The organism is Mesorhizobium sp. M1E.F.Ca.ET.045.02.1.1 (assembly GCF_003952485.1).
In the GTDB taxonomy this organism is placed as follows: Bacteria; Pseudomonadota; Alphaproteobacteria; order Rhizobiales; family Rhizobiaceae; genus Mesorhizobium.
The window spans coordinates 1,932,694-1,987,990 of the sequence record NZ_CP034447.1 but is presented as its reverse complement, the minus strand read 5'-3'; the positions used below and the strand labels follow the sequence as shown (position 1 = coordinate 1,987,990).

Sequence of the window (55,297 nt, the reverse complement as noted above, 5' to 3'; positions counted from 1 at the left end):
TCGGTCAGCGAAGCGGTGCCCAGCTCCACCACCAGGTCCCAGCGGCCGTTGGTGGTATGAATGGTCGAGACTTCGGGGAAGCCGCCGAGCGCCCTGATCACGCGATCGGCGGCGTGGCCCTCGATCTCGATCATCATGACGCCGCGTATGCGCTGGTCGACCGCGTCGGCGCGCAGCACCACCGTATAGCCGATGATCTCGCCGGATTTTTCCAGCCGCTCCATGCGCGCCCTGACCGTGGCGCGCGAGACTCCGAGATCGACCGCGAGGTCGGAGACGCTGCGCCGCGCATCATGCCTCAGCAGCGTCACCAGTCTTTCGTCGAGCGCATCCATGACTATCCATTTCGATCAAACTTCCTGACCAATATGATAGAATGATCTTTTCGAAATGCCAATTTTCCTTGTTCAAACCGCCAGGCCGCGATGGTTCAATCCCTTGGTCAATCGCAAGGGCTAAAAAGAATCATGCGCTGCAGGATCGTCGGCGCGCCGGTGCAGGACGGCGCGGGCAGGATGGGATGCGAGATGGGGCCGAGCGCGCTGCGCACGGCTGGGCTCGTCTCGGTGCTGTCGGAACTCGGCCACGAGGTTGAGGACTGGGGTGCCATCCAGCCGGCCGAGGTACGCGCCCTCGTCCACGGCAATCTCGTATTGAAGGCGCTGCCGGAGATTTCCGCCTGGACGGCGGCGATCGCCGAGACCGCCTACGCCGCCTCCAGGGAGGCCATGCCGATCTTCCTCGGCGGCGACCACTCGATCTCGGCCGGCACGGTATCCGGCGTGGCGCGCCGTGCCGCCGAACGCGGCCGGCCGCTCTTCGTGCTTTGGCTCGACGCGCATCCGGATTTCCACACGCTCGACACCACCACCAGCGGCAACCTGCACGGCGTGCCGCTCGCCTATGCCAGCGGCCGGCCCGGCTTCAACGGCTATTTCCCGGATCTGCCCGCCGCGGTCGATCCTGCCCGCGTCTGCACCATGGGCCTGCGCAGCGTCGATCCGGCCGAGCGCCGCGCGCTGAAGGAGGCAGGCGTGACCGTGCACGACATGCGCGCCATCGACGAGCACGGCATCGCACCGCTGCTGCGCGCCTTCCTCGCCCGTGTGGAGAAGGAAGACGGGCTCTTGCATGTCAGCCTCGACGTCGATTTCCTCGACCCGTCGATCGCCCCGGCCGTCGGCACCACCGTGCCCGGCGGCGCCACCTTCCGCGAGGCGCATCTGGTGATGGAGATGCTGTCCGACAGCGGCCTGGTCTCCAGCCTCGACCTGGTCGAGTTGAACCCGTTCCTCGACGAGCGCGGCCGAACGGCGACGCTGATGGTCGACCTCACCGCCAGCCTGATGGGCCGTCGCATCATGGACCGCCCGACCCGCAGCCATTCCGGAAGCCTCTGACCATGACCCAGCCTTCCCGCCTCGCCATCGTTCCCTTCGTCAGCGTCGACCGCATGATGAAGCTGGTGCTCGCCATCGGCGTCGAGCGATTCCTCACCGAGCTCGCCGCCTATATCGAGGAGGATTTCCGCCGCTGGGAGCTGTTCGACAAGACGCCGCGCATCGCCTCGCATAGCCATGACGGCGTCATCGAGCTGATGCCGACCAGCGACGGCCGCCTCTACGGCTTCAAATATGTCAACGGCCACCCGAAGAACATGCGCGAGGGCCGCCAGACGGTCACCGCCTTCGGCGTGCTCGCCGATGTCGGCTCCGGCTATCCGATGCTGTTGACCGAGATGACCATCCTGACGGCGCTGCGCACCGCCGCCACTTCCGCGGTCGCGGCCAAATACCTGGCGCCGAAGGGTTCGCGCGCCATGGCCATCATCGGCAACGGCGCCCAGTCCGAGTTCCAGGCCATCGCCTTCAAGGCGCTGCTCGGCATCGACCGGCTGCGGCTCTACGACATCGACCGCAAGGCTTCGGAAAAATGCGCCCGCAACCTTGCCGGCAAGGGCTTCGACATCACCATCTGCTCGACCGGGCAGGATGCGGTCGAAGGCGTCGACATCATCACCACGGTGACCGCCGACAAGCAGTACGCCACCATCCTCACCGACAACATGGTGGGCTCCGGCGTCCACATCAACGCGGTCGGCGGCGACTGCCCCGGCAAGACCGAGCTGCATCGCGACATCCTTCTGCGCTCCGACATCTTCGTCGAGTTCCCGCCGCAGACGCGCATCGAGGGCGAGATCCAGCAGCTCGACGCCAACCATCCGGTGACGGAGCTGTGGCAGGTGATGACCGGCCAGGCCGAAGGCCGCAAGACGCCCGAGCAGATCACGCTGTTCGATTCTGTCGGCTTCGCCATCGAGGATTTTTCCGCGCTCCGCTACGTCCGCGACCAGCTCCAGGCCACCGGCCTCTATGAGGAGCTCGACCTGCTCGCCGACCCCGACGAGCCGCGCGACCTGTTCGGCATGCTGCTCAGGGCCGCGATGCAGCCGGCCGCTTGATGAGGGAATGAGCGCGTAATCTCCCCCCTTGAGGGGGAGATGGCCGGCAGGCCAGAGGGGGTCGGTCCGACTGGGCTCGGCTTGCTTGTGCAGATGGAGGTTGGCGCTTCATGCGCAGCGACCCCCTCTGTCGCCTTCGGCGACATCTCCCCCTCAAGGGGGGAGATTACGCCCTACTGCCGCAAAGGCGCGCAGCTTTCGCGTTCGATGAGGACCGGCGTCAGAACCTCGCGGCGCGAGGGCGCCGCCGGCTCGCCGAGGCGCTCGAGCAGCAGGCTCACCGCCCGCGTTCCGATCTTCTCGACCGGCTGCGCGATCGTCGTCAGCGGCGGCCATGTGGTGACCGCGTAGGGTATGTCGTCGAAGCCGACCAGCGACATGTCGTCGGGGACGCGCAGTCCGCGCGTGCGCAGCGCGGTGATCGCGCCCATGGCCATCAGGTCGTTGCAGGCGAACACCGCCGTGATCTCCGGCGCTTGCGCCATCAGCCGCTCCATCGCCAGACGGCCGCCGGCGAAGTGATAGTCGGAATCGACCACCGATGATGCAGGCAGTTCGAGCCCCGCTTCCTCGAGCGCCCGGACAAAGCCGCGCACGCGGGCAGGGCTGGAGCTCGAATCGCGCGGGCCGCCGATAACGCCGATCCTTTTGTGGCCGAGCCCGACGAGATGACGGCCGGCGAGATAGCCGCCGTGATCGTGATCGACCAGCACGGTATCGACATTGACGGAGTGGATCTCGCGGTCGAGCAGCACCGCCGGCACGGCGGCGGAAAGGCGCGAGAACACCCTCGCATGGTCGGACGAGCCGGCGAAGATCAGTCCGTCGATCTGCTTTGCCAGCAGCACCGACAGATAGCGCTCTTCCTTCTCGGCGTTGCCGTCGGAGTTGCACAGGATCACCGTGTAGCCGGCGACGAAGCCGGCATCCTCGATCTGGCGCGCAACGCTGGCGAAAAACGGGTTGGAATTGTCGGGCAAGAGCAGGCCGATGGTCTTGGTCTCGCCGCGCCGCAGACTCCGCGCCAGCGAGTTCGGGCTGTAGCGCAGCGCGGTGATCGCCGCGCGCACGCGCTCGGCCGTCTCCGGCTCGACATGGCGCGTGCGGTTCATCACATGCGAGACGGTGGCGACGGACACCCCCGCATAGCGTGCGACATCGGCAATCGTCGTCATGGTCCCTGGTTCCCCTGGCTCCCTAGCGGATTTTCCGCAACAGCCTCTCCCGATACGCGTCTAGGATGACGGCGAGCACGATGACAAGGCCAATCACGATGGGTTTGAAATTGTCGCCGACGCCGAGCAGCTGCAGCCCGGTGCTCAAGACCTGCAGGATGCAGGCGCCGACCAGCGTGCCGATGATCGAGCCCTTGCCGCCGCTGAGGCTGGTGCCGCCGATGATGACGGCGGCGATCGCGTTGAGCTCGTAGCCGACGCCGGCGATCGGGCTGCCGATGTTCAAGCGCAGCAGATAGACCATGGCCGCGATGCCGGCCGTCAGGCCGCTGATGGTGAAGGCGGCGACCTTGTAGAAGTCCGGATTGTGGCCGGAGAGGCGCACCGCCTCGTCATTTGTGCCGACCGCGAAGATCATGCGACCGAAGACGGTCAAGCGCAGCACGAACCAGCCGGCCGCGATCACCAGCACCGCAACCAGGAAGATCGACGGCAGGAAGCCGCCGATGATGAGGTTGCCGAAATCGACGAAGCTCTGCGGCAGGCCGGTGATGGTCGAATTGTCACTGACCACGCGCGCGGCGCCCGCCGCCATGTTGAGCATGCCGAGCGTGACGATGAAGGAGGGGATCTTCCAGCGGGTCGAGATCCAGCCGTTGAGGAAGCCGCAGACAGCACCCGTCGCCATGCAGGCCAATAGCGCCAGCGTGATCGCCGCCGCCGGCGACAGGCTCTCGTCGATCATGACGGTGGCGCCCACCACGGTGCAAAGCGCCAGCACCGAGCCGACCGAAAGGTCGATGCCGCCGGTGAGGATGACAAAGGTCATGCCGGCGGCGAGCACCGTGTTGATGGCGATCTGGACGAAGATCTTCAGCGCGTTGCCGGGCGTGGCGAAATAGGGCGCGCTGACCGAGAAGAACAGCGTGATCAGCACCAGCGCGAGCAGCACGCCGGCATCGCGCACCAGGAAACGCAGGAACTTCGCCCTTCCGGGGGAAACAGGCGCCGAAACGATTGCGTCGGACGTCTCGCTCATGGTCGCACATACTCCTGGTAGGCGAGCGACAGGATGCGCTCCTGGTCGAATTCGGCTCGCGGCACCTCGCCGACAATTCTGTTCTTGGAAAAGACGATGATGCGGTGGCACATGCCCATCAGCTCCGGCAGGTCGGACGACACCATGATGATGCCCTTCTGTGCCGCCGCCAGCATCCACAGGAGCTGGTAGATCTCGCGCCGCGCGCCGATGTCGACACCGCGCGTCGGCTCGTCGAGGATCAGCGTCGAGGTGCCGCGGAACAGCCACTTGGCTAAAACCACCTTCTGCTGGTTGCCGCCGGAAAGATTGCGCACGGCCTGCTCGATCGAGCTCGCCTTGACGCGCAGCTGCCCGACCAGGTCGTTCGCGGCCGCGGCTTCGGCCCGGCGGTTGACCAGCCCGTGGCGCGAGACCTTGCCGAGATCGGTGATGGTGATGTTCTTGTCGACGGCCAGGTCGAGCAGCAGGCCCTGGCCCTTGCGGTCCTCGGTGAGCAGGCTCAGTCCGTGCCGCACGGCATCCTTGGGCGCCGTGATCGCCACCGGCCTGCCGTCGATCTCGACGACGCCGTCGAGCTTGGGATCGGCGCCGAACAGGGCTCGCATGGCTTCCGTGCGGCCGCTGCCGACCAGGCCGGCGACGCCCAGGATCTCGCCATGCCGAACCGAGAAGGAGATTTCCGGCGTCGCGGCGTTGCGCTTCAGATTGGCGACGCTGAGCGCGACCTTCCCCGGCGCGATCGAGGCATCGAAGCCAAATTCGTCGGCGATGTCTCTGCCGATCATCATCCGCACGATATCCGGCACGCTAAGGCCGTGGAGCTCGCGGGTCGCGACCAGCCTGCCGTTGCGCAAGATGGTGACCCGGTCGCCGATCTCGAACACCTCGTGCAGGCGGTGCGAGATGTAGATGATGGTGACGCCCTTGGCCTTGAGCTGCTTGATGATGGAAAAGAGCCGCGCGATCTCGGGCGGCGTCAGCGTCGCGGTCGGCTCGTCGAGCACCAGAAGCTTGCTGTCGTAGCTCAGCGCCTTGGCGATCTCGACGAGCTGCATCTGCGCGACGCCGAGCGCCTCGACCCGCGTCCGCGGATCGACGTCGAGGCCGACCTCCTTGAGCAGCGCGACGGCGCGGCGGTTGAGCGCCTTGCGGTCGACGATGCCGAAGGCGCGGCGCGGCAGGTTTTCCAGCATCAGATTCTCGGCGATGCTGAGATAGGGCAGAAGGTTCAGCTCCTGATGCACGATGCGGATGCCGCTCTGCTGCGCATCGTGCGGCGTCTTCGGCTGGTAGGGCTGGCCGTTGAAAGCGATGGTGCCGCTGTCCGGCTGATAGATGCCGGCCAAGAGCTTGATCAGCGTCGACTTGCCGGCGCCGTTCTCGCCGAGCACGATATGGGTTTCGCCGCGCGCGATCGACAGCGAGACCTCGCTCAGCGCGACGACGCCGGGAAAGATCTTTCCGACCCCTTCAAGGGAAAGAATCACATCGTCCATGCAGCAATCCTGAATGGCGCTCTTCCGCCGCAAACCGGTATGAGCGCGCGGTCATCGCCGCCGACAGTTTGCCGGCGGCGATGATGAGACAAGCGAATGGATGGCGCCAGAGGGAGTGCCGGCGCCCGTGCTCGCCTCAAGCGGTGATCAGCTTCACGTCGGTCTTGACCCAGCCGGAGAATTTCTCGCCGGCAAGCTCGCGCAGGCCGTAATCGATGCCCATGGCCGCCATCTGCGCGCCATACTGCTCGACGGTGGCGAGCATCTTGCCTTCCTTGAGCAGCGGGCCGACGGCCGGGATGTTGTCGAAGCCGACAACCTTGATCTGGCCGGACTTGCCGGCCGCGTCGATCGCCTTGACGACGCCGAGCGCCATCGAATCGTTCGCCGCCATCACGCCCTGGATATCGGGATGCTGGGTGAGGAAGTTGGTCATCAGCGTGTTGGCTTCCTCGGTCTCCCAATGCGCCGTCTTGGAGTCGAGCAGCTTCAGCTTGTACTCCTTCACCGAATCGTCGAAGCCCAGCTTGCGCTGCTTGGCGTTGTCGGCCTCCGGATTGCCCTCGAGGATGACGACCTTGCCGCCCTTGCCCAGCGCCTTGCCGAGCGCATCGCCGGCGAGCTTGGCGCCGGCGCGGTTGTCCGGGCCGAAGAAGGCGAGGTCGACGCCGGCCTTCTTCTTGGCTTTCTCGTCGAGCGCAACGTCGATGTTGATGACCTTGATGCCGGCCTTCAGCGCCTTGGCGATTGGCGTGACCATGGCCTTCGAATCGGCCGGCGCCACGACGATGATGTTGTAGTTCTGGGTGATGAAGTTCTCGATGGCGTCGACCTGAGCGGCAAAATCGCGCTCGTCCTTCATGCCGACGGCGGCGAAATCGAACTTGTCCTTGTTCTTGGCCGCGTATTCCTCCGCGCCGGCCTGCATCTGCTTGAAGAACTCGTTGGCCAGCGACTTCATCACCAGGCCGACCTTCGGCTTGTCGGCGGCGAACGCCGGACCGAGCGGCAAGGCGAGCGCGCCGGCCGCCAGCGCGCTGGTCTTGAGGAACTGGCGGCGCGAGAACGAGCCGAGATCGAGCCCATGGGTAGTTGAAACCTTGCTCATGCTTTCCTCCACTTTTGATGAGCCGTAATCGGTTACGTAACCGATTACGCAAACTAGGGCGACATTTTATCAGGTGTCAATATCGATGGTAAGGCGGACGGGAGGGCGCCGGCGCCAATCTCCCCCCTTGAGGGGGAGATGTCGCCGAAGGCGACAGAGGGGGTCGCCGCGCGTGAAGCGCCGGCGCCCTTCTGCGACAAGAGATCAGGTCGGCGATTTACGTGAGGCGACCCCCTCTGGCCTGTCGGCCATCTCCCCCGCAAGGGGGGAGATTACGCGCCTCGCCGTTTTCGCCAAATCACCGCCAGCCCAGCGCCGGCGCGACGTGCTTCAGGATCGCCTCGATGACATGGGCGTTGTAGGCGACGCCGAGCTGGTTGGGCACGGTGAGCAGCAGCGTGTCGGCCTCGGCGATCGCCTGGTCTTGCCTGAGCTGCTCGACGAGCACGTCCGGCTCGGCGGCATAGGTTCGGCCGAACACGGCGCGCTTTTCCGGCTCGATATAGCCGAAATGGTCCTCGCCCTCGCTGCCGCCGAAATAGGCGCGGTCCATGTCGTTGACCAGGGCGAAAATGCTGCGGCTGACCGAGACGCGCGGTTCCCTGGTATGGCCGGCCTCCTTCCAGGCGGCGCGGTAGGCTCTTATTTGCTCGGCCTGCTGGATGTGCAGCGGCTCACCGCTCTCGTCGAATTTGAGCGTCGAGCTCTGCAGGTTCATGCCGAGCTTGGCCGCCCATTCGGCGGTGGCGTTGGTGGCCGCGCCCCACCAGATGCGCTCGCGCAGGCCCTCGGAGAACGGCTCGAGCCGGAGCAGACCGGGCGGATTGGGAAACATCGGCCTGGGATTGGGCTGGGCGAAACCCTGGCCGCGCAAGAGGTCGAGAAAAATCTCGGCGTGGCGGCGCGCCATGTCGGCGTCGGTCTTGCCCTCTTCCGGCACGTAGCCGAAATAGCGCCAGCCATCGATCACCTGCTCGGGCGAGCCGCGGCTGATGCCGAGCTGCAGCCGGCCGCCGGCGATGAGGTCGGCCGCACCCGCATCCTCGGCCATATAAAGCGGGTTCTCGTAACGCATGTCGATGACGGCGGTGCCAAGCTCGATGCGCTTGGTCTTGGCGCCGGCGGCGGCAAGCAGTGGAAAGGGCGAGCCGAGCTGACGGGCGAAATGATGGACGCGGAAATAGGCGCCGTCGGCGCCGAGCTCCTCGGCCGCCACCGCAAGGTCGATCGACTGCAGCAGCGCGTCGGCACCCGAGCGCGTGCCCGATTGCGGCGAGGGCGACCAATGCCCGAACGACAAAAATCCGATCTTCTTCATGTGCTCCGTTCCGGTTCAGATCGGCTCGCTCGGCCGCTCAAATTCATTTGTTGCTCCAGCGCAATGCCAAGGCAGCGTAAAACGGCTTTTCACCTCGGAATTGCGTGAAAACAAATAGTTGGAGCAATACCGCGATTCAACGGACACCGAAGGATACAGACCGTCAATCGGTACGGATCCGTCAAAGACATGTTCGCCGCCTTGTCATCCGTTGAAGGAGGCTGGACTCGTCTACCGTCAGGAGACGGCAGCGTAACGCCGGGGGAAACGGAGGCGCGGCACCCGCGACCGCAGGGCGTCAGGCCAGTCAGGCCTTGATCGCGCGGCTTTCTCTATAGGTCGCTCTTTTGACGAAAAGCTTGGCGTGTTCGGCCCACTCGACTTCGGTGACGTTGTTCTCGCGAACGGATCGCCTGAAAGCCTCCCGCAGGGCGTCGAGCTCAAAAACCGACATCCGTCCGGGTATTTTGCGCTTCGATATGCGAGCGTCCATCGTGTTACCGCCAGCCAAGGTTCAGACCCGACCTTTATGTTCGATCGGCTCAGGCCATCAAGGCGTTGCCGCTGACTTCTTTTGGGTGCAAATCGGCTCAATGCATGTCGCCCAAAAGCGCGCAGCGGTTTTGGGACAATAACATGCATCAAAACAAAGACTTGAAGCGCGTCGCCTGAATTCGTTTCGGCGCGATCCGCTTTGGGTTGAGCGGTGAAATATCAATAGACGGTAAACAAGGTCGGCAGCACGCCCGTCATGCGAAAATACTCGACCGTTTCGATGAGCGGAAACAAGGCCAGGAAATAAAGCCCGTCCCGGAACGTGCTTTTCAGCGCGCCGGTGGAAAAAAGCCACTGATCCTGGTCCTGGTAAAGCAGCGGGTTCGGCCAGAACCGGGGCGTCCGCTCGGCATAGGCGGCGTAGGCGGCGCCGAACTTGCCGGACAGGAACTCGGCCTCCATGCGGGCGGTGAACCGGAAAACGAGGAAGCTTGCGAGCCCCAGCGCCGCTGCCGCCAGCACCGATCCGAACATCAGCCCGATGCCGACCGCGCCGATGGTCGAGAAGAAATAGAGGGGGTTGCGGGTCATCGAGAACGGACCCGAGACGATCAGCTCGTCATTCTTCCTGCCGCCGACATAAAGGATGCTCCACAGCCGGCCAAGAAAGCAGACGAGCACAAGGCCGAAGCCGGCGGTCTCCATCAGCTCGTGCCCGTTCGAGCCCTCGCTGAGAAACGGCCTGGAAAACAGGAGCAGGACGATGGCCACCACGGCGGCGGCCTGGACGACGATCAGGCGCTTGTGCTGGTCGAACGCCTTTGGCGCTGACTTGAGTGATGTGTAAGCCATTCGGGATCAGTCACTCCGGCCCGGGCAAGGACGTTTATCCCCTAGCCTTTCTCCCGCCCCATTGCGAGGCCTCATCAGTATTTTCGATCATCCTTACGAATTTGTAAGGAACCGTACAGGCGCGCGTAAGCCGGGCTTGTGGGAATGGGCCGTCGCCGATGCTAGCATGCCGCTTGCGCTGGACTCCGGACGACAGGCCAACATGCGACTTCTGCTGGTTGAGGATGACCCAAGGACCGCCGACTACATCGTCAGGGGGCTGACCGAGGCCGGACACGCCTGCGATCTCCTGCGCAACGGCCATGACGCGCTCATCGCGGCCACCCGCGATGCCTATGACGTCATCGTGGCCGACCGCATGATCCCCGGCCTGGACGGTCTTTCCCTGATCAAGGCGGTGCGTGCCGCAGGCATCCAGACGCCGGCCATATTCCTGACCTCGATCGGCGGCGTCGACGACCGGGTCGAGGGATTGGAGGCCGGCGGCGACGACTACCTCGTCAAACCGTTCGCCTTTTCGGAGCTGCTTGCCCGCATCAACGCGCTCGGCCGCCGGCCGGCGGCGCAGGAGCAGAAGACGGCTCTGCGCGTTGCCGATCTGGAAATGGACCTGATCATGCGGCGCGTGACCAGGCAGGGCCAGGCGATCGACCTGCAGCCCCGGGAATTCAGCCTGCTCGAAGTGCTGATGCGCGGCGAGGGCCGCGTCATCACCCGCACCATGCTGCTGGAGCGCGTCTGGGACTTCCATTTCGATCCCAAGACCAGTGTCGTCGAGACCCATATCAGCCGGCTGAGAGCCAAGGTCGACAGGCCGTTCGACGTGCCGCTCATCCATACCGTGCGCAACACCGGCTACAGCCTGCACGCACCGGGTTGACGATCCATGCGTGATCGCATCTCGCGCGTCCGACCGGCTGTCCGTATATAAGCGACATGCCGATGCTGGATACTGCAAAGCGATGGGCGCGCGCCATCAAGCGCGACACGGTGGCATTGTGGCTTGCCGCCCGCGACCACCGCGTACCTTGGTATGCGAAGGCGACCGCCGGGGCGGTCGCGGCCTATGCCCTCAGCCCCATCGATCTCATCCCGGACTTCATCCCGGTCGTCGGCTACCTGGATGACCTTTTGATCGTCCCGCTCGGCATCATGCTGGCGGTCAAGCTGGTCCCGCCCGATCTCATGCAGGAATTCCGCGCCGAGGCCGCGCACCGCGCCAGGCCGGGCAGCAGGGCCGGCCTGATCTTCATGATCGCGGTCTGGATCGTTGCGGCGCTGGCGCTGCTCTGGCTGTTCTGGCCGAAGCCCGCCTGACACGATGAAAGACACCCCTCTCAGCCTGTTGCGCAGCACGCCGTTCCGGCTGGCGCTGACCTTCGCCTTCCTGTTCGTGCTTGCCTTCATCCTGTCCGGCGCGATCGTCTATCAATTGATGAGCGCCGACCTGGCGAGACGGCTGGATCAATCCATCAAGGAGACCTATTCGGTCGTCGCCCTGACCTATGCGGAGAACGACAGGGACGACCTTATCGCCTCGGTCAAAAACAATGCCGACCTCAGCCCGGACAAGGACCAGCTTTTCTCGCTGACCGATCCCGACGGCAACCATCTGGCCGGAAACTTCACCGCTTCCGGCCTGCCCGACGGTTTCTCGATGTTCGCAGTCAGATTGCCGGGCGTGCCGCCCGACACGATGTACCGCGCCTATACGGGCGAGGTTGGCGGCAACAATCTGACGGTCGCCTTCTCGCTCGCCGGGACCGACGAGCTGGAGACCATCGTACTGATGAGCTTCGGCTGGGGCACGCTGTTCATCACCGGCCTGGCGATCGCCGGCGGCGCCCTGCTTGCCTCGCGTGTCCAGCGGCGCCTCGACGGCATTGCCGCCACCATGGTCGACGTCTCGCACGGACGGCTCGACGCGCGCATCCCGCTGATCGGCAATGGCGACGACATCGACGCGGTGTCCACCCAGGTGAACGCCGCGCTCGACCGGCTGTCGGCGCTGGTCGACGGCATGCGGGAGGTGAGCGCCAACATCGCGCATGACTTGAAGACACCGCTCAACCGCCTGCAGATGATCCTGGAGCAGGCCGCCGACAAGACGGCATCGGGCGAGGATGTCACCGGCGAGCTGGCCGATGCGCGCGCCGAAAGCCTGCAGATCAACCAGACGTTCGACGCTTTGCTGCGCATCGCCCAGATCGAGGCCGGGGCGCGCAAGGCCCGCTTCGTCGATCTCGACGTCGGCGGCATCGTCGAGACCATCGGCGAGGTCTATGCCGATGTCGCCGAGGACGACGGGAAATCCCTGGCCACAAAGCTCGTTCCGGATACGAAACGGTATATCCACGGCGATCGCGACCTGCTCATGCAGATGCTCTCCAATCTGGTCGAGAACGCGCTGCGGCATTGCCCGCCGGGCACGGCGATCGAGCTGGCGGTGTCCCGCCGGGACGACAGCATCCTCGTCCATGTCCGCGACAACGGCCCCGGCATTCCGCCCGAAGAGCGCGAGAAGGTCTTCCAGCGGCTCTACCGGCTGGATTCCAGCCGCACGACGCCCGGCAGCGGCCTTGGCCTCAGCCTCGTCAAGGCGGTGGCCGACCTGCATGGCGCCACCATCGTGTTGGCGGACAACAATCCGGGGCTTGTTGTGATCGTCAGCTTTCCGGCGGTGAAGGCACCCGCCGCCTGATCGACGCAATAGTCTGCGGCTACCGGACGCCCGCCCTGCGGAAATCGGAGGGCGACATGCCGGCAAGCTTGCGGAACGACTTGTTGAAGGCGCTGAGCGAGCCGAAGCCCGAGTCCATCGCGACCTTCAGCACGTTGGCGCCCTCATGCATCAAAAGCGCCTGCGCGTAGCTCAGCCGCAAAAGATTCACATATTCGTTGAGCGTCATGCCGGTCGATTTCTTGAACAGGCTCATGGCGTATTTCGGATGGATGTCGGCGGCGGCCGCTATGTTCACGCAGTCGATGTCGTAGAGGAAATTCTCGGCGATGAAATCGCACATGCGCCCGACATTGCGCGAGGACTGCTGGTCGAAGGGACTGCCCGCCCCTTGTCCGGCCGTGGTTCCCGGCACCAGCCGGTAAGGTTCGAAACGCACCCGCTCGAGCCTCAACAACAGCTCGTTGACGGCATGCTCGGCCTTCGCCGCGTCGCCCGAGCGCGCATAATCGTTCCAGCGTTTGAAATTGTCGTCGTCGGACTGATCGGTGGCATTCGTCACCAGCGTCGCGCCGGTCATCAGCCGGTGCCTGACATCGGCCGGCAGGTGCAGCCTGAAGAAATGCACCAGCGGCAGATGCGCGCCGGCATAGATCGCATCGTCCGTCAGATCGTCCATCTGGTGCGGCAGGCCGCCCCAGAACAGGCACATCTCGCCGGCCGACAGCGCGATCTCATGCTCCGCCATGCGGTAGTGCACGCTGCCCCGCACGATGAAGTTCACCTCGACCTGGGCGTGCCAATGCGGCTTCAGCATCACCAGCGGGTGGTTATGGAACATCTGCAAGGCCAGCGGCAGGCCTTCGACGCTGCTGGCACCTGGCTGATAGAACGGACGCCCGGGCATCTTACTTTCCGCCAACTTCTTATTCCCTTTGTCGGGGACAAGCCTACCGCGCCGCATAATCTACCCATGCTCACGGTGAGAGAGCAAACGAAATGGGAGGATTTCAATGCGCACCACACTGACCTGCGCCACGCTTTTGCTTGCCCTGGGCTCCGGCCCGGCCCTCGCGCAATCCGGCGAACTGACGATATGGAGCTGGAACATCGCCGCTTCGTCGCTGAAGTCGACGGTCGAGGGCTTCAACAAGAAATACCCCGACATCAAGGTCACGGTTCAGGACCTCGGCAACCAGCCGACCTATGACAAGTCGATCGCCGGCTGCGCCGCCGGCGGCGTCGGCCTGCCCGACATCGTCTCGATCGAGAACGGCGAGGCCGAGAACTACTGGAGCCAGTTCCCGGACTGCTTCGTCGACCTGCACACGCTGGGCTACACGGCGGAAGACCAGAAGAAATTCCCCGACTTCAAGCGCACCGAGCTCGAGGTCGGCGACAAGGCCTATGCGATGCCGTGGGACTCCGGCCCGGTCGCCGTCTTCTACCGCCGCGATTTCTACGAGAAGGCCGGCGTCGATCCCGCCTCGATCAAGACCTGGGACGATTTCATCGCCGCCGGCAAGAAGATCCAGGCCGCCAATCCCGGCGTCACCATGACCAATGCCGATTTCAACGGCGACACCGAATTCTTCCGCATGATCTCCAACGAGCAGGGCTGCGCCTATTTCGCCGAGGACGGCCAGTCGATCACGGTCAACCAGCCGAAATGCGTCGACGCCATGACCAAGGTCAAGGAGATGAAGGACGCCGGCATCGTGTCCTCGGCCGACTGGGGCACCAAGATCACCAACAACACCGCCGGCACAGTCGCCACCCAGGTCTATGGCGGCTGGTATGAAGGCACGGTCCGCACCGAATCGCCGAAGGAAAGCGGCAAATGGGGCGTCTACCTGATGCCGAGCCTGACCGCCGACGGCCCGCGCGCCGCCAATCTCGGCGGCTCCTCGCTGGCCATCACTTCGTCTTCGAAGAACAAGGAAGCGGCCTACGCCTACCTGAAATACACGCTCGAGACGAATGAGGGCCAGATCACCATGCTGAAGGATTTCGGCCTGGTGCCGTCGCTGATCTCGGCGCTCGACGATCCTTACGTCGCGCAGGGTCAGCCCTATTGGGGCGACCAGGCCGTGTGGAAAGACATCCTCGCCACGCTGCCCAAGGTCGTGCCGAGTCGCGGCACGCAGTTCCAGAGCGATGCCGAGATCATCGTCCGCGCCGTGCAGACCAAATACCTGGCCGGCGGCTACGCGGATGCCAAAGCCGCGCTCGACGACGCCGCCAGCCAGATCGCCTCGGCGACGGGCCTGCCGGTGAAGTGAGGGGCGCCGCTCTCCTTCTCCCCTTGTGGGAGAAGGTGGATCGGCGCGTAGCGCCGAGACGGATGAGGGGTGTTCCAGCGGAGTGAGACGTTGGCGTTCCCTGGAACACCCCTCATCCGGCCGCTTCGCGGCCACCTTCTCCCACAGGGGGAGAAGGGAAAGACAGAGAAAGGAGGAAGTCGATGCGCCACCGCAACGCCACCGCGTATCGCTTCCTCATGCCCTATCTGCTGATCTTCGCCATCTTCTGGATCTGGCCGATCATCAGCTCGTTCCTGATCTCCTTCCAGGCGACCCGCACGGTGCCGTGGCGCTTCGCGCCGACCTTCAACTGGGGCCGCCTGATCGGCGATCCCGCCTTCTTCAACGCCTTGAAGAACACGCTGCTGATCCTGGTCATCCAGGTGCCGGTGATGATCTCGCTGGCGATCGTCATGGCGGTGCTTCTGAATTCGCCGCTGCTTAAGGCGCGCGGCCTCTACCGCTTCGCCTTCTTCGCTCCGGTCGTGGTCGGCGAGGTGGCCTATTCGGCGGTGTTCCGGCTGATGTTCAGCCTCGATTTCGGCATCATCAACAAGCTGCTCAACAGCGTCGGTATCCCCAAGGTCGACTGGTTCTCCAACGTCACGCCGGCCATGACGCTGATCATGATCGCGGTGACATGGCGCTGGGCCGGCTACAATGCCATCATCATTCTCGCCGGCCTGCAGTCGATTCCGGAGGACGTCTACGAGGCGGCGACGCTCGACCGCGTCAGCAAGGTGAAGCAGTTCTTCCACATCACCTTGCCGCTGCTGAAGCCCGTCATCGTCTTCTGCGCCGTGCTGTCGATCATCGGCACCATGCAGCTCTTCACCGAACCCTTCCTGATCACCGAGCGCGGCGGACCGGGCGGCGGCACCGAGACGCTTGGCCTCTTGCTTTACCGGCAGGGCTTCCGTTCGCTCAATTTCGGCTATGCCTCGGCCATCGCCTACACCATGGCGGGCCTCGCCATCGCGATCACTTTGGTGCAGCTCTGGCTGACAAAGGAGCCGAAATGACGGGGGAGCCGAAATGACGGGGGAGCCGAAATGACGGGGGAGCCGAAATGAGGGGGGAGCCGAAATGATCTCGCGCTCTCAAAGACGGCTCGGACGCAGCATTCTGCTGCATCTTGTGCTGACGCCGCTGGCGCTGGTCTGGCTGTTTCCGCTGTGGATGATGGTGGTGTTCTCCACCATGCCCGACTACGGCATCTTCAGCCCCGGCATCGAGCTTCTGCCGCACGACAATTTCCTCGACAATGTCAACAATCTGCAGCGCGACACCAATTTCATCGGCGCGATCGGAATCTCCGTCTCCGTTGCTGTGACCTACACCTTCCTGTCGGTGATGCTCACCTCGATGGCCGGCTGGGCGCTGGCGCGCTACGAGTTCCTCGGCAAGCGGCTGGTGGTGGCGATCATCCTCGGCACCATCACGCTTCCCTACGCGGTGGTGCTGATCCCGCAATTCATCATGGTGGCGCGCGATTTCCAGCTCGCCAACACCTGGATCGCGCTGATCGTGCCGCCGCTGTTCAATTCGCTGGGCGTGCTCTTCATGCGCCAGGCCTTTTCGATGATGCCGGCCGAACTGTTCGACGCGGCCAGGGTCGAGGGCGTCAAGGAATGGCGCATCTTCCTCTTCGTCGCGCTGCCGCTGGCGCGGCCGATGCTGGCGGCATTGGCCATCATCCTCTTCCTCGCCTCGTGGAACAATTATCTCTGGCCGCTGCTGATCAACAGCCAGCCCGGCGCGATGACGGCGCCGGTGGCGCTCGGCACGCTGATCGGCCTCACCAAGGTCTCCTGGGGCGGCTTGATGGCCGGCGCGGTGATGCTGACGGTGCCGATGCTCATCGTCTTCGTGCTGCTGCAGCGCCATTTCATCGCCGGCATCGCCGCCGGCGCGGTCAAGTAGGATAGGAGCGAGATGGCCGCCGTCACACTCACCAATGTCGTCAAGCGTTTCGGCACCTTCGAGGTCGTCCATGGCGCCGACATCGATATCGCCGACGGCGAGTTCGTCGTCTTCGTCGGCCCGTCGGGATGCGGCAAGTCCACGCTTCTGCGCATGATCGCCGGGCTGGAGGACATCAGCGGCGGCAAGATCGCCATCGGCGGCAAGGTGGTGAACGATGTCGAGGCCGCCGACCGCGGCATCGCCATGGTGTTCCAGTCCTACGCGCTCTATCCGCACATGACGGTGGAGCAGAATTTGAGCTTCGGGCTGAGGATGAACGGCAACCCGAAGGCCGACACCGACCGTCGGGTCAAGCGTGCCGCCGAGATCCTGTGCATCGAGGAGCTGATGCAGCGGCGGCCGAAGCAATTGTCCGGCGGCCAGCGCCAGCGCGTTGCCATCGGCCGCGCCATCGTGCGCGAGCCGCAGGTGTTTTTGTTCGACGAGCCGCTGAGCAACCTCGACGCCGAGCTCAGGGTCCAGATGCGGGTCGAGATCTCGCGGCTGCACAAGGAGCTTGGCGTCACCATGATCTATGTGACGCACGACCAGACCGAGGCGATGACGCTGGCCGACCGCATCGTTGTGCTGAAAGGTGGCAATGTCGAACAGATCGGCGCGCCGCTCGACCTTTATGACGACCCGGCCAACCGTTTCGTCGCCGGCTTCATCGGCTCGCCGAAAATGAATTTTCTCAGCGCCAAGGTCGTCGAGACATCCAACAGCGCCGCGACGGTCGAGCTCGCCCATCATGGCGGCGCCAGATTGCGCAAGGCGCTCTGCAAGGCTTTGCCGACAGTAGGCACCGAGGTCGTGCTCGGCGTCAGGCCGGAGCATTTCTTCGAGGCCGGCGACGGCGACTGCGACATCCCGGTCAAGGCCGATGTCGCCGAGCACCTGGGCTCGGTGAGCTACGTCTACGCCAATGCCGGGGCCGAGGAGCTGATCGTCGAGCGCGAGGCCGCGCGCCAGCGCGCCAGCGGCGACCATTTCACCGTATCGATCAAGGCGGACCGCTCGCTGCTCTTCGACAAGACAGGCGCGAGGATCCGCTGACCCGTTTTTCTTTGCCGGCATGCCAGGCGTGGCGGCGACCCATGGAGAATTCGACATGACATCTGGAAAAATTCGCTGGGGCATCCTCGGACCCGGCAGCATCGCAAAATCCTTTGCCGGCGGCCTGGCGCAGTCGCGCAACGGCGAGCTGGTTGCTCTTGGCGCCCGCAACCCCGGCAAGCCGGGGCTTGCAGAGGCCTTTCCCGGCACGCGCATTCTCGATGGCTATGACGCGTTGCTTGCCGACAAGAACGTCGACGCCGTCTACATTTCGATACCGCATCCCGGCCACGCCGAATGGGCGATCAAGGCCGCCGAAGCCGGCAAACATGTGCTGTGCGAGAAGCCGCTGGCGCTGACCGCCTTCGAGGCCGACGCCATGATGCATGCGGCGCGCAAGGCCGGCACCTTTCTGGGTGAAGCCTTCATGTACCGGCTGCACCCGCAAACACTCCAATTGGTCGAGCTGATCAAATCGGGCGTCATCGGCGACATCCGCATGATCAAGTCGAGCTTCGGCTTCGCCATGCCAGGCTTCTTACCCGAGCACCGGCTCTACGCCAACGAGCTGGCCGGCGGCGGCATCCTCGATGTCGGCGGCTATCCCGTATCGATGGCGCGGTTGATTGCAGGCGCCGCAGCGGGTCAGCCCTTCCTCGAGCCGGACAAGGTCGTGGGCGCCGCCCATCTCGGCCAGTCCGGCGTCGACGAGTGGGCCTCTGCATTGCTCCACTTTCCCGGCGGCATCGTCGCCGAGGTCTCCTGCAGCATTTCGCTCAACCAGGACAACGTGCTGCGCATCTTCGGCACCAAGGGTCATATCGAGGTGCCCAATTTCTGGTTCGCCGGCGGCAACCGCGATGTCGGACCGGGCCGGATCGACGTGGTCCGGTCCGGCGGTACGCGCGAGACGATCAGTCTCGACGAAAAGCGCCACCTTTATTCCTTCGAGGTCGATGCCGCGGGCGAGGCGATCCTCGCCGGCCGCCACGAATTCGCCTGGCCGGGCATGTCTTGGGCCGACAGCCTGGGGACCCTGCGCGTGCTCGACAAATGGCGGGCCGCGGTCGGGCTGGAATACGAGATCGAAAAGCCGGCAAAACGCATCAACACCATCGCCGGCCGGCCGTTGCGCACCAGCGGCACCGCCATCGGCAAGCGCGCGATTCCGGGTCTGCCGCGACAGGCCTCGCTTCTGGCGCTCGGCTTCGAGGATTTCCGGACCTTTTCCTCCGGATCGATCCTGCTCGACGCCTATTTCGAGGCCGGCGGCAACCTGTTCGACACCGGCTTTGTCTACGGCGCCGGCTACACCGAAGCGCTGCTCGGCCAGTGGCTGAGGAATCGCGGCGTGCGCGAGCAGTCGGTGATCATCGCCAAGGGCGCGCATTCGCCGCTCTGCTACCCCGATGTGATCGCCAGGCAGCTCGCCCAGACGCTCGACCGGCTGCAGACCGACCATGTCGACATCTATTTCATGCATCGCGACAATCCGGACGTGCCGGTCGGCGAGTTCGTCGATGCCATGGACCGGGAGGCGAAGGCCGGCCGCATCCGCGGCCTGTTCGGCGGCTCGAACTGGATGATGGAGCGCATGGATGAAGCGATCGCCTATGCCGAACGCACCGGCAAGCAGAAGCCCGGCGCGCTCTCCAACAACTTCTCCCTGGCCGAGATGCTGGAACCGATCTGGGCCGGCTGCATCACCTCCTCGACCGATGCGTGGAAAGCCTGGCTGACGGCGCGGCAGATGCCGAACTTCGCCTGGTCGAGCCAGGGCCGCGGCTTCTTCACCGACCGCGCCGGCCGCGACCGGACCGACAACGAGGAGCTGGTGCGGGTCTGGTATTCAGAAAAGAACTTCGGCCGCCGCGACCGCGCCATCGAACTGGCCAAGCGGCTCGGCAAGAGCCCGATCCATGTCGCGTTGGCTTATGTCCTGGCGCAGCCGTTCCCGTCGGTGCCCTTGATCGGCCCCCGCACGCTGGACGAGCTGGAGGACAGCCTCAAGGCGCTGGATATTGAACTGACGGCGGAGGATGTGGCGTGGTTGGACAATGGGCCGGAGAGAGGGAGGGCGTAGGCCCCTAGGTATGAAAGAGGAAACGCCAGCGCTCTACGATACCCCCCTCTGCCCTGCCGGGCATCTCCCCCTCAAGGGGGGAGATTGACAGCTTCGTCGCCTCGCCCTTCCTACAACGTTGGCGATTGGCGAAATCCCGCGTGACATCCAATCTCCCCCCTTGAGGGGGAGATGGCCGGCAGGCCAGAGGGGGGCGCTGTCCCGCCAGCATCTCGCCGATCTCACCGATCCACCCGCGTCGACAGAATAATCGACGACGACGTCCGCTCGACCCCATCCATCGCCCCTATCCGGTCGAGCAGCGCGTCGAGATCACGGATCGACGGCGCGTCGACGATGACGATCATGTCGAAATTGCCGCTCACCGAATGCACCGTCCTGACCGGGGGCATCGCCTCGAGGCTGCGCACCACCTTGTCGGCGAGCTTGGGCGTGACGGTGAGCAGCACATGCGCCTTGACCAGCCCCTGCTCATAGTCGGGCGCCAGCCGCACACCGTAGCCGGTGATGATGCCGCGTCGCTCCAACCGTTCGATCCGGCTCTGCACCGTCGTGCGCGATACGCCGAGCTGCCGCGCCAGCTCGGCGGTCGAGGCGCGCGCGTTGGCGCGCAGCAAGGTGAGCAGGGCCTGTTCGGCTTGGCTGAGCATTGTGACGAATTCCTTCGGCGGATCGCTTAAAGTCTGGTTTCACTTTGCCAGATTTCACGCTTCCTTTCGACAGGCGAGTTGCGATGATCTCGACCAACTCGAATTGGCAGGGGTAATTGATCATGAAGAACATCGTTGTCGTCGGCGCCGGCAAGATCGGCTCGACCATCGCCGAAATGCTTAGCGCCACGGGCGCCTATCGCGTCACGCTCGTCGACCGCTCGGCCGACCAGCTTGCCGCGGCCGAATTGCCGGCCGGCGTCGCGACGCAGGAGCTCGACATCGCCGCAGACGGCGCGCTGGAGAAAGTCCTTGCCGGCAAGTTCGCCGTGCTGAGCGCCGCGCCCTTCCACCTCACCGCGCGCATCGCGGAAGCAGCCGCCGCCACCGGCGTCCATTATCTCGACCTCACCGAGGACGTCGTCTCGACCCGCCGGGTGAAGGAGCTGGCGCGTGACGCCAGGAGCGCCTTCATCCCGCAATGCGGCCTGGCGCCGGGCTTCATCTCGATCGTCGCCAACGACCTCGCCAGCCGCTTCGACACGCTGGAAAGCGTGCGCATGCGCGTCGGCGCGCTGCCGCAATACCCGTCGAACGCGCTGAACTACAACCTCACCTGGAGCACCGACGGCGTCATCAACGAATATTGCGAGCCTTGCGAGGCGATCGTCGAAGGCGAGCTGATCGAGGTGCCGCCGCTGGAGGAGCGCGAGGAGTTCTCGCTCGACGGCGTCACCTATGAGGCCTTCAACACCTCCGGTGGTCTCGGCACTCTGGCCGAGACGCTGAAGGGCAAGGTGCGCACGCTGAACTACCGCACCATCCGCTACCCCGGCCATGCCGCGATCATGAAGGCGCTGCTCAACGATCTTGGGCTGCGCCACCGCCGCGACGTGCTGAAGGACATTTTCGAAAGCGCCCTGCCGGCGACGCTGCAGGACGTGGTCATCGTCTTCGTCACCGTCTCGGGCCGCAGGAACGGGCGCCTGCTGCAGGAGACCTACGCCAACAAGATCTATTCGCACCGCGTCGGCAATGTCGTGCGCAGCGCCATCCAGATCACCACCGCTTCCGGCATCTGCGCCGTGCTCGACATGCTGGCCGACGGCAGCCTGCCGGCGAAAGGCTTCGTCCGCCAGGAAGACATCGCCCTCGACGCCTTCCTCGCCAACCGCTTCGGCGGCGCCTACGCGCAGCACGAGATGGTGAGCCGGCTGGCGAGCTGAATCCTCTCCTTCTCCCCTTGTGGGGTCCGAAGGACGGGGCGAGACCCGTGGCTCGCCCCCGGGCGGTGGATCGGCGCGCAGCGCCGAGACGGATGAGGGGTGCTCCAGCGGAGTGAGACGCCGGTATTCCCTGGATCACCCCTCATCCGTCGCCTTCGGCGACACCTTCTCTCACAAGGGGAGAAGGGGGAGCTTTAGATATGCAGCGCGTGGCCCAGCGCCTTCAGCGCCGCTTCCTGGAAACCTTCCCCTTGCGTCGGATGCGCATGGATGGTGCCTGCGATATCCTCCAGCCGCGCGCCCATTTCGAGCGCCAGGCCGAACGCGGCCGACAGTTCCGAAACGCCTTGCCCGACCGCCTGGATGCCCAGCACCAGATGATTGTCCGCGCGAGCCACAACCCGCACAAAGCCGTCTTCGCCTTGCCTGGTCATGGCGCGGCCGTTGGCGGCAAAGGGAAACTGACCGATCTTGATCTCGCCGCCCAACGCTTTCGCCTCCTCCGGTGACAGGCCGGCGGTGACCAGTTCCGGATCGGTGAAGCAGATCGCCGGGATCGCGCGCTTGTCCCAGCTCCGTTTGTGGCCGGCCACGATCTCGGCCACCATCTCGCCCTGCGCCATCGCGCGATGCGCCAGCATCGGCTCGCCGGTGACGTCGCCGATGGCATGGATGCCGCGCATCGAAGTACGGCACTGATCGTCGATGCGGATGAATTTTCCCGACCTGTCGAGGTCGATCTGCTCCAGCCCCCAGCCTTCGGTCAGCGGCTTGCGGCCGACCGTGACCAGGATCCTGTCGGCGGCGACCTTGGCGTTCTTGCCGTCGGCCGTCTCGACCAGCAACGCATCGCCCTTGCCCATCTGCCCCTGGGTCGACAGCCCCTTGGCCTTGGCGCCCGTCATCACTTCGACGCCGAGCTCGCTGAGCCGCTTCAGCACCGGCCGGGTCAATTCTGCATCATATTGCGCAAGCACGCGCGGCAGGGCTTCGACCACGGTCACCTTGGCGCCCATCTTGGCGAACGCCATGCCAAGCTCCAGCCCGATATAGCCACCGCCGACGACGGCGAGCTTCTTCGGCACTTCGCTCAGCGCCAGCGCCTCGGTCGACGAGATCACCGGGCCGCCGAAAGGCAGGAACGGCAATTCGACCGGCGCCGAGCCGGTGGCGATCACCACCGTCTCGGCGCGGATCACCTGGCTTCCGGTCTCGGTCTCGACCTCGACGGTCTTGCCGTCGCGGAACGTCGCCCAGCCATGCACTGTCTTGACCCCTGCCTTCTTGAGCAGTCCGGCGACCCCGCTGTTCAGCCGGCTAACAATACCGTCCTTCCAGAAGACCGTCCTGGTCAGATCGAGTGTCGGCGCGCCGACCTTGATGCCAAGCGGATCCTTGCCGCCGGCCATATGCGCGACCTTGTCGAACTCCTCCGCGGCATGGATGAGCGCCTTGGACGGGATGCAGCCGACATTGAGGCAGGTGCCGCCCGGCTTGCCGACCTCGACGATCACCGTGTCGACGCCGAGCTGGCCGGCGCGGATGGCGCAGACATAGCCGCCGGGACCGGCGCCGATGACGAGCAGCTTGCAGGAGATCTCTTTCATGACAGCTGCATCCTTTTTGCGGCGAGGGCGGCGGCGCGCCTTTTCCTTCTCCCCTTGTGGGAGAAGGTGGATCGGCGCGTTAGCGCCGAGACGGATGAGGGGTGTTCCAGCCGAGTGAGACGCTGGCTCTCCCTGGAGCACCCCTCATCCGTCGCCTTCGGCGACACCTTCTCCCACAAGGGGAGAAGGGGGAGCCCACATTCCGGCGCCGCGCCGTTCAAGATCGACCTCATCCCCTCAATCCACGAAAATCAGCGCCGGCGTTTCCAGCAGCGTCTTGATGCGCTGCACGAACACCGCGGCGTCCCAGCCGTCGATGACGCGATGGTCGAAGCTGGACGACAGGTTCATCATCTTGCGGGGAATGAATTGCGTGCCGTCCCACACCGGCCGCACCATCATCTTGTTGACGCCGACGATCGCCACTTCCGGATAGTTGATGACGGGCGTCGTCGCCACGCCGCCCATGGCGCCGAGCGAGGTGATGGTGATGGTCGAGCCGGAAAGCTCGTCACGCGTTGCCGTGCCGGACTTGGCCGCGTCCGCGAGACGGTTGACCTCGGCGGCGCAGTCCCAGAGGTCGCGCGCCTCGGCATGCTTGACCACCGGCACCACGAGGCCGTTGGGCGTCTGCGCGGCAATGCCGATATGGATGCCTTCATGCTGATGGACGATGCCGGCCTCGTCGTCGAACAAGGCGTTGAGGTTCGGCTGGTCGGAGATCGCCTTGACCATGGCCCGCATCAGGAAAGGCAACAGCGTCAGCTTCGGCCTCTCCGTCCCCTTGGCGGGTCGCTTCTCCTTGTTGAGGGTGGCGCGCAGCTCCTCGAGCGCCGTGACGTCGATCTCCTCGACATAGGTGATGTGCGGGATGCGCGATTTGGCGAGCGCCATCTTCTCGGCGATCTTGCGCCGCAGGCCGACGATCTTGATGTCCTCGACGCCGTCCTTGCGGGCAAGGCCGGTTGCGCGGGCAAGCTGCGGACCCCGCGCCAGGAAGGCCTCGATGTCCTCATGGCCGATGCGCCCGGCCGGCCCGCTGCCCGGAACCTGGCGCAGATCGATGCCGGCTTCCCTGGCGCGCAAGCGCACAGCGGGTGAGGCCAGCGGCTTTTCGCCTTCGGCGCGCGGCGCGCCCGGGACCGAAGGTGGACGTGCCTTCGGCGCGACGACCGGAGGCGGCACCCTCGCTGGCGGCTCCACCGGCTTCGGCGCCGATTTCGGAGCGCTCGGGACCGGTTCGGCCTTCACCTCGGCCGGCTTGGCCGGCGCCTTCGGCGCGGCCTTAGCGGTGCTGTCCGCCTTCACATTGCCTTCGCCGGCAACCTTCAGCCGCACGATCGGTGAGCCGATCGCGACCGTGTCTCCGATCTCCGCGCCGAGCCACAGGATCTCGCCATCGACCGGCGACGGGATCTCGACGGTGGCCTTGTCGGTCATGACGGCGGCCAGGACCGCATCCTCGCGCACGAGGTCGCCGATCTTGACGTGCCATTCGACAAGCTCAGCCTCGGCGACGCCTTCGCCGACATCGGGAAGCTTGATCACATATTCGCCCATCCTCAGGCTTCCCCCTTCTTCAAGCTTCAATCGTCTCGACGAGCGCGCGCCCGACCCGCGCGGGGCCGGGGAAATACTCCCACTCCTGCGCATGCGGGTAGGGCGTATCCCAGCCGGCGACCCGCGCCACCGGGGCCTCCAGATGGTAGAAGCAGTTTTCCTGCACCAGCGAGACGAGCTCGGCGCCGAAACCGGAGGTGAGCGTCGCCTCATGCACGACGACGCAGCGCCCGGTCTTCTTCACCGAGGCGACGATCGTGTCGAGGTCGAGCGGCAAAAGCGTCCTGAGGTCGATGATTTCGGCGTCGATGCCGGTTTCCGCAGCCGCGGCCTCGGCGACATAGACCATGGTGCCATAGGCGAGCACGGTGACCGCCGAACCCTGCCTGCGGATCGCCGCCTTGCCGAGCGGAATCGTGTAATGACCGTCGGCGACCTCGCCGAGCTCATGCTTCGACCAGGACGTCACCGGCCGGTCGTGATGGCCGTCGAAGGGGCCGTTATAGAGCCGCTTCGGCTCGAGGAAGATCACCGGGTCCGGGTCTTCGATTGCCGCGATCAAAAGCCCCTTGGCGTCGTGCGGGTTGGACGGCACCACCGTCTTCAGGCCGGACACATGCGTGAACAGGGCTTCCGGGCTCTGGCTGTGCGTCTGGCCGCCGAAAATGCCGCCGCCGGTCGGCATGCGCACCACGATCGGGCAGGTGAAATCGCCGTTCGAGCGGTAGCGCAGCCGCGCTGCCTCCGACACGATCTGATCATAAGCCGGATAAACATAATCGGCGAACTGCACCTCGACGCAGGGTTTCAGCCCATAAGCGGCCATGCCGATCGCCGCGCCGACGATGCCGGATTCGCTGATCGGCGCATCGAAGCAGCGGCTCTTGCCGTATTTGGCCTGCAGGCCCTGGGTGCAGCGGAAGACGCCGCCGAAGAAGCCGACATCCTCACCGAACACGACGACGCGCTCGTCGCGCCCCATCGATACGTCCATGGCGTCGCGGATCGCCTCGATCATGGTCCGTCTTGGCATGGTCAGACCCCTGCCTGCTGGCGTTGGCGCCTGAGATGCGGCGGCATTTCGGCATAGACGCCTTCGAACATGTCGCGCGTCGACGGCTTGCCGCCGGCATGCAGCGTGCCGTGGCTTTCGGCCTCCTTCTGCGCCGCGATCACCGTCGCGAGGATTTCGGCTTCCGCCTGGGTGTGACGATCCTCCGACCAGACGCCCTTGTGGATGAGATGGTTCTTCAGCCTGACGACCGGATCGCCGAGCGGCCAGGCATCGGACTCCGCCTTGGGCCGGTAGGCGGACGGATCGTCCGAGCTCGAATGCGCGCCGACGCGGTAGGTGACGTATTCGACCAGCGTCGGCCCGAGATTGCGCCGCGCCCGCTCGATCGCCCATTTGGCCACCGCATGCACGGCGAGATAGTCATTGCCGTCGACGCGCAGCGCGGGGATGCCGAAGCCGAGGCCGCGCGCGGCGAAGGTGCCGGAGCCGCCGCGGGCGATTCCCTGGAAGGTCGAGATCGCCCACTGATTGTTGACCACGTTGAGCACGACCGGCGCCTTATAGGTGGAGGCGAACACCAGCGCCGCGTGGAAATCGGATTCCGCCGTCGAGCCGTCGCCGATCCAGGCCGCGGCGATGCGCGAATCCTTGGAGATCGCCGAGGCCATCGCCCAGCCGACCGCCTGGATGTACTGCGTCGCCAGATTGCCGGAGATCGAGAAGAAGCCGTGCTCCTTCGACGAATACATGATCGGCAGCTGCCGGCCCTTCAGCGGATCGGCCTCGTTGGAATAGATCTGGTTCATCATCATGACCATCGGGTAGCCGTCGGCGATCAGCAAACCTGCCTGTCGATAAGTCGGGAAATTCATGTCGCCGGGCTGCAGCGCCTTGCGAAAGGCGCAGCTCACCGCCTCCTCGCCGAGATGCTGCATGTAGAAGGAGGTCTTGCCCTGGCGCTGCGCCATCTGCATGCGCGCGTCGAAAGTCCTGAGCGTCATCATGTGGCGCAAGCCTTGCAGAAGCTCCTCGTCGGTGAGCAGCCCGGCCCATGGGCCGACGGCCTCGCCCGCGCGGTTGAGCACCCGGATGATCGAGAAAGCCATGTCGCGGATCGTGCGCGGATCGACGTCGATCTCCGGGCGCGGCACCGAGCCTGCCTTGGGAATGGTCACATTCGAGAAATCAGGCGTCCCGCCGGGCCGGACCTCGGGCTCGGGCACATGAAAACGCAACATTCCAGCATCGGCCATGAGCTCACGTCCTCCAATGTTGCCGGTGCGATATTTGCACATCCGCGCCGCCAATTCATCGGGCGAAATGGCGGCCGTCCTCCCGGCCATCGGCCCCTGGAGCCGATGCGGCACATGGCCGACAAGATGCAGATATGGCGGCGAAATTTCTTGTCGATGTTTTCGCCCGCCGCGCAATTTGGCGGAAGACTCTTGCGCCTTTTAAGTCAGATAAGACAATTGGTGGCATGCGTTGGCGCGGGCACCAGCGCCACTTTCCCTTCTCCCCTTGTGGGAGAAGGTGGATCGGCGCGATAGCGCCGAGACGGATGAGGGATGTTCCAGCGGAGTGAGGCGCTGGTGTTCCCTGGAGCATCCCTCATCCGTCGCCTGCGGCGACACCTTCTCCCACGAGGGGGAGAAGGTGAGGACGCCGGCGCCGATCTCTGGTTCACCCCAACTCATCGCCATGCTAACTCACCCCGCATGGCACAGAAGAAGGGATACGAGGTCGATTCGTGGCTCGCGAAGCCGGATCCGGCCATGGCAATCGTCCTGCTTTACGGTCCCGATCGCGGCCTGGTGGCCGAGCGGGCGAAGACCTTCGCCGCCAAGACCGGCCTGCCGCTCGACGATCCGTTCTCGGTGGTCAAGCTCGATGGCGCGGAAGTCGACCGCGACGAGGGCCGTTTGCTCGACGAGGCGCGCACCGTGCCGATGTTCTCCGACCGGCGGCTGCTTTGGGTGCGCAATGCCAGCGGCCAGAAGGCGCTGGCCGACGACATCAAGGCGCTGACGGCCGAACCGGCGCGGGATGCGATCATCCTCATCGAAGCCGGCGACCTGAAGAAGGGCACCGGCTTGCGAGCCATTGTCGAGGCCGCCGCCAACGCCATCGCCTTGCCGTGCTATGCCGACGAGGCCCGCGACCTCGACACCGTCATCGACGACGAGCTGCGCAAGGCCGGCATGACGATGACGCTGGACGCCCGCCAGGCGCTGCGCCGCAATCTCGGCGGCGACCGCCTGGCCTCGCGCGGCGAGATCGAGAAGCTGGTGCTCTACGCCCACGGCCAGAAGGAAATCACCCTCGACGACGTGAGCGCCATGTCGGGCGACGTCTCCGGCGCCTCCTTCGACGATGCGATCGACGCCATGCTCGACGGCAAGGTCGGCGATTTCGATGTGGCCTTTACCCGCCACTGCCAGTCGGGCGGCCACCCGTTCCTGGTGCTGTCCTCGGCGATGCGGCATTTGCAGGCGATCCAGGTCATGCGCGGCCAGATGGAATCCGGCGGCCGAAACGCCGCGTCGGTCGTGGCGGGCGCCCGACCGCCGGTCTTCTTCTCGCGCCGCAAGCTGGTGGAGAAGACGTTGGAGCGCTGGAATGTCGAGGCGCTCGGCCGCGCGCTGAACCGCTTGCAGACAGCGGTGCTGCAGACGCGCAAACGGCCGGATTTATCGGAGGCGCTGGCCCGCCAGGCATTGCTCGGCATCGCGGTGGAGAGCGCGAGACTGGGGCAGCGCGGATGATCTCCCCCCTCGAGGGGGAGATGTCGCCGAAGGCGACAGAGGGGGTCGCCGCGCGTGGAGCGCCGACCTCTTCTTCGCCCGGCAAGGCACGCCGGCGCTTGATGTGAGACAACCCCCTCTGGCCTGCCGGCCATCTCCCCCTCAAGGGGGGAGATTTGCAGCTTCGGCTCTTTCGCCAATCACTGCAAAGAAAAGGCCGACCCAACGGCCAGCCCTATCTCAGCTATCACCAATATATCAGGCGTATCCAGCCTTAAATCGAAACTTCATTAGCCGGCAAAATACCATTGCGCCTCAACGCCCTACCGCTCGTCCTTCAATCGCCGGCAGAGCTCGTCTAGCTGGTCCAGCGTGCGATAGTTGACCCTGAGCGTGCCGCCTCGGCTCTTGTGCTCGATGGTCACGATCATGCCGATCGTGTCGGTCATCAGCTTCTCCAGCGCCAGCGTGTCGGGATCTTTCTCCGGCGTGCTCGGCGCTGACTTCACCTTGGCCGGCGTCGGGCCGGCGGGCATCTGCGCCAGCGCTTCGGCCTGGCGCACGGAAAGCCCTTCCTTGACGATGCGCTTGGCGAGCCCTGCCGGATCCTCGGCCGTCACCAGCGTGCGGGCATGGCCGGCCGACAAATCGCCGTCGACCAGCATGTCGCGGATGACATTGGGCAGCTTCAAAAGCCTCAGCGTGTTGGCGACATGGCTGCGGCTCTTGCCGATCACCTGGCCGAGATCGGCCTGCGTGTAGCCGTGCTCGTCGATCAGCTGCTGATAGCCTTGCGCCTCCTCGACCGGATTGAGGTCGGCGCGCTGCACGTTCTCGATGATCGCCAGCTCCAGCGCCGTGCGGTCGTTGACGTCGCGCACGATGAGCGGGATCTCGGTGAGGCCGGCGCGCTGCGCCGCCCGCCAGCGCCGCTCGCCAGCGATGATCTCGTAGCGGCCGGGCTGCGACGGCGAGGGCCGCGCCACCACCGGCTGCACCACGCCATGTTCGCGGATCGATTGCGCGAGATCGGTGAGCTCGGCATCGCCGAAATGCCGGCGCGGGTTCTTCGGGTTCGGGCTGACGAACTCGATCGGCACCTTGCCGTCCGCCGCCGGGCTCGGCTTTTCGGGTGCCGCCGGACGGTCGATCTCGCCGATCAGCGCCGCGAGGCCACGGCCCAGTCTTTTTCTTGATTGGTCTTCGCTCATTATTCTGTCCAGGTCGTTTCGGAATCGAATCGGCTATTTGCCTAACGGGGATGGCTGGTTGCGCCGCTCAGGCCGCGCGCAGCTTGCGCTCGCGGCGGATCACTTCGGAAGCAAGCTGCAGATAGGCCTGGCTGCCGGAGCATTTGAGATCGTAGAGGATCGCCGGCTTGCCGTAGGAGGGCGCTTCGGAAACGCGCACATTGCGCGGGATGATGGTCTCGTAGACCTTGTCGCCCATATGCGTGCGCACATCCTGCACCACCTGGTTGGCGAGGTTGTTGCGGCCGTCATACATGGTGAGCACGATGCCCTGGATGGTGAGATCCGGGTTGATGGCGCCGCGCACCTGCTCGACCGTCTCGAGCAATTGGCTGAGACCTTCCAGCGCGAAGAATTCGCATTGCAGCGGCACGAGAACCGAATCGGCCGCCGCCATTGAATTCAAGGTCAAAAGATTGAGCGAAGGCGGACAGTCGATCAGCACATAGCCGAACGGCGCCGAGCGCTCGGCCGCGGTGCGCAGCGCATTGCGCAGCCTGAGCACGCGGTCGGGTGCCGAGGCGATCTCCATTTCGATGCCGAGCAGGTCGAGCGTCGAGGGAACGATGGACAAGCCCGGCACCGCCGTCGGCACCGCTGCCGCCTCCAGCTCCAGCTCCCCGGTCAGCACGTCGTAGGACGAGACCGTGCGGTCCTTGCGGTCGATACCGAGCCCGGTGCTGGCATTGCCCTGCGGATCGAGGTCGACGATCAGCACCTGCTCGCCGATCGCGGCCAGCGCTGTGGCCAGGTTGATGGCCGTAGTGGTCTTGCCGACGCCGCCCTTTTGGTTGGCGACGGTAATGATGCGCGGACCAGTTTTCATGGGTTTATGCCAGTAATTCATTGCGGGGTCGCCGGACGCAGATCGGTGATTTCCAGGATGATGCCGTGAGGGTCGGTCATGCTTGGATGTTCTACCAGATCGAAGGCCCAGCGGTGAGTGCTTTCTTCCACTTCGGCCCGGTAATCCCGGCCTTTGTGAAAAAGCGCGCGCGCCCCTTTGGACAGCCAGGGCGCGGACAAATCGAGCAGATCCGGAAGCGCGGCCAAGGCGCGTGCCGTGACGATTTCCGGCGTGGAAACAAATGGATAGCTGTCATCGATGCGCCGTGCCAGAACACGCGCCGGCAGATCGAACTGGCCGATGACCGACTGCAGGAAGGACGCTTTCTTGCGATTGCTCTCGACCAGATCGATCGAGGCGCCTGGACGCTCTGCCAGCAGGAAGCCGAGCACCAGCCCGGGAAAGCCGCCACCCGAGCCGAGGTCGACCCAGCGAATTGCGGCGGGAGCGATTCGGGCAAGCTGGGCGCTGTCCAGGATGTGCCGGCGCCAGACGTCGTCCAACGTCGACGGCGCCGCCAGATTGATGCTCCGGTTCCATTTCAGGAAAAGCTGTTCGAAGGCCTGCAGGCGCTCGAATGTTTCACGTGAAACCGGACCCGCCGCTTTCTGCAGGTCCGCCCAGGCACTGGCGCCCAAGTCATCGGCGCTCACGCCACGTCCCTTCGCGCGGCGAGCTCGGCATTGCGGACGTGAGCGACAATGATGGCGAGCGCCGCCGGCGTCATGCCTTCCATGCGCTGCGCATCCGCGACCGAGCGCGGCTGGCGCGTCTTCATCTTCTGCTTCAGCTCGTTGGAAAGGCCCGGCACATCCGAGAAGTCGATGCTCTCGGGAATGAGCCGCGACTCTTCATGCCTTATTTGCGCGACGTCGGCCTGCTGCCGGTCGAGATAGACGGAATACTTTGCTTCCGTCTCGAGCCGCTCCGCGGTCTTGGCGTCAAGCGCGGCGAAGCGGGGTTCGACACGGGCCAGCCAAGCCATGTCGACGCCCGGATGCGCGAGCAGCTCATAGGCCGAGCGGCGCACGCCATCCTTGTTGATCTCCAGGCCATGCCGCGCGGCTTCATTCGGCGTCAAGGTGATCGACTTTGCCAGCGCGCGGGCTTGGTCGAGCCTGCCGGCAAAATCATCGAACCGCCGCATGCGCTCCGACGAGGCGATCCCGAGCCGGTCAGCCAGCGGCGTCAGCCGCTCGTCGGCATTGTCGGCGCGCAGCGAAAGCCGGAACTCCGCCCGCGAGGTGAACATCCGATAAGGCTCGGCGATGCCGCGGCTGGTGAGGTCGTCGACCATCACGCCGATATAGGCCTCGGTGCGGCTGAGCACGATTTGGTCGCTCGCCGATGCCTTGCGCGCCGCGTTGATGCCGGCGAGCAAACCTTGCGCGCCTGCCTCTTCATAGCCGGTCGTGCCATTGATCTGCCCGGCCAGGAACAGGCCCGCGACGCGCTTCGTCTCCAAGGTGGTTGCCAACTCGCGCGGATCGACATGGTCATATTCGATGGCATAGCCCGGCTGCAGCATCGTCGCCTTTTCCAGCCCGGGGATCGTCTTCAGAATGTCGAGCTGCACGTCTTCCGGCAGCGAGGTCGAGATGCCGTTCGGATAGACGGTGTCGTCGTCGAGCCCTTCCGGCTCGAGGAAAATCTGGTGGCCTTCACGGTCGCCGAACTTGACGATCTTGTCCTCGATCGAAGGGCAATAGCGCGGCCCCACACCTTCGATCGAGCCGGAATACATCGCTGACCGCTTCAAATTGAGGCGAATCAACTCATGCGTCGCCGCTGTGGTGCGGGTGATGCCGCAATGGATCTGCGGGTTCGCGATCCGGTCAGTCATCAGCGAGAACGGCACCGGATCCTCGTCCGCCGCCTGACTTTCCAGCGAAGCCCAGTCGATCGTGCGGCCATCGAGGCGAGGGGGCGTCCCGGTCTTCAAGCGGCCGAGCTTGAAACCGGCACGAGCCATGGTGGCCGACAGCCCGTGGCTTGCCTGTTCGTTCATGCGGCCGGCGACGATCTTCTTCTCGCCGATATGGATCAGCCCGCGCAGGAACGTGCCGGTGGTCAGCACCACGGCGCCGCAGGCAAGGCGGCGACCGCCGGAAACCAGCACAGCCGCGACCCGCCCGTCTTCGATCTCGAGATCCAGAACCTCTCCCTCGATCACATCGAGATTAGCCTGCTCGCTGATCGCGGCCTGCATGGCGAGGCAGTAGAGCTTGCGGTCGGCTTGGGTGCGGGGGCCGCGTACGGCCGGGCCCTTGCGGCGGTTGAGCAAACGGAACTGGATGCCGGCGGCGTCGGCCATGCGGCCCATCAATCCGTCCATGGCGTCGATCTCGCGTACGAGATGCCCTTTTCCCAGACCGCCGATCGCCGGGTTGCACGACATGACGCCGATCGTGTCGAAACGCAGCGTCACCAGCGCGGTGCTGGCGCCGGCGCGCGCGGCAGCACTTGCCGCTTCGCATCCGGCATGGCCGCCGCCCACCACCACCACATCATAGTGATCGGTCATTTCAAGAATCCGCTTTCAGAGATCGACCGACACATGTCCCCGACGACGGGTCGGTGTCAAGGCGAACTCGTTTCACGTGAAACAATGAATGGCGAGCATTGCCATCCCGGCGGGGAACTTTGAGAAGCCGGCGGGACAGCGCCCCCCTCTGGCCTGCCGGCCATCTCCCCACAAGGGGGGAGATTGGCAGCCTTGGCGCTCCACTCATTCCTGCGCCGTTGGGGACTAGCGAAAGCCGCGGCGATATCCGATCTCCCCCTTGTGGGGGAGATGCCCGGCAGAGCAGAGGGGGGCTCGAAGGAACGCGGCGTTCACGCCCACATCCGCAGCCCCGACCTGTTTCACGTGACTCATCGCACCCGCGCAACGCCTCCGTGTTTCACGTGAATCACTTGCCGATGCAGAACTGCGAGAAGATCACGTCGAGCATGTCCTCGACATCGACCACGCCGACGATCCGCCCGAGCCGATCCGTGGCCAGCCGCAATTCCTCGGCGCGCAGCTCTTGGCTTTGTCCCGCCAGGGCCGCGGCGAGAAATTCCTTCGCCTCTTTCAAAAGCTCGACATGACGGAGCCTCGAAGGCAGGACGTCGCCCGCGTCTCCGATCGCCAACGCAGCGCGGCGGCCGATTTCATCCAGCAGCCCGGAAAGTCCGGTGCCGTCCTTGGACGAGATGACCCAATCATAGGCACCCTCGCTTGCGTGCTTGAGATCGGCCTTCGTCCCGATCTTCAGCAATGGAACCCCTGTCGGGACCGCGCCCACCGGCTGCGGATCCACAATGTCCTCCAACAGCAGGACGAGGTCGGCCCCACCGGCCTTGGCGCGCGCCCTTTCGATGCCGATCGTCTCCACCTTGCCGGCCCTCTCGCGCAGGCCGGCCGTGTCGACAATCCGCACTCGCATCCCGTTGAGATCGAGCACCACCTCGAGCAGGTCGCGCGTGGTGCCCGGCTCGTCGGTGACGATCGCCGCCTCGCGCCGGGCCAGCGCGTTGAACAGGCTGGACTTGCCGGCATTCGGCGCGCCGAGGATGACGACCTCAAAGCCGTCGCGAATGATCTCCGCTGCCTTGAACCCTTGGATGTGACGCCCGACCTCATCGATCATCTTCGCCACGTCGGACCACACCGCCTCCGAAACAGAGCCGGGAACATCCTCTTCGTCGGCGAAGTCGATCTCGGCTTCGATCATCGCCCGCGCATGGATCAGCCGGCGGCGCCAGCTCGAATAGACTTCGCTTTGCGCTCCATCCGCATTGCGCAGGGCAAAACGCCGCTGCGCCTCCGTCTCGGCATTGACGAGATCGGCCAGCGCCTCGGTCTCGACCAGGTCGAGCTTGCCGTTAAGAAAGGCGCGCCGGGTGAATTCGCCGGGTTCGGCGTGCCTGACGCCCTCGATGCCGGTAATCGTCTCCAGCATCTTCGCCGCCACCGCGCGGCTGCCGTGGACCTGGAACTCGGCCACGTCCTCACCGGTGAAACTGCCAGGCCCAGGAAAGAACAAGACAAGGCCGTGATCGATGACCGAAGCGTCGGCCGCTTTAAGGCTCCGCAACATGGCAACTCGATCCTTAACAGGACCGGCGATCGTTTCGACCACGAATCGAGTATGCGGACCGGAAATGCGGATCACGGCGATGCCCGCAGGCAAGCGGCCGCTCGAAAGCGCGACGATTGAATCCTTCGAGGTCATCTGGGAAACCATTTGCCGGACCTGCTGAAGCGCCCTAGCCTTTACCTTGTAAACCCATCATGCCGAGCCGCCCATCGTGACCTTGCCCGCGCGAAACATGCTTGCCGAAGAGGCCAGCCCCTATCTGCAGCAGCACAGCGACAACCCTGTGCATTGGCGGGCGTGGTCGCCGGCGGCGCTTGCCGAAGCCAAAGAATCAGGACGGCCGATCCTGCTCTCCATCGGCTACGCCGCCTGCCACTGGTGCCATGTCATGGCGCATGAAAGCTTCGAGAACGACACTGTGGCCGCCGTCATGAACCGGCTCTTCGTCAATATCAAGGTCGATCGCGAGGAGCGCCCGGACATCGATCAGATCTATATGGCGGCGCTCCATGCGATGGGCGAGCAGGGCGGCTGGCCGCTGACCATGTTTCTCACGCCCGACGGCAAACCTTTCTGGGGCGGCACCTATTTTCCGCGCGAGGCTCGCTACGGGCGGCCGGGCTTTATCCAGGTGCTGGAAGCCGTCGACAAGGCCTGGCGGGAAAAGCAGCAAAGCCTCGCCGAAAGCGCCGATGGGCTGACGGCCCATGTCGAGCAGCGGCTCGCCGGCGCGAAAGGCAAGGCGGTGCTCGATCGCGACACGCTTGCCGATCTCGGCAACCGCATCGGCGGCATGATCGACCGCGATCTTGGGGGCTTAAGCGGCGCGCCGAAATTCCCTAACGCGCCCTTCATGCACAGCCTGTGGCTGTCCTGGCTGCGCGACGGCCAGACCGCGCACCGCGACGCCGTGCTGCTCAGCCTGGAAAAGATGCTCGCCGGCGGCATCTACGATCACGTCGGCGGCGGCCTCAGCCGCTATTCGACTGACGCCGAATGGCTGGTGCCGCATTTCGAGAAGATGCTCTACGACAACGCCCAGCTCATCCGCATGTGCAACTGGGCCTTTGCCGCTGCCGGCAATGACTTGTTCCGGATACGAATCGAAGAGACCGTCGCCTGGCTGCTGCGCGAGATGCGGGTCGACGGCGGCGCCTTCGCCGCCAGCCTCGATGCCGACAGCGAGGGTGAGGAGGGGCTTTTCTACACCTGGAGCAAGGAGGAGATCGAAGCCGCGCTCGTCGACGATTCGGCTCTGTTCTTCCGATATTTCGAACTCGCCGCTCCGCATGGCTGGGAAGGCAAGCCGATCATCCGCCAGACCGAGGAACAGCAGCGCCTGGGCATAGCCGACTGCGCGCGGCTTGCGCCCCTGAAAGCGAAACTGCTTGCCCGCCGCGAAAAGCGCGTCAGGCCAGGCCGCGACGGCAAGGCGCTCACCGACTGGAACGGCCTGATGATCGCGGCGCTCGCGGAAGCGGGGCGCTCGCTTGCACGGGCTGATTGGATCGAGGCCGCGGCAAAGGCCTTCGCTCATATCGTCGAGGCCGGCCAGCACGGGCGCCTGCCGCACTCAATGCTTGGCTCGAAAAAACTCTTTCCGGCGTTGTCGAGCGACTATGCCGCCATGACCAATGCCGCGATCGCCCTGTTCGAGGCAACCAGCGATCCGGCCTATTCGGAGCAGGCCAGGCAATTCGTCGATCAGCTCGACCGCTGGCATCAGGACAGCGAGAAGACCGGCTACTATCTGACGGCATCCGACAGCGGCGATGTGCTGATCCGCATCCGCGGCGATGTCGATGAGGCAATCCCCTCGGCCACCAGCCAGGTTGTCGAAGCGCTGGTGCGGCTCTCCTCCCTCACCGGCGATCCCGATCTTTGGGAAAAAGCCTGGACGACCGCCGAGCACGCCATGGGCCGCGCCGCGCAACAGGCCTATGGCCAGGCGGGCATCGTCAACGCCTGCGCCCTGGCGCTCGAACCGCTGAAGCTTGTCATCATCGACAAGGCAGATTCCTCAATGCTCGTTCCGGTCGCGAATCGAAATCCCGACCCGCGCCGGGTCGATATCGTGGTGCCGGTCGGTACGGAAGCGAATCGAGCGCTTCTACCCGGCGGCGTGCTCCCGCCCACGGACAAGCCCGGCGCCTGGTTCTGCAGCGGACAGGTGTGCCTGCCGGCGGTGACGGGTCCAGAGGAGTTGGAGAAGCTGTTGCGGCGATAGTGCCTTCTCCTTCTCCCCTTGTGGGAGAAGGTGTCGCAGAAGGCGACGGATGAGGGGTGCTCCAGGGAACACCAGCGCCTCACTCCGCTGGAACACCCCTCATCCGTCTCGGCGCTAAAGCGCCGATCCACCTTCTCCCACAAGGGGAGAAGGAGGGCGCTTCGCACCCGATCACGTATTCATCGAATCGAAGAAGTCGGCGTTGGTCTTGGTCTGCTTGAGCTTGTCGATGAGGAACTCGATCGCGTCGGTCGTTCCCATCGGCGCCAGGATGCGGCGCAGCACGAAGATCTTCTGCAAATCCGCGCGCGGCACCAAAAGGTCTTCCTTGCGGGTGCCGGACTTGAGGATGTCCATCGCCGGATAGATGCGCTTGTCGGCTACCTTACGGTCGAGTTGGATTTCGCAGTTGCCGGTGCCCTTGAACTCTTCGAAGATGACTTCATCCATGCGGCTGCCGGTATCGATCAGCGCCGTGGCGATGATGGTAAGCGAGCCGCCTTCCTCGATGTTGCGGGCGGCGCCGAAGAAGCGCTTCGGCCGTTGCAGCGCGTTGGCGTCGACACCGCCGGTCAGCACCTTGCCGGATGACGGCACGACAGTGTTGTAGGCGCGGCCGAGGCGGGTGATCGAATCGAGCAGGATCACGACATCGCGGCCGTGCTCGACCAGGCGCTTGGCCTTCTCGATCACCATTTCAGCCACTTGCACGTGGCGGGCAGCGGGCTCGTCGAAGGTCGAGGAGATCACCTCGCCCTTCACCGAGCGCTGCATGTCGGTCACTTCCTCCGGGCGCTCGTCGATCAGAAGCACGATCAGATAGCATTCCGGATGGTTGGCGGTGATCGAATGGGCAATGTTCTGCATGAGAACCGTCTTGCCGGTGCGCGGCTGCGCGTTGATCAACGCGCGCTGTCCCTTTCCGATCGGCGCGACCAGGTCGATGACGCGCGGTGAGATGTCCTTGCTGGTCGGATTTTCGATCTCCATCTTCAGCCGCTTGGTCGGGTAGAGCGGCGTCAGATTGTCGAAGTGGATCTTGTGACGAATCTTTTCGGGATCGTCGAAATTGATGGTGTTGACCTTGAGCAGCGCGAAATAGCGCTCGCCCTCTTTCGGGCTGCGGATCGGCCCTTCGACCGTATCGCCGGTCTTGAGCGAAAAGCGCCTGATTTGCGACGGCGAAATATAGATGTCGTCGGGACCGGGCAGGTAATTGGCATTGGCCGAGCGCAGGAAGCCGAAACCATCCTGCAGAACCTCGACCACGCCGTCGCCGATGATCTCGATGTCCTGGGCGGCCAGTTTCTTCAGGATCGCGAACATCAACTCCTGCTTGCGCATGACGCTGGCATTCTCGACCTCGAGCGATTCGGCATAGGCGATCAGCTCTGGCGGCTTCTTGTTCTTGAACTCGGTGAGTTTCATTTCTTGCATTAGATAGACTCTGGGTAGGCTTTTGGGAGAAAATCGGCTGGATGCGACAAATGCCGGGCGCGGCCGAAAGCGAAAAAAGGGCGGCGCATGACGGGAAGGAAGACCCGTCTTGTATCGTCGGTCGCCTAAAAGAGCAAGCCGCCTTTTGCGGGGTCTCCTGGCCGAATCCCAGGAAGCCTCAGAACGGCTTCACGATGACCAGGATGACGATGACGACCATCAGCAATGTGGGGATTTCGTTGACGATCCGCCAGTGCCTCGCCGGCTTTTCGTTCTTGTCCCCGGCGAATTTTCTCACCGCGCCGGCGAGGTAGCCATGCAGGCCTGAAAGCAGGAGCACAGCGAGGATCTTGGCGTGCAGCCAGCCGCCCTGAAAGCCGAAACCTTTCCAGGCCAGCCAAAGCCCGAACGCCCAGGTCACGATCATCGCCGGGTTGATGATGCCGCGCAACAGGCGACGCTCCATCACCTTGAAAGTCTCGGACTGCACCGAACCCATCTCGGCGTCGGCGTGATAGACGAAGAGCCGCGGCAGATAGAGCATGCCGGCCATCCAGGAAATCACCGCAATTACGTGGATCGCCTTGGCCCAGGGATAGAAATCGTCCGGTCCGAGCAGGAACAGAAGCCCGGCCAGCGCGAGGAAGACGGCGATGGCGATCGCCGCCCGGCGCATTGCGCCGGCGCCGCCTCCCAGCTCTCCTTTGCCCATCATCGTCATGACGCGCGCCTCACCATTTTCACCATGGCCTCGACATGCGCCACCGGCGTCTCCGGCGTGATGCCATGGCCGAGATTGAAGATCAGGGGGCCATCACCCAGAGTACGAAGGATAGCGTCGACACCGTCCGCCAGCGCCTTGCCGCCCGCCACAAGCCGCAGCGGATCGAGATTGCCCTGCACCGCGCCTTCGCCCTGCAACTCACGCGCCATCGACAGCGGCACGGTCCAGTCGAGGCCGAGACCGGTGATCCCGGTCTTCTTCCGATAATCGCGATAGCGCTCGCCGGCGCCTTTTGGAAATCCGATCACCGGTACATCCGGATGCGCCGCCTTCACCTGCCGCACGATCTCCGCCACCGGCTCGACGCAGAACGCGTCGAAGGATGCCTCATCGAGAACGCCCGACCAGGAATCGAAAATCTGCACCACATCGGCGCCGGCCTCGATCTGGCGGATCAGGTAGGCCGCCGAATGATCGGCGAGTATTTTCAGAAGCCGGGCGAAGGCCCCCGGCTCGCGATAGGCGAAGAGCCGCGCCGGCCCCTGGTCCGGCGTGCCATGGCCGGCGATCATATAGGTCGCGACCGTCCAGGGCGCGCCGCAGAAGCCGATCAGCGTCGTCTCATCCGGCAGTTTCGCGCGCAGCCGGCGGACCGTTTCGTAGACCGGTTCGAGATTCACGTGAAACGTTTCGCCGTTCAGCGCAGCAATCTCGGCCGCCGCGATCGGCTTCAGGATCGGTCCGTGCCCCTCCTCGAAACGGACCTCCCGCCCGAGCGCATCGGGCACGACAAGAATGTCGGAGAACAGGATCGAGGCATCGAAGCCGAAGCGCTCGATCGGCTGCAAGGTCACTTCGACCGCAAGGTCGGGATCGTAGCAAAGGTCGAGGAAGGATCCGGCCCGCTTCCGGGTCTCCCGATACTCGGGGAGATAGCGGCCAGCCTGACGCATCATCCAGAGCGGCGGCGGAGACACCGTCTCGCCCTTGAGGACGTCCAGCATGATCCGTTTCCCAGCCATACAGCGTTCGATCCTTGGGGGCTCTTAAATCAAATATCTATTTTAGAAGAGTCTTCTGATTCTAAGAGTCTGTTGGTTGTGGTGGTTGCGACCTGTCCCGCCTGCCGCTCGAAAAGGCCAGTCAGCATATTGTCGCGCGGCTTCATTCGCACATTGGAGGGGTCTGGGGAAGAACCGGATTCAGGCTTTTGAGTCAGCGGGTTGGCGCCCTTGTTCCGAATTCGGCACTGTGGACGATGCGGACCAAGAAAAGTTGATCCCCAGTTTTGTCCCCAGCGCCCCGACAAAGCCTACAGCAGGGCGAATTGTGGACAAGGTGCCATCTGATACAGTCGCCTTCAGCGCCCCTGTGTTCTTGTCCGACCTTGTCCACAATCACCCACAGCCCGGAACCGACCCTTGTGAACAAACCCCAAAGCTTCTTTCATCTGCACCTGATTTCCGACGCCACCGGCGAAACGCTGCTGGCGGCCGGCCGCGCGGCGTCCGCGCAGTACAAGGATGCGCGCGCCATCGAGCACATCTATCCGCTGATCCGCACGGAAAAGCAGGTCGCCAAGGTGTTCGAGGACATCGAGGAGGAGCCGGGCATCATTCTCTATACCGTCGTCGACCAGAAGCTCGCGCGCAGCATCGACGAGCGCTGCGCGGCCATGGGCCTGCCTTGCGTGTCGGTGCTGGAGCCCGTGCTCGCCGTCTTCCAGTCCTATCTCGGCACCCCGGCCGGCCGGCGTGTCGGCGCCCAGCATGTCCTCGACGCCGAATATTTCCGCCGCATCGATGCGCTGAACTTCACCATGGAGCATGACGACGGCCAACTGCCGGCCAATATGGACGACGCCGATATCGTGCTGATCGGCATCTCGCGCACCTCGAAGACGCCGACCAGCATCTATCTCGCCAATCGCGGCATCAAGACGGCCAACATCCCGATCGTGCTCGGGGTGCCGCTGCCCGAAAGCCTGATCGCCGCCAAGACGCCGCTGATCGTCGGCCTGGTCGCGACCGCCGAGCGCATCTCGCATGTGCGCCAGAACCGCATCCTCGGCAACACCGCCCCCTATGTGTCGACCGACTATATCGACCGCGCCGCGATCAACGAAGAACTCGCCTATGCGCGCCAGCTCTGCACGAAACATGGCTGGCCGATGATAGACGTCAGCCGGCGCTCGATCGAGGAAACGGCCGCGGCCATCGTTGCCCTGCGGGGGAAGACGCGCTAGGGCAGGCGATATAAGTGAGCACCCCGTCCAACACCCCTCATCCGACCGAGCTTCGCTCGGCCACCTTCTCCCACAAGGGGAGAAGGAAGAACGTGGCGCCGGCGTCCCGCAGATACCGCCAGGTGGCGATTTGCAGCGGCGTCAGCGCAGGACTTTCCTTCTCCCCTTGTGGGAGAAGGTGGCTCGGCGCACAGCGCCGAGACGGATGAGGGGTGCTGGACGGATCGCAACCGTTGGGTGAACCAGCATGGCCGAGAAAATCATCCTCGCTTCGGGCAGCCTGTTCCGTAAGGCGATGCTCGTCAATGCCGGGCTCGACATCGAGGCTGTTCCGGCCGATGTCGACGAGCGCGCGCTCGAGGCGCCCTTGCAAGACAGCGGCGTGTCTCCCGAAGATGTCGCTTCGATCCTTGCCGAAGCCAAGGCGACCGAAGTCAGCGAACGCAGGCCTGGCGCGCTGGTGCTCGGCTGCGATCAGACGCTGTCGCTCGGCGACGAAATCTTCCACAAGCCGGCCGACATGGAAGGAGCGCGCAGCCATCTCCTGGCTTTGTCGGGCAAGACGCATCAGCTGAACAGCGCGGCGGTGCTCTGCCGCGACGGCGAGGTGCTGTGGCGGCATGTCGGCGTCGTCAGCCTCACCATGCGCAAGCTCGATCCCGCCTTTATCGGCCGGCACCTGGCGCGCGTCGGCGCCAAGGCGCTGGCAAGCGTCGGCGCCTATCAGATCGAGAGCGAGGGCATCCAGCTCTTCGAAAAAATCGAAGGCGATTATTTCACCATCGTTGGGCTGCCGCTGCTGCCGCTGCTGAAGGAGCTGCGCGCGCTGGGGGCGATCGATGGTTGAGAAAAAGGCCTTCGTCACCGGACATCCGATCGCGCATTCGCGTTCGCCGAAGATCCACGGCTACTGGCTGGCGAAATACGGCATCGACGGCAGCTATCGGGCGATCGATGTCGTGCCGGAGGATTTCGCGGCGTTCCTGAAATCGCTCGGCGAGAATGGCTACCGCGGCGGCAACGTCACCATCCCGCACAAGGAAGCCGCCTTTGCCTTGGTCGAGCGCCGCGACGAGGCGGCTGAAGCGATCGGCGCGGTCAACACGCTGTGGCTGGAAGATGGCGTCTTGTGGGGCGGCAACACCGATGGTCTCGGCTTTGCCGGCAATCTCGATGACTACGCGCCGGGCTGGGCGGGCAATGGCCCGGCCGTGGTGCTGGGCGCAGGCGGCGCGTCCCGGGCGGTCATCCACGCGCTGAAGGCCCGCGGCGTGAAGGACATCCGCATCGTCAACCGCACGCTGGCGAGGGCGCGGGAACTTTCCGACCGCTTCGGCGCCGGTGTTTCCGCGCATGGCGCCGGCGCCGTCGGCGAACTGCTTGCCGATGCCGGCCTGCTCGTCAACACCACGGCCCTCGGCATGCACGGCAACGAGACGCTCGCCGCCGATCCGGCGGGTCTGCCCGGCCATGCCATCGTCACCGACATCGTCTATGTGCCGTTGGAAACGCCGTTGCTTGCCGCCGCCAGGGCTCGCGGCCTGAAGACGGTCGATGGTCTCGGCATGCTGCTGCATCAGGCCGTGCCCGGTTTCGAGCGCTGGTTCGGCAAGCGGCCGGAGGTCACGCCCGAGCTGCGGCGCATGATCGTCGCCGACATCGAAGCGCATTGAGATGGCAGCCATGATCGTGCTCGGCCTCACCGGATCGATCGGCATGGGCAAGTCGACCACGGCGAAGATGTTCGCCGATGCCGGCGTGCCGGTCCACGATTCCGACGAGACCGTGCATCGTCTTTACTCAGGCAAGGCCGCGCCGCTGGTCGAAGCGGCGTTCCCCGGCACGACGAAAGCGGGCGTGGTCGATCGTGCCAGGCTGGCGGAAAAGGTGTTGGGCGATCCCGCCGCGCTGAAGAAGCTGGAGGCGATCATCCATCCGCTGGTCCGCGCCGACGCCGATGCGTTTCTTGGCCTGCATCGCGCCGCCGGCGCGCCGATCGCTGTGCTCGACATCCCGCTTTTGTTCGAGACCGGCGGCCGCAACCGCGTCGACAAGGTCGTGGTCGTCACCGCGCCGGCCGAGATCCAGCGTGCCCGGGTGCTGGCGCGGCCCGGCATGAGCGCGGCTAAATTCGAAGCCATCCTCGCCAAGCAGGTGCCGGACACGGAAAAGCGCCGCCAGGCCGATTTCATCGTCGACACCGGGCAAGGCTTCGATGCGGCGCGCCGGGCGGTCGAGGCGATCGTCAGCGAACTGACAGGGGATAAGGCTCGCTCCTGACTCTTGCTGTCAGCAGTCCCCATTGCCATTTTGTTCTGGTTTATGATTCTGCTCTTTGGAGCGGACTGATTCGAATGCGTGAGATCATCTTCGATACGGAAACCACCGGCCTCGATTTGCGCGACGACCGCATTATCGAGCTCGGCGGCGTCGAGCTGGTCAACCGCTTCCCGACCGGCCGCACCTTCCACAAATTCATCAATCCGCAAGGGCGCGCGATTCATGCCGAGGCGCAGGCCGTGCACGGCATCAGCGCCGCCGACCTGGTCGGCAAGCCGACCTTCACGGAAGTCGTGGAGGAGTGGCTGGCCTTCACCGACGGCGCCAAGCTGATCGCCCACAACGCCACGTTCGACATCGGCTTCCTCAATCTCGAATTCGGCCGGCTCGGCCATCCGGCCATCGACGGCGCCCGCGTCGTCGACACGCTGGCGCTCGCGCGCCGCAAGCATCCGATGGGCCCGAATTCGCTGGATGCGCTCTGCCGGCGCTACGGCATCGACAACACCCGACGCACCAAGCACGGCGCGCTGCTCGACTCCGAATTGCTGGCCGAGGTCTATATCGAGCTCATCGGCGGCAAGCAGGCGGCTCTTGTCCTCGACGCCGTCGCGATCCAGATGAACGGTGCCGGCGAGGTGGCAGACATCGACATCTCGATCGGCGCAAGGCCGATCGCCCTGCCGCCGAGGCTGACCGAGGCGGATCGGGCCGCTCATGCCGGTCTTGTCGGCACGCTCGGCGAGAAGGCGCTGTGGTTGAAGGTGGCGGTCGCGGGTTGAGCGGGCGCTCTGGCGCCGACGTTGGAGATCAGCCGAATCGCCCATCCCTTCGTCATACTCGGGCTTGACCCGAGTATCCATGCCGTGACCCTCGCCGTAGAGTGCAACGGTGCAGAATTCTGTAAGCGCAGCAACGCCTTAGCATAACGGCATGGATTCTAGGGTCTGCGCGCGTCGCTCCGCTCCGTGCTCCGCCCCAGAATGACGACCGGCAAGACGGGCACGGCCAATCGCGAGCGTCGGCGACTGCTCGCAGGGCCTGACTAACAAAAAAGCCCGGCACGCGGCCGGGCTTCTGATAAGGGGTGCGGCAGAGCCTTTCTCAGCTCACCTGGACCTTCGCCGCGGCCTGGTCCTCGGCGATGCGCTGCTGGAACATCTGCGCGAAATCGATCGGGTCGAGCATCAGCGGCGGGAAGCCGCCGTTGCGGGTGGCGTCGGCGATGATCTGGCGGGCGAAGGGGAACAGCAGCCGCGGGCATTCGATGAACAGGATCGGCAGCATGTGCTCCTGCGGGAAACCGCTGATGGCGAAGACGCCGCCATAGACCAGCTCGACGTTGAACAGCACTTCCTGGTCGAAGGAGGCCTTGGCGTTCAACGTGAGATTGACATCGAACTGCTTGTCCGAAAGCGGGTTGGCGTTGACGTTGACATTGATGGCGATGCCGGGCGCCTTGTCGCGGCCGCGCAGCGAATTCGGCGCGCCGGGGCTTTCGAAGGACAGGTCCTTCACATACTGGGCAAGCACGTTGAGCGAGGGCTGTGCCTGGTTGCCGTTGCCGTTGGCGGCGCCTGCCGCGGCGTCATCGTTGCTGGCCATGAGCCTTTGTCCTTTTGCCTGGGCAGCATTGCTGACCGGATTGAAATCGGGGGTTCGCTACCATGGTCGGCATGACAAGACAAGTTTTGCCGCCGTCACGCATGTCGCCCAAAAGTGCGTAGCGGTTTTGGGATAACGACATGCGTCATGCAAGAACCGCATGTCGCCCAAAAGTGCGTAGCGGTTTTGGGGTAACGACATGCGTCAGGCAAAAACTGCAGGTCGTCCAGACTGCGCGGCGGTTCCGGGCAATGACGTGCACGAGATAGCAGACGAGCCTACATCCAGACCTAGTCGTCTTTCAGCCGACGCCAAGGGGAATTGTGGTCCGGCCCGCGCTTGTAGTCGTCGCGCGAATAGTCGCTGTCGTCGAGATCGATCACCTTGTCGCGGCCGCGGGCGGAAAAGCCGCTGCTGAAGCTCGTCGCCATCACGATGCGGCTCTTCAGCAGCCGCCAGGCGAGATCGCGCACAGGCGGCAGGAGCAGCAGGATGGCGAAAATGTCGGTGATGAAGCCCGGAATGATCAGCAGGATCGCCGCCAGCACGATCATCGCGCCATGCGCGAGCTGGCGGCTGGGGTCGCGTCCGGCATCCATTTCCGCCCGCACCCGCGCCATCACCCCAAAACCCTGATGGCGAAGCAGCAGGCTGCCGGCAATCGTGGAAAGCACGACCAGCGCAACCGTCGCCAAAGCGCCCACTTCGCGGCCGACGATGACGAAGCCGGCGATCTCCAGCAGCGGCAGCAGGAGCAGGAACAACGGGAAGAGTGAAACGCGCAAGTCTTGACCGATCGCTTTCTCTTTTGCGGGCCCGCGGGCAATCGCCGCTGGCACCGGGGCCAATAGATAGGTATGGCTGCCTTTGATTTGAATGATTGCGCCTGCCGTTCTATATGCTTTGGGTGTTGAATGCTATGCGACCGCCGCCTTTGTGAGCCTCCGGGCGAGGCTCTGGTGGTCCGGCCTGGACAGGGATGGAATTGGCGGAAGATATGGGTTTCTTCGACTTCGGCACGATTTTCTTCTTGATTGCGGCGGTTGTGATCTTCTTCCAACTGCGCAACGTGCTGGGCCGCCGCACCGGAAACGAGCGCCCGCCCTTCGATCCCTATTCGGCGAGCCGCACGCGCGATCAGGACGCTGCGCAGAAATCCGAGAATGTGGTGTCGCTGCCGCGCAAGCGCATGCCGGGCGAGACGGCGGCCGAGACCTATGCCGCGATCGACGCCTTCGCCAAGCCTGACAGCGATCTCAACAAGGGCCTGCGCACGATTAAGGACAGCGATCCGTCCTTCGATCCGAAAACCTTCGTCGACGGCGCCAAGATGGCCTACGAGATGATCGTCATGGCCTTTGCCGATGGCGACCGCAAGACGCTGAAGAACCTCCTGTCGCGCGAAGTCTATGACAGCTTCGCCGCCGCGATCGGCGAACGCGAGGCGAAATCGGAAAAGATCCAGTCTTCCTTCGTCGGCATCGACAAGGTCGATGTCGTCGCCGCCGAGATGAAGGGCAGCGAGGCGCATATCACGCTGCGCATCGTCAGCGAGCTGATTTCAGCGACCCGGGACAAGGTCGGCGCCGTCATCGACGGCGATCCCGAGAAAGTCGCCGAGGTCAAGGACGTCTGGACCTTCTTCCGCGACACCCGCTCGCGCGACCCGAACTGGAAGCTCGTCGCCACGGAAGAAGAAGACTGAGACAGAGCGGCGGGGCCCGGTCGTGCCGCTCTTTCCCACGTTCAGCGAAAAATCCTTCGGCGACTTGCCCGGTTGGGACGAGGACGATCACCTCGCCGCCTTCGCCGCGTTCAGACGTTCCGCTTTCCATGTGCTGACCAAGCCTTACCGCACCGGCTCGCTCGGCATCGATTTCAACGCCTTTGCCGGGACCTATGCCGAAGCGCGTTCCGTTTCGCCGGCGAATCGGTCGCAGGCGCGCTCTTTCTTCGAGCGTCATTTCGTTCCGGTGCTGGTGCCGGCCGACAACGGCGACGCCGGCCTCGTCACCGGCTTCTACGAGCCGCAGGTCGAGGCCTCGCCGGTCAGGACGGAGCGGTTCGTCGTGCCGCTGCTTTCCCGCCCGGCCGACCTCATCGACATAGACGACAAAAACCGGCCCGCCGGCATGGATCCTTATCTCGCCTTCGGGCGCGACACGCCGGCAGGCCCCGTCGAATATCCCGACCGCGGCGCAATCGAGCGCGGCGCGCTCTCCGGCAGGAACCTCGAGATTGCCTGGCTTACCGACAAGGTCGACGCCTTCTTCATCCATGTGCAGGGCGCGGCCCGGCTGAAGATGACCGATGGCCGGCTGTGCCGGGTCACTTATGCCGCCAAATCCGGCCAGCGCTTCACCGGTCCAGGCAGGATTCTGAGCGAGATCGGCGAAATCCCACTGGAAAAAGTTACGATGCAGTCGATCCGCGCCTGGTTCAAAGCGCATCCGGATCGCGTCGACGAGATCCTCTGGCAGAACCGCTCCTATATCTTCTTCCGCGAGGCGCCGGTCGAGGATCCGGCGCTCGGCCCGATCGCCGCCGCCAAAGTGCCGCTGACACCCGGCCGGTCCGTCGCGGTCGACCGGCTGCTGCACACCTTCGGCACGCCCTTCTATATCGACGCGCCGACGCTCACCGCTTTCGACGGAAATCCGTTCCGGCGGCTGATGATCGCGCAGGACACCGGCTCGGCCATCACCGGTCCGGCGCGCGGCGATCTCTTCGCCGGCTCAGGCGATGCCGCCGGCGAAATCGCCGGCGTGGTTCGCAACGCCGCCGATTTCTACGCGCTGGTTCCGCGCGGCTTGGTCACCCGGGGGCGCATGTGACCCGCCGCGACGACAAGCTCAGCGAGGACGACCGCATCCTCTGGAACCTGGTGGCGCGGACGACCCGGCCGCTGAAAGGCAAGGCCGCCATCGAGATTCCAGATGTCATCGAGCCCAAGCCGGTGCCGGCATCGGCGCCGGTCAACGGCGTCTCGGCCGTTGCCGCTAAGCCGAAGACACAGCACGTCTCGCATGTGCTGGACGACCAGACGCATGAAAAACTGAAGAAAGGCCGGCTGCCGATCGAGGGCCGCGTCGACCTGCACGGCATGACGCAGGACGAGGCCTATTCGCTGCTGCTCAGCTTCCTGCACCGCGCGCATGCCGGCGGCATCCGCTATGTGCTGGTCATCACCGGCAAGGGCTCGTCCTCGGGCGGCGACGGCATCCTGCGGCGCTCGGTGCCGCATTGGTTGTCGACGCCGGCCTTCCGGCACCTGGTCTCCAGCCATGATCATGCCGCCCGCAACCATGGCGGCTCGGGCGCGCTCTATGTCCGGCTGAGGCGCACGCGCGCATGAGGATGCGGTCATGAGCAAGGGGATGGCATGACCCCGTTCGGCGAAAGGCTGCGGGCGCTGCGCGCCGAACGCGGCGTCAGCCAGAAGGCGATGGCTCAGGCCATCGGCGTCAGCGCCGCCTATCTGTCGGCGCTGGAACACGGCCGCCGCGGTGCCCCGACCTGGACGCTGATCCAGAAGATCATCGGCTATTTCAACATCATCTGGGACGATGCCGAGGACCTGGCCCGCCTCGCCGAAACCTCGCATCCAAGGGTCAGGATCGACACGTCCGGTCTCTCGCCCGCCGCGACCGAGCTGGCCAATCTGCTGGCCGAGAGCATCGAGAAGCTGGACGAGGCTGAGCTTCGGAGCATCACCGCCTCGGTCCGCGTCGCGCTCGGCCGGCGCGGCTGACAGGCATTAAAGCGCATCGCGCTGAAACGGATTCAGGCGACGCGCTTTAAGTCCTTGTTTTGATGCATGTCGTTGTCCCAGAACCGCGCACACTTCTGGGCGACATGCATTAATTGCAAACATCGCGCCGCCCCTCATCCGCCTGCCGGCACCTTCTCCCCGTACAGTGACGGGGAGAAGGGAGATAGCCGCGACGTTGGCGCCCATTGTTCAGCGTTGAATGATTGGCGAAACCATCGATGACGGCGTCTTTCTCCCCGTCACTGTACGGGGAGAAATGCCCGGCAGGGCAATGAGGGGCGGCGCTGACCTACGATATCTGGTGAAAGTAACCAAGGCGCATCGCTTCAACGCGGCGCGCTTCGGATGCGTCGAGTCCGAGTCCTACTGCACCGAACCGACCAGCACCTGCTGGCCATCGCGGATCGAAACCCAGCGGCCGGTGTTGTCGATCGCCTGCCGCTTGAGATAGCGGTAGCCGGTCTCGTCCCAGGCTTTGACCTTGTCGGTCAAATTGTCGAGGACGTAGTCGCCCTTGTCGGTGCGCACCGTCAGCACGGAATGGCCTTCGCCATCGGGCTTGCGCACGACGGTGATCAAGAGGTCGGCGAGCGACATGCCCATGCGATAGAGATCGCGCCGCTTCTCCAGCACATAGTCCTCGCAGTCGCCGAAGCCGTTGTCCGGATAGGTCCAGACCTCGTCCTTGCCGTAATTGTCGAGATCGCTCATCGGCTTGACTGCGGCGTTGACCCTGGCGGTCACGCCGGTCAGCTTGCGCCAGAGGCTGTTGGTCATCGTGGCCGGCGCGAGATTGGCCGGGCGGATGTTGCATTCGCTGGGCTGCGCCTTGCAGAAATCATAGTGTCCGATCGGCTGCGAGGTCAGACCGCCGGTGGTCATGGCGCCCGCCGCCCATGCGGGCACCGCCCAATGGGCAGAGATCGCCATCCCTGCGACTGCACACAAACGCAGCATCCGCGCCATCGGTGAGGAGTTCATTGTCCCCCGGTCCGCCCTGTTCTTTTATTAACGAAACGTTAAAGGCGATTTACAGTCCGTGTCAATTAGAGACAGCGATGAGTTTGACGGGATGGTTACCCGCGCGGTCCGGACAGCGGCACTTGCGCAACAGGGGCCCTGGCGAAGGCCAGAAGCCGCCCGCGGCGGTGCGGCTTTCGACAGGACCGCCTAGCCGCCATAAGCAGTTGTTTTAGAAAGCCTTCGAACGGAAAAGCCGTCGAGCGTTTCCTGGTGGAAGCCGGGTTCGCGCCGCTTGCTCAACTCTTGGCGGAGCGGACCAGCTTCGGCTTCGCCGCCACCCGGGTCCGGCGGCCGTAACTGCCGATGAAGTCGACGATGCGCGGCACGATCTCCGACCGGAACCGCGAGCCGTTGAAGACGCCGTAATGGCCGACGGCCGGCTGCACGTAGTGGGCTTGCCAGTCGGCCGGGATGTTCACGCACAGGTCGTGAGCGGCCTGGGTCTGGCCGAGGCCGGAAATGTCGTCGTTTTCGCCCTCGACGGTGAACATGGCGACGTTGCGGATGAGGCTCGGGTCGACGGCCTCGCCGCGATGGGTCATCTCGCCTTTCGGCAGAGCGTGGCGCACGAACACCGTGTCGACGGTCTGCAGATAGAACTCCGCCGTCAGGTCCATCACCGCCAGATACTCGTCGTAGAAGTCGCGATGCTTCTCGGCGTTGTCTCCGTCATGCTTCACGAGATGCATGAAGAAGTCCTTGTGGGCGATGATGTGGCGGTCGAGATTCATGCTCATGAAGCCTGAAAGCTGCAGGAAGCCGGGATAGACCTCGCGGCCGAAGCCAGGCACCGGCCAGGGCGCCTGCATGATGACGTTGTCGCGGAACCAGCCGATGCCCTTCTCCTCGGCCAGAAGATTGACCGCGGTCGGGTTGCGGCGGGTGTCGATCGGCCCGCCCATCAGCGTCATGGTCGAAGGTACAAAGGGGTCGCCGCGCTTTTCCATCACCGCCACCGCCGCCAGCACCGGCACCGAGGGCTGGCACACCGCCATGACATGGGTGTCTGGACCCAGCGCATGGAACATGTCGATGATGTAGTCGACATAGTCGTCGAGATCGAAACTGCCTTTCGACAGCGGCACCATGCGGGCATCGACCCAGTCGGTGATGTGCACGTCGGCGTGAGGAAGCATCGCTTCGACCGTGCCGCGCAGCAGCGTCGCATAGTGGCCGGACATCGGCGCCACGATCAGGAGCTTCGGGTCGGGCTTGCGATCGGCGGGCAGCGAGCGTTCGAAGCGCTGCAGGTTGCAGAAAGGCTTCGACCAGACGGTCTTTTCGGTGACGTCGACGGTCTTCCAGTCGACCATCGTCTTGGTCAGGCCGAATTGCGGCTTGCCGTAGCGGCGCGTCGTGCGCTCGAAGAGTTCCGCGGCAGCCGCGACCGAGCGGCCGAGCGGCGTATGCGAAACCGGATTGAGCGGGTTGGAGTAGAAAAGCCGCACCGCGTCGGCGTAGAGGCGGGCGGGCTGCAGCACCGCATGGTTCAATTCGTAGAGCTGATAGAACATCAAAACCCCGCTCTGCATGCGACCCAACGACGTGCAGCGCCGAGCCTCAAATGTCTAGCGGCGAGGTTAGCAAGATATTGTTGCGATGCAATACGTCACGTCGAGTGATCAATGCTTCTTTCGTCCAAAGCGTTGGAAATCCGCCTCGAACGGCCAAGCCGGCTCAATGTGCGTTGCCGAACCGTGTAAGAATTATGTCCGGCCCCTCTTGCCGGACATGTCAGACATATCAGACTCGCGCCATGCACACCGCGGTATGGCCCGAGCCGATGAAGCCGAGCTGGCTTGCGGCGCCGCGGGAGAGGTCGAGCACGCGCCCCCTGATGAACGGGCCGCGATCGTTGATGCGCACGACGACGCTGCGGCCGTTGTTCTTGTTGGTGACCTTGAGTTTGGTGCCGAACGGCAAGCTGCGGTGCGCGGCGGTCAGTGCGGCGGGGTTCATGCGCTCGCCGGAAGCGGTTCTGGAATGCAGGGCGTACCAGGAGGCGCGGCCGCATTGCGCGGCGGCGGAGGAGGCGGTCGAGGCGCCGGCCATCAGGCCAGCCGCGACCGTTGCCGCGACAAGCGCGGTGCGGTTGGTTTTCTTCATCTTTTAGGGGTGGGCTCCGTTGATAGACAACCCGCCGTAAGTACCGATTGAGGCGGGAAATGCGGCAATCGTCTGGCGGTTCCATGGCAAAGGCACACGTTTGGAGTCGCCGCGAAACAGTTTGTCATGATATTTTGGACCCTGAGCGGGCGTATTCTTGATGAACATCAGGTCGATTCCCGGGATGTCTCGGGCAAGATCGGCCATCAAGATGCAAGTAGAATGGAGCGAAACGTCTTCGCTTCCTTCGGGTCTTTTATTGCGTTCCCATTGCCGTTCAGGATCAACTTTCGGAGAGGGCCTCGCCCATGCGACTGATCAGGAATGTGCTGGCGCTGATCGTGCTCGGCATCGGCGTGCTATGGTCGCTGCAGGGCCTCGGTCTGGTCCAGGGCAGCTTCATGACCGGCCAGCGGGAATGGCTCTATATCGGGCTCGTCACCATGCTGGTCGGCCTGCTCGGCCTCGGCTGGGCGAACCGCTCGCGCGTGTGACTGGTTGCTGCAGCAAGAATCGACGCCGGCGCGACAGCGCCCCTTCTCCCCTTGTGGGAGAAGGTGTCGCCGAAGGCGACGGATGAGGGGTGTTCCAGGGAAAGCCGACGTCTCACTCCGCTGGAGCACCCCTCATCCGTCTCGGCGCTACGCGCCGATCCACCTTCCCCCACAAGGGGGGAAGGGGGTGTTGCTCCGCCTGCCTTCAAGCGGCCTTCGCCGTCGGTTTGGCCGACTTGACGTGGGTCACGCTGCGGCGTCCGTCGACGCTGATCGGCACATCGCCGTCGACGGTGGCGCGGCGCACGATCCGGTGCTGGTCGCCATAGTCGTTCACCGCATAATGCTGGGTGGCTCGATTGTCCCAGATCGCGACGTCGCCGGCCTGCCAGTGCCACCGCACGGTATTTTCGGGCGTGGTCACATAGGTCTGGAACAGCTCGTAGAGTTTTGCGGAGTCGCTCTTCGACAGGCCGACGAAGCGCTGGACGAAGTTGCCCAACAGCAGCGAGCGCTCGCCGGTTTCCGGATGCACGCGCACGACCGGGTGTTCGGTTTCGTAGACGGTCGAGGTGAAGACCTCTTCGAAGTGCTTCCTTTCCTCGGCGGTGGCGCGGGGACGCACGGCGGCGTAGTCGTAGGCATTGCTGTGAATGGCCCAGAGGTTGTCCGCCAACAGTTTCAGCGGCGCCGGCAGGCTTTCATACGCGGCGTGCGTGTTGGACCAGATGGTGTCACCACCGGCCGCGGGAATGACGACGCCGCGAAGCACGGAGAATTTTGGATAGGCATCCACGAATGTGACGTCCGTGTGCCATTGGTCGGCGCGGCCGCCGCCGCGGCTCGAATCCAGGTTGAGAATCGAAGCGGTACCCGCCACCGGTCCCTGCGTGGGGTGAGGAACGAGATCGCCGAGCCGCCGCGCGAACAGTTCATGCTCCGAATCGTCGAGATGCTCCTGGCCGCGGAAGAAGACGACCTTGTGCTGCAAAAGAAGCTGGTTGATCGACGCGATGGTGGCATCCGGCAGGCTTCCGCCGAGGCGGATGCCCCTGATTTCCGCTCCCACGCGCGCGGTCAGCGGAACGACATCGGACGCGGGAATGATCTGGTCGACAAGGACTGGGTTGCTCATGGGACTCTCCTTGGTTGCTCTTGGGGAAAGGTCGGGCCGCGGGATCAATCACTGGGACCAGTACTGCCAGGCCCAATAGAAGCTTTCGTCACGCGGCGGCAGGCGATCGCGTTCGCCGGCAAGCAGCACCGGCGTCGGCGATTTCGGTTCGTCCTCCGGTCGCCTGTCTTCCAACTGCTTGTCGCTCGGCGGCAGGCGCAACAGCCAGGTGCCGAGATGGGCGAAAAGCACCGCGGTGGAATGGGTCATCGTCATTCTCCTCGTTCCGGTCATTCCCGCCCCGCCCAGGGCACCAGCGCGCGCTCGATCCTGCGGATGACGAACTCCAGCGCGAAGGCGATCGTCGCGATCACCAGGATGCCCATCACCACCACGTCGGTGACCAGGAACTGCGCCGCCGACTGGATCATGAAGCCCAGCCCGCGCGTCGCCGCCACCAGCTCGGCCGCCACCAGCGTCGACCAGCCGGCGCCGAGCGCGATGCGCAGGCCGGTGAGGATCGAGGGCAGCGCGCTGGGCAGCACGACATGGCGGATAACCTGTCCGCGCGTCGCGCCCAGCGAACGCGCCGCGTCGATGCGCTCGCGCGAGACGCCGCGCACGCCGGCGGCGGTCGACAGCGCCACCGGCGCCAGCATGGCGATGGCGATGACCAGGATCTTCGACGGCTCGCCGATGCCGAACCAGATGACGATCAGCGGCAGGTAGGCCAGCGGCGGGATCGGCCTCAGGAATTCCAGCAGCGGATCGAACACGCCGCGCCCGATCCTGCTGATGCCGATGGCAAGCCCCACCGGAACGCCGACGGCGATCGCCACGATCAGCGCGGCGAACACACGGCCTAGACTGGCCGCGATGTGCTGGAGCAGTGTCGCGTCGACGAAACCGTCGCGGGCAACCACGACGAACTTTGCCCAGACTGCGGCGGGCGAGGGCAGGAAGACCGGCGAGACCAGCTGTAACCGGGCCGACAATGTCCAGGCGGCCAACAGCAAGAGGATGGTGATAGCGCTGATCGGCCGCGCCGAGATACGCGGCCGCTTCGGCTGCGACCGTGACCACGGCACCGAGAAGCCGTCGTTCTCACCGGCTTTCGCTCCGGGCCGTTCGCTGTAGCTGCCGACGCTCATGCCGCCTCTCCTTCGAAGATCGCCTCGGTCAGGTCCGCGCGGGCTGCGGCAAAGGCTGGATCCGCCTTGATCGCCCGGATCGGCTCGCCGGCGGCATAGCG

54 protein-coding genes (2 of these 54 running past the window's edge) are annotated in these 55,297 nt (G+C 64.6%); 23 read left to right on the top strand and 31 right to left on the bottom strand.

Translation table 11 applies throughout. The features are described from left to right. On the bottom strand, positions 1–335 hold the 5' portion of the coding sequence (locus EJ070_RS09470; RefSeq protein WP_126091113.1) for an Lrp/AsnC family transcriptional regulator. 106 nt of this gene lie to the left of the window's left edge; 335 of the gene's 441 nt are visible here — the first part of the coding sequence; its start codon is at positions 333–335; its stop codon lies beyond the left edge, outside the window. Between the two features lie 132 nt (positions 336–467). On the opposite strand from EJ070_RS09470, the gene rocF reads away from it, so the two are divergent. Beyond that, positions 468–1,400: an arginase gene (gene rocF / locus EJ070_RS09465; RefSeq protein WP_126091112.1), complete on the top strand. Its 933-nt coding sequence runs from the start codon at positions 468–470 to the stop codon at positions 1,398–1,400. A 2-nt stretch (positions 1,401–1,402) separates the two neighbouring features. Continuing rightward, positions 1,403–2,461: an ornithine cyclodeaminase gene (locus EJ070_RS09460; protein WP_126091111.1), complete on the top strand. Its 1,059-nt coding sequence runs from the start codon at positions 1,403–1,405 to the stop codon at positions 2,459–2,461. 173 nt (positions 2,462–2,634) lie between these two features. Here the strand turns inward: EJ070_RS09460 and EJ070_RS09455 are convergent, their stop codons facing one another. The 6 genes from EJ070_RS09455 to EJ070_RS09430 all read right to left on the bottom strand — a co-directional run bounded on the left by EJ070_RS09455 (position 2,635) and on the right by EJ070_RS09430 (position 9,947). Continuing rightward, entirely contained in the window at positions 2,635–3,636 is a 1,002-nt protein-coding gene (locus EJ070_RS09455; protein WP_126091110.1) for a substrate-binding domain-containing protein, read from the bottom strand. Positions 3,637–3,658: 22 nt separating this feature from the next. After that, entirely contained in the window at positions 3,659–4,675 is a 1,017-nt protein-coding gene (locus EJ070_RS09450; protein ID WP_126091109.1) for an ABC transporter permease, read from the bottom strand. Continuing rightward, entirely contained in the window at positions 4,672–6,174 is a 1,503-nt protein-coding gene (locus EJ070_RS09445) for a sugar ABC transporter ATP-binding protein (protein WP_126091108.1), read from the bottom strand. Before EJ070_RS09445 ends, EJ070_RS09450 begins: the two co-directional genes overlap by 4 nt. A 136-nt stretch (positions 6,175–6,310) precedes the next feature. Beyond that, entirely contained in the window at positions 6,311–7,282 is a 972-nt protein-coding gene (locus EJ070_RS09440; RefSeq protein WP_126091107.1) for a sugar ABC transporter substrate-binding protein, read from the bottom strand. A gap of 298 nt (positions 7,283–7,580) precedes the next feature. Continuing rightward, positions 7,581–8,600 carry an LLM class flavin-dependent oxidoreductase gene (locus EJ070_RS09435; protein ID WP_126091106.1) on the bottom strand — a complete coding sequence of 340 codons (1,020 nt, stop codon included), beginning with the start codon at positions 8,598–8,600 and terminating at the stop codon, positions 7,581–7,583. A 714-nt stretch (positions 8,601–9,314) separates the two neighbouring features. Then, positions 9,315–9,947, bottom strand: a complete 633-nt coding sequence (locus EJ070_RS09430; protein WP_126091105.1) for an isoprenylcysteine carboxylmethyltransferase family protein — start codon at positions 9,945–9,947, stop codon at positions 9,315–9,317. 202 nt (positions 9,948–10,149) lie between these two features. Between EJ070_RS09430 and EJ070_RS09425 the strand changes: the two genes are divergently transcribed. Genes EJ070_RS09425 through EJ070_RS09415 form a run of 3 tightly spaced genes read left to right on the top strand, consistent with a single transcriptional unit; the run spans position 10,150 to position 12,648 of the window. Continuing rightward, a complete protein-coding gene (locus EJ070_RS09425) occupies positions 10,150–10,827 on the top strand; it encodes a winged helix-turn-helix domain-containing protein (RefSeq protein WP_126091104.1) in 678 nt (225 codons plus the stop codon). A gap of 56 nt (positions 10,828–10,883) precedes the next feature. Further along, positions 10,884–11,264 carry a YkvA family protein gene (locus EJ070_RS09420; RefSeq protein ID WP_126091103.1) on the top strand — a complete coding sequence of 127 codons (381 nt, stop codon included), beginning with the start codon at positions 10,884–10,886 and terminating at the stop codon, positions 11,262–11,264. Positions 11,265–11,268: 4 nt separating this feature from the next. Continuing rightward, positions 11,269–12,648, top strand: coding sequence for an ATP-binding protein (locus EJ070_RS09415; protein ID WP_126091102.1), 1,380 nt, complete (start codon positions 11,269–11,271; stop codon positions 12,646–12,648). Positions 12,649–12,667: 19 nt separating this feature from the next. Here the strand turns inward: EJ070_RS09415 and EJ070_RS09410 are convergent, their stop codons facing one another. Continuing rightward, the gene (locus tag EJ070_RS09410) at positions 12,668–13,534 is read right to left on the bottom strand and encodes a helix-turn-helix domain-containing protein (RefSeq protein WP_126091101.1); all 867 of its coding nucleotides are present in this window, start codon (positions 13,532–13,534) and stop codon (positions 12,668–12,670) included. Between the two features lie 106 nt (positions 13,535–13,640). Here EJ070_RS09410 and EJ070_RS09405 point away from each other — a divergent pair, with 106 nt between their 5' ends. The 5 genes from EJ070_RS09405 to EJ070_RS09385 all read left to right on the top strand — a co-directional run bounded on the left by EJ070_RS09405 (position 13,641) and on the right by EJ070_RS09385 (position 20,034). Next, positions 13,641–14,909, top strand: coding sequence for an ABC transporter substrate-binding protein (locus tag EJ070_RS09405; protein ID WP_126091100.1), 1,269 nt, complete (start codon positions 13,641–13,643; stop codon positions 14,907–14,909). Between the two features lie 182 nt (positions 14,910–15,091). Further along, on the top strand, positions 15,092–15,952 hold the full coding sequence (locus EJ070_RS09400; protein WP_126091099.1) for a sugar ABC transporter permease: 861 nt from the start codon (positions 15,092–15,094) through the stop codon (positions 15,950–15,952). 64 nt (positions 15,953–16,016) lie between these two features. Then, positions 16,017–16,853: a carbohydrate ABC transporter permease gene (locus EJ070_RS09395; RefSeq protein WP_126091098.1), complete on the top strand. Its 837-nt coding sequence runs from the start codon at positions 16,017–16,019 to the stop codon at positions 16,851–16,853. Between the two features lie 12 nt (positions 16,854–16,865). After that, the gene (gene ugpC, locus EJ070_RS09390) at positions 16,866–17,951 is read left to right on the top strand and encodes a sn-glycerol-3-phosphate ABC transporter ATP-binding protein UgpC (protein ID WP_126091097.1); all 1,086 of its coding nucleotides are present in this window, start codon (positions 16,866–16,868) and stop codon (positions 17,949–17,951) included. 55 nt (positions 17,952–18,006) lie between these two features. Continuing rightward, the gene (locus tag EJ070_RS09385) at positions 18,007–20,034 is read left to right on the top strand and encodes an aldo/keto reductase (RefSeq protein ID WP_126091096.1); all 2,028 of its coding nucleotides are present in this window, start codon (positions 18,007–18,009) and stop codon (positions 20,032–20,034) included. A gap of 221 nt (positions 20,035–20,255) precedes the next feature. Here the strand turns inward: EJ070_RS09385 and EJ070_RS09375 are convergent, their stop codons facing one another. Next, on the bottom strand, positions 20,256–20,684 hold the full coding sequence (locus EJ070_RS09375) for an Lrp/AsnC family transcriptional regulator (RefSeq protein WP_126091094.1): 429 nt from the start codon (positions 20,682–20,684) through the stop codon (positions 20,256–20,258). 122 nt (positions 20,685–20,806) lie between these two features. Here EJ070_RS09375 and EJ070_RS09370 point away from each other — a divergent pair, with 122 nt between their 5' ends. Beyond that, on the top strand, positions 20,807–21,910 hold the full coding sequence (locus tag EJ070_RS09370) for a saccharopine dehydrogenase family protein (RefSeq protein WP_126091093.1): 1,104 nt from the start codon (positions 20,807–20,809) through the stop codon (positions 21,908–21,910). Positions 21,911–22,104: 194 nt separating this feature from the next. Here the strand turns inward: EJ070_RS09370 and lpdA are convergent, their stop codons facing one another. From lpdA to EJ070_RS09350, 4 genes are all read right to left on the bottom strand, one after another. Next, complete coding sequence (gene lpdA, locus EJ070_RS09365; protein ID WP_126091092.1) at positions 22,105–23,517, bottom strand: dihydrolipoyl dehydrogenase; 1,413 nt, start codon at positions 23,515–23,517, stop codon at positions 22,105–22,107. Positions 23,518–23,754: 237 nt separating this feature from the next. Beyond that, complete coding sequence (locus tag EJ070_RS09360) at positions 23,755–25,077, bottom strand: dihydrolipoamide acetyltransferase family protein (RefSeq protein ID WP_126091091.1); 1,323 nt, start codon at positions 25,075–25,077, stop codon at positions 23,755–23,757. Between the two features lie 19 nt (positions 25,078–25,096). Beyond that, positions 25,097–26,110: an alpha-ketoacid dehydrogenase subunit beta gene (locus tag EJ070_RS09355; RefSeq protein WP_126091090.1), complete on the bottom strand. Its 1,014-nt coding sequence runs from the start codon at positions 26,108–26,110 to the stop codon at positions 25,097–25,099. Between the two features lie 2 nt (positions 26,111–26,112). Next, positions 26,113–27,345, bottom strand: coding sequence for a 3-methyl-2-oxobutanoate dehydrogenase (2-methylpropanoyl-transferring) subunit alpha (locus EJ070_RS09350; RefSeq protein ID WP_126091089.1), 1,233 nt, complete (start codon positions 27,343–27,345; stop codon positions 26,113–26,115). Positions 27,346–27,810: 465 nt separating this feature from the next. Between EJ070_RS09350 and holA the strand changes: the two genes are divergently transcribed. Beyond that, positions 27,811–28,857 carry a DNA polymerase III subunit delta gene (gene holA / locus EJ070_RS09345; protein WP_126091088.1) on the top strand — a complete coding sequence of 349 codons (1,047 nt, stop codon included), beginning with the start codon at positions 27,811–27,813 and terminating at the stop codon, positions 28,855–28,857. Between the two features lie 302 nt (positions 28,858–29,159). On the opposite strand, the gene EJ070_RS09340 is transcribed toward holA, so the two are convergent. The 5 genes from EJ070_RS09340 to mnmE form a co-directional block, all read right to left on the bottom strand. Further along, a complete protein-coding gene (locus EJ070_RS09340; protein ID WP_126091087.1) occupies positions 29,160–30,047 on the bottom strand; it encodes a ParB/RepB/Spo0J family partition protein in 888 nt (295 codons plus the stop codon). A 67-nt stretch (positions 30,048–30,114) separates the two neighbouring features. Then, the gene (locus tag EJ070_RS09335) at positions 30,115–30,912 is read right to left on the bottom strand and encodes a ParA family protein (protein WP_126091086.1); all 798 of its coding nucleotides are present in this window, start codon (positions 30,910–30,912) and stop codon (positions 30,115–30,117) included. A gap of 17 nt (positions 30,913–30,929) precedes the next feature. After that, entirely contained in the window at positions 30,930–31,571 is a 642-nt protein-coding gene (gene rsmG, locus EJ070_RS09330; RefSeq protein WP_126095695.1) for a 16S rRNA (guanine(527)-N(7))-methyltransferase RsmG, read from the bottom strand. A gap of 11 nt (positions 31,572–31,582) precedes the next feature. Next, complete coding sequence (gene mnmG, locus EJ070_RS09325; RefSeq protein WP_126091085.1) at positions 31,583–33,457, bottom strand: tRNA uridine-5-carboxymethylaminomethyl(34) synthesis enzyme MnmG; 1,875 nt, start codon at positions 33,455–33,457, stop codon at positions 31,583–31,585. Positions 33,458–33,845: 388 nt separating this feature from the next. After that, positions 33,846–35,153 (bottom strand): tRNA uridine-5-carboxymethylaminomethyl(34) synthesis GTPase MnmE, encoded by a 1,308-nt coding sequence (mnmE, locus tag EJ070_RS09315; RefSeq protein ID WP_126095694.1) that lies wholly within the window; start codon positions 35,151–35,153, stop codon positions 33,846–33,848. Positions 35,154–35,229: 76 nt separating this feature from the next. On the opposite strand from mnmE, the gene EJ070_RS09310 reads away from it, so the two are divergent. Beyond that, positions 35,230–37,245 carry a thioredoxin domain-containing protein gene (locus EJ070_RS09310; protein WP_126091084.1) on the top strand — a complete coding sequence of 672 codons (2,016 nt, stop codon included), beginning with the start codon at positions 35,230–35,232 and terminating at the stop codon, positions 37,243–37,245. Positions 37,246–37,416: 171 nt separating this feature from the next. Here EJ070_RS09310 and rho read toward each other — a convergent pair whose 3' ends face one another. From rho to hemE, 3 genes are all read right to left on the bottom strand, one after another. Next, the gene (gene rho / locus EJ070_RS09305) at positions 37,417–38,682 is read right to left on the bottom strand and encodes a transcription termination factor Rho (RefSeq protein ID WP_126091083.1); all 1,266 of its coding nucleotides are present in this window, start codon (positions 38,680–38,682) and stop codon (positions 37,417–37,419) included. A 178-nt stretch (positions 38,683–38,860) separates the two neighbouring features. Continuing rightward, a complete protein-coding gene (hemJ, locus tag EJ070_RS09300) occupies positions 38,861–39,403 on the bottom strand; it encodes a protoporphyrinogen oxidase HemJ (protein ID WP_245464840.1) in 543 nt (180 codons plus the stop codon). Next, positions 39,400–40,428, bottom strand: a complete 1,029-nt coding sequence (hemE, locus tag EJ070_RS09295) for a uroporphyrinogen decarboxylase (protein ID WP_126091082.1) — start codon at positions 40,426–40,428, stop codon at positions 39,400–39,402. The genes hemJ and hemE overlap by 4 nt, the downstream gene beginning before the upstream one ends. A gap of 401 nt (positions 40,429–40,829) precedes the next feature. Between hemE and EJ070_RS09290 the strand changes: the two genes are divergently transcribed. From EJ070_RS09290 to dnaQ, 5 genes are all read left to right on the top strand, one after another. After that, entirely contained in the window at positions 40,830–41,651 is an 822-nt protein-coding gene (locus EJ070_RS09290; protein ID WP_126091081.1) for a pyruvate, water dikinase regulatory protein, read from the top strand. Positions 41,652–41,898: 247 nt separating this feature from the next. Continuing rightward, positions 41,899–42,498 (top strand): Maf-like protein, encoded by a 600-nt coding sequence (locus EJ070_RS09285; RefSeq protein ID WP_126091080.1) that lies wholly within the window; start codon positions 41,899–41,901, stop codon positions 42,496–42,498. Beyond that, a complete protein-coding gene (locus tag EJ070_RS09280; protein WP_126091079.1) occupies positions 42,491–43,324 on the top strand; it encodes a shikimate dehydrogenase in 834 nt (277 codons plus the stop codon). The genes EJ070_RS09285 and EJ070_RS09280 overlap by 8 nt, the downstream gene beginning before the upstream one ends. 10 nt (positions 43,325–43,334) lie before the next feature. After that, complete coding sequence (coaE, locus tag EJ070_RS09275) at positions 43,335–43,931, top strand: dephospho-CoA kinase (protein ID WP_126095692.1); 597 nt, start codon at positions 43,335–43,337, stop codon at positions 43,929–43,931. 74 nt (positions 43,932–44,005) lie between these two features. Continuing rightward, entirely contained in the window at positions 44,006–44,713 is a 708-nt protein-coding gene (gene dnaQ / locus EJ070_RS09270) for a DNA polymerase III subunit epsilon (protein WP_126091078.1), read from the top strand. A 322-nt stretch (positions 44,714–45,035) separates the two neighbouring features. On the opposite strand, the gene secB is transcribed toward dnaQ, so the two are convergent. Further along, positions 45,036–45,536 carry a protein-export chaperone SecB gene (gene secB, locus EJ070_RS09265; protein ID WP_126086743.1) on the bottom strand — a complete coding sequence of 167 codons (501 nt, stop codon included), beginning with the start codon at positions 45,534–45,536 and terminating at the stop codon, positions 45,036–45,038. Between the two features lie 290 nt (positions 45,537–45,826). Further along, entirely contained in the window at positions 45,827–46,321 is a 495-nt protein-coding gene (locus EJ070_RS09260; protein ID WP_126091077.1) for an FxsA family protein, read from the bottom strand. Positions 46,322–46,533: 212 nt separating this feature from the next. On the opposite strand from EJ070_RS09260, the gene EJ070_RS09255 reads away from it, so the two are divergent. The 4 genes from EJ070_RS09255 to EJ070_RS09240 are packed head-to-tail and all read left to right on the top strand — an operon-like array spanning position 46,534 to position 49,287. Next, entirely contained in the window at positions 46,534–47,241 is a 708-nt protein-coding gene (locus EJ070_RS09255; protein WP_126091076.1) for a Tim44/TimA family putative adaptor protein, read from the top strand. A 22-nt stretch (positions 47,242–47,263) separates the two neighbouring features. Next, positions 47,264–48,370, top strand: a complete 1,107-nt coding sequence (locus EJ070_RS09250; RefSeq protein WP_126091075.1) for a murein transglycosylase A — start codon at positions 47,264–47,266, stop codon at positions 48,368–48,370. Next, positions 48,367–48,891, top strand: coding sequence for a Smr/MutS family protein (locus EJ070_RS09245; protein WP_126091074.1), 525 nt, complete (start codon positions 48,367–48,369; stop codon positions 48,889–48,891). The genes EJ070_RS09250 and EJ070_RS09245 overlap by 4 nt, the downstream gene beginning before the upstream one ends. Positions 48,892–48,918: 27 nt before the next feature. Continuing rightward, complete coding sequence (locus tag EJ070_RS09240) at positions 48,919–49,287, top strand: helix-turn-helix transcriptional regulator (RefSeq protein WP_126091073.1); 369 nt, start codon at positions 48,919–48,921, stop codon at positions 49,285–49,287. Positions 49,288–49,671: 384 nt separating this feature from the next. Here the strand turns inward: EJ070_RS09240 and EJ070_RS09225 are convergent, their stop codons facing one another. The 4 genes from EJ070_RS09225 to EJ070_RS36225 form a co-directional block, all read right to left on the bottom strand. Then, positions 49,672–50,289 carry a transglutaminase-like cysteine peptidase gene (locus EJ070_RS09225; protein ID WP_126091072.1) on the bottom strand — a complete coding sequence of 206 codons (618 nt, stop codon included), beginning with the start codon at positions 50,287–50,289 and terminating at the stop codon, positions 49,672–49,674. A 278-nt stretch (positions 50,290–50,567) separates the two neighbouring features. After that, on the bottom strand, positions 50,568–51,845 hold the full coding sequence (locus tag EJ070_RS09220; protein WP_126091071.1) for a polyhydroxyalkanoate depolymerase: 1,278 nt from the start codon (positions 51,843–51,845) through the stop codon (positions 50,568–50,570). A 229-nt stretch (positions 51,846–52,074) separates the two neighbouring features. Beyond that, positions 52,075–52,437: a septal ring lytic transglycosylase RlpA family protein gene (locus EJ070_RS09215; protein WP_126091070.1), complete on the bottom strand. Its 363-nt coding sequence runs from the start codon at positions 52,435–52,437 to the stop codon at positions 52,075–52,077. Positions 52,438–52,440: 3 nt separating this feature from the next. Further along, positions 52,441–52,605 carry a hypothetical protein gene (locus EJ070_RS36225; protein WP_189350456.1) on the bottom strand — a complete coding sequence of 55 codons (165 nt, stop codon included), beginning with the start codon at positions 52,603–52,605 and terminating at the stop codon, positions 52,441–52,443. A 140-nt stretch (positions 52,606–52,745) separates the two neighbouring features. Between EJ070_RS36225 and EJ070_RS09210 the strand changes: the two genes are divergently transcribed. Next, on the top strand, positions 52,746–52,931 hold the full coding sequence (locus tag EJ070_RS09210; RefSeq protein WP_126091069.1) for a hypothetical protein: 186 nt from the start codon (positions 52,746–52,748) through the stop codon (positions 52,929–52,931). A gap of 205 nt (positions 52,932–53,136) precedes the next feature. On the opposite strand, the gene EJ070_RS09200 is transcribed toward EJ070_RS09210, so the two are convergent. The 4 genes in view from EJ070_RS09200 to EJ070_RS09185 are tightly spaced (at most 48 nt apart) and all read right to left on the bottom strand, a layout consistent with a single transcriptional unit that may run on beyond the window. Beyond that, entirely contained in the window at positions 53,137–54,066 is a 930-nt protein-coding gene (locus EJ070_RS09200) for a TauD/TfdA family dioxygenase (RefSeq protein ID WP_126091068.1), read from the bottom strand. Positions 54,067–54,114: 48 nt separating this feature from the next. After that, complete coding sequence (locus tag EJ070_RS09195; RefSeq protein WP_126091067.1) at positions 54,115–54,315, bottom strand: hypothetical protein; 201 nt, start codon at positions 54,313–54,315, stop codon at positions 54,115–54,117. 20 nt (positions 54,316–54,335) lie between these two features. Continuing rightward, positions 54,336–55,196, bottom strand: coding sequence for an ABC transporter permease subunit (locus EJ070_RS09190; protein ID WP_126091066.1), 861 nt, complete (start codon positions 55,194–55,196; stop codon positions 54,336–54,338). Next, positions 55,193–55,297, bottom strand: the final stretch of a protein-coding gene (locus EJ070_RS09185) for a taurine ABC transporter ATP-binding protein (RefSeq protein WP_126091065.1). It continues 669 nt past the right edge of the window; only the last 105 of its 774 coding nucleotides appear in the window; its start codon lies beyond the right edge, outside the window; it ends in the stop codon at positions 55,193–55,195. The genes EJ070_RS09190 and EJ070_RS09185 overlap by 4 nt, the downstream gene beginning before the upstream one ends.

What these genes read in the sequence shown, in the direction of transcription:
- rocF (WP_126091112.1), top strand. Translation starts at nt 468, where the DNA reads ATGCGCTGCAGGATCGTCGGCGCGCCGGTGCAGGACGGCGCGGGCAGG.
- EJ070_RS09460 (WP_126091111.1), top strand. Translation starts at nt 1,403, where the DNA reads ATGACCCAGCCTTCCCGCCTCGCCATCGTTCCCTTCGTCAGCGTCGAC.
- EJ070_RS09455 (WP_126091110.1), bottom strand. Translation starts at nt 3,636, where the DNA reads ATGACGACGATTGCCGATGTCGCACGCTATGCGGGGGTGTCCGTCGCC.
- EJ070_RS09450 (WP_126091109.1), bottom strand. Translation starts at nt 4,675, where the DNA reads ATGAGCGAGACGTCCGACGCAATCGTTTCGGCGCCTGTTTCCCCCGGA.
- EJ070_RS09445 (WP_126091108.1), bottom strand. Translation starts at nt 6,174, where the DNA reads ATGGACGATGTGATTCTTTCCCTTGAAGGGGTCGGAAAGATCTTTCCC.
- EJ070_RS09440 (WP_126091107.1), bottom strand. Translation starts at nt 7,282, where the DNA reads ATGAGCAAGGTTTCAACTACCCATGGGCTCGATCTCGGCTCGTTCTCG.
- EJ070_RS09435 (WP_126091106.1), bottom strand. Translation starts at nt 8,600, where the DNA reads ATGAAGAAGATCGGATTTTTGTCGTTCGGGCATTGGTCGCCCTCGCCG.
- EJ070_RS09430 (WP_126091105.1), bottom strand. Translation starts at nt 9,947, where the DNA reads ATGGCTTACACATCACTCAAGTCAGCGCCAAAGGCGTTCGACCAGCAC.
- EJ070_RS09425 (WP_126091104.1), top strand. Translation starts at nt 10,150, where the DNA reads ATGCGACTTCTGCTGGTTGAGGATGACCCAAGGACCGCCGACTACATC.
- EJ070_RS09420 (WP_126091103.1), top strand. Translation starts at nt 10,884, where the DNA reads ATGCCGATGCTGGATACTGCAAAGCGATGGGCGCGCGCCATCAAGCGC.
- EJ070_RS09415 (WP_126091102.1), top strand. Translation starts at nt 11,269, where the DNA reads ATGAAAGACACCCCTCTCAGCCTGTTGCGCAGCACGCCGTTCCGGCTG.
- EJ070_RS09410 (WP_126091101.1), bottom strand. Translation starts at nt 13,534, where the DNA reads ATGCCCGGGCGTCCGTTCTATCAGCCAGGTGCCAGCAGCGTCGAAGGC.
- EJ070_RS09405 (WP_126091100.1), top strand. Translation starts at nt 13,641, where the DNA reads ATGCGCACCACACTGACCTGCGCCACGCTTTTGCTTGCCCTGGGCTCC.
- EJ070_RS09400 (WP_126091099.1), top strand. Translation starts at nt 15,092, where the DNA reads ATGCGCCACCGCAACGCCACCGCGTATCGCTTCCTCATGCCCTATCTG.
- EJ070_RS09395 (WP_126091098.1), top strand. Translation starts at nt 16,017, where the DNA reads ATGATCTCGCGCTCTCAAAGACGGCTCGGACGCAGCATTCTGCTGCAT.
- ugpC (WP_126091097.1), top strand. Translation starts at nt 16,866, where the DNA reads ATGGCCGCCGTCACACTCACCAATGTCGTCAAGCGTTTCGGCACCTTC.
- EJ070_RS09385 (WP_126091096.1), top strand. Translation starts at nt 18,007, where the DNA reads ATGACATCTGGAAAAATTCGCTGGGGCATCCTCGGACCCGGCAGCATC.
- EJ070_RS09375 (WP_126091094.1), bottom strand. Translation starts at nt 20,684, where the DNA reads ATGCTCAGCCAAGCCGAACAGGCCCTGCTCACCTTGCTGCGCGCCAAC.
- EJ070_RS09370 (WP_126091093.1), top strand. Translation starts at nt 20,807, where the DNA reads ATGAAGAACATCGTTGTCGTCGGCGCCGGCAAGATCGGCTCGACCATC.
- lpdA (WP_126091092.1), bottom strand. Translation starts at nt 23,517, where the DNA reads ATGAAAGAGATCTCCTGCAAGCTGCTCGTCATCGGCGCCGGTCCCGGC.
- EJ070_RS09360 (WP_126091091.1), bottom strand. Translation starts at nt 25,077, where the DNA reads ATGGGCGAATATGTGATCAAGCTTCCCGATGTCGGCGAAGGCGTCGCC.
- EJ070_RS09355 (WP_126091090.1), bottom strand. Translation starts at nt 26,110, where the DNA reads ATGCCAAGACGGACCATGATCGAGGCGATCCGCGACGCCATGGACGTA.
- EJ070_RS09350 (WP_126091089.1), bottom strand. Translation starts at nt 27,345, where the DNA reads ATGGCCGATGCTGGAATGTTGCGTTTTCATGTGCCCGAGCCCGAGGTC.
- holA (WP_126091088.1), top strand. Translation starts at nt 27,811, where the DNA reads ATGGCACAGAAGAAGGGATACGAGGTCGATTCGTGGCTCGCGAAGCCG.
- EJ070_RS09340 (WP_126091087.1), bottom strand. Translation starts at nt 30,047, where the DNA reads ATGAGCGAAGACCAATCAAGAAAAAGACTGGGCCGTGGCCTCGCGGCG.
- EJ070_RS09335 (WP_126091086.1), bottom strand. Translation starts at nt 30,912, where the DNA reads ATGAAAACTGGTCCGCGCATCATTACCGTCGCCAACCAAAAGGGCGGC.
- mnmG (WP_126091085.1), bottom strand. Translation starts at nt 33,457, where the DNA reads ATGACCGATCACTATGATGTGGTGGTGGTGGGCGGCGGCCATGCCGGA.
- mnmE (WP_126095694.1), bottom strand. Translation starts at nt 35,153, where the DNA reads ATGACCTCGAAGGATTCAATCGTCGCGCTTTCGAGCGGCCGCTTGCCT.
- rho (WP_126091083.1), bottom strand. Translation starts at nt 38,682, where the DNA reads ATGCAAGAAATGAAACTCACCGAGTTCAAGAACAAGAAGCCGCCAGAG.
- hemJ (WP_245464840.1), bottom strand. Translation starts at nt 39,403, where the DNA reads ATGACGATGATGGGCAAAGGAGAGCTGGGAGGCGGCGCCGGCGCAATG.
- hemE (WP_126091082.1), bottom strand. Translation starts at nt 40,428, where the DNA reads ATGGCTGGGAAACGGATCATGCTGGACGTCCTCAAGGGCGAGACGGTG.
- EJ070_RS09285 (WP_126091080.1), top strand. Translation starts at nt 41,899, where the DNA reads ATGGCCGAGAAAATCATCCTCGCTTCGGGCAGCCTGTTCCGTAAGGCG.
- EJ070_RS09280 (WP_126091079.1), top strand. Translation starts at nt 42,491, where the DNA reads ATGGTTGAGAAAAAGGCCTTCGTCACCGGACATCCGATCGCGCATTCG.
- coaE (WP_126095692.1), top strand. Translation starts at nt 43,335, where the DNA reads ATGATCGTGCTCGGCCTCACCGGATCGATCGGCATGGGCAAGTCGACC.
- dnaQ (WP_126091078.1), top strand. Translation starts at nt 44,006, where the DNA reads ATGCGTGAGATCATCTTCGATACGGAAACCACCGGCCTCGATTTGCGC.
- secB (WP_126086743.1), bottom strand. Translation starts at nt 45,536, where the DNA reads ATGGCCAGCAACGATGACGCCGCGGCAGGCGCCGCCAACGGCAACGGC.
- EJ070_RS09255 (WP_126091076.1), top strand. Translation starts at nt 46,534, where the DNA reads ATGGGTTTCTTCGACTTCGGCACGATTTTCTTCTTGATTGCGGCGGTT.
- EJ070_RS09240 (WP_126091073.1), top strand. Translation starts at nt 48,919, where the DNA reads ATGACCCCGTTCGGCGAAAGGCTGCGGGCGCTGCGCGCCGAACGCGGC.
- EJ070_RS09225 (WP_126091072.1), bottom strand. Translation starts at nt 50,289, where the DNA reads ATGAACTCCTCACCGATGGCGCGGATGCTGCGTTTGTGTGCAGTCGCA.
- EJ070_RS09220 (WP_126091071.1), bottom strand. Translation starts at nt 51,845, where the DNA reads ATGTTCTATCAGCTCTACGAATTGAACCATGCGGTGCTGCAGCCCGCC.
- EJ070_RS09215 (WP_126091070.1), bottom strand. Translation starts at nt 52,437, where the DNA reads ATGAAGAAAACCAACCGCACCGCGCTTGTCGCGGCAACGGTCGCGGCT.
- EJ070_RS36225 (WP_189350456.1), bottom strand. Translation starts at nt 52,605, where the DNA reads ATGTTCATCAAGAATACGCCCGCTCAGGGTCCAAAATATCATGACAAA.
- EJ070_RS09210 (WP_126091069.1), top strand. Translation starts at nt 52,746, where the DNA reads ATGCGACTGATCAGGAATGTGCTGGCGCTGATCGTGCTCGGCATCGGC.
- EJ070_RS09200 (WP_126091068.1), bottom strand. Translation starts at nt 54,066, where the DNA reads ATGAGCAACCCAGTCCTTGTCGACCAGATCATTCCCGCGTCCGATGTC.
- EJ070_RS09195 (WP_126091067.1), bottom strand. Translation starts at nt 54,315, where the DNA reads ATGACCCATTCCACCGCGGTGCTTTTCGCCCATCTCGGCACCTGGCTG.
- EJ070_RS09190 (WP_126091066.1), bottom strand. Translation starts at nt 55,196, where the DNA reads ATGAGCGTCGGCAGCTACAGCGAACGGCCCGGAGCGAAAGCCGGTGAG.